This is a genomic window from Parabacteroides sp. PH5-46, from assembly GCF_029892785.1.
Classification (GTDB): Bacteria; Bacteroidota; Bacteroidia; order Bacteroidales; family Tannerellaceae; genus DFXE01.
The window spans coordinates 230,686-288,356 of sequence record NZ_JARXXA010000006.1; the positions used below are offsets into that span (position 1 = coordinate 230,686).

Annotated in this window: 45 protein-coding genes and 2 tRNA genes (2 of these 47 only partly in view); 32 read left to right on the plus strand and 15 right to left on the minus strand. The window is 42.5% G+C overall.

All coding sequences use genetic code 11. The features are described from left to right. The 7 genes from recQ to mutL form a co-directional block, all read left to right on the plus strand. A protein-coding gene (gene recQ, locus M2470_RS08585) for a DNA helicase RecQ (protein WP_280744507.1) crosses the window boundary here: on the plus strand, window positions 1-2,040 show its 3' portion. 141 nt of this gene lie to the left of the window's left edge; only the last 2,040 of its 2,181 coding nucleotides appear in the window; its start codon lies off the left edge, out of view; the stop codon is at window positions 2,038-2,040. A gap of 145 nt (window positions 2,041-2,185) precedes the next feature. After that, the gene (locus M2470_RS08590) at window positions 2,186-3,823 is read left to right on the plus strand and encodes a peptidylprolyl isomerase (RefSeq protein WP_280744506.1); all 1,638 of its coding nucleotides are present in this window, start codon (window positions 2,186-2,188) and stop codon (window positions 3,821-3,823) included. Window positions 3,824-3,825: 2 nt separating this feature from the next. Then, complete coding sequence (locus M2470_RS08595) at window positions 3,826-4,689, plus strand: peptidyl-prolyl cis-trans isomerase (RefSeq protein ID WP_280744505.1); 864 nt, start codon at window positions 3,826-3,828, stop codon at window positions 4,687-4,689. 24 nt (window positions 4,690-4,713) lie between these two features. Continuing rightward, on the plus strand, window positions 4,714-6,078 hold the full coding sequence (locus M2470_RS08600; RefSeq protein ID WP_280744504.1) for a peptidylprolyl isomerase: 1,365 nt from the start codon (window positions 4,714-4,716) through the stop codon (window positions 6,076-6,078). 65 nt (window positions 6,079-6,143) lie between these two features. Beyond that, entirely contained in the window at window positions 6,144-7,649 is a 1,506-nt protein-coding gene (locus M2470_RS08605) for an OstA-like protein (protein WP_280772660.1), read from the plus strand. Between the two features lie 28 nt (window positions 7,650-7,677). After that, window positions 7,678-7,986, plus strand: coding sequence for a hypothetical protein (locus tag M2470_RS08610; RefSeq protein ID WP_280744502.1), 309 nt, complete (start codon window positions 7,678-7,680; stop codon window positions 7,984-7,986). Then, window positions 7,983-9,815, plus strand: a complete 1,833-nt coding sequence (mutL, locus tag M2470_RS08615; protein WP_280744501.1) for a DNA mismatch repair endonuclease MutL — start codon at window positions 7,983-7,985, stop codon at window positions 9,813-9,815. The genes M2470_RS08610 and mutL overlap by 4 nt, the downstream gene beginning before the upstream one ends. A gap of 7 nt (window positions 9,816-9,822) precedes the next feature. On the opposite strand, the gene M2470_RS08620 is transcribed toward mutL, so the two are convergent. Both M2470_RS08620 and M2470_RS08625 read right to left on the minus strand, forming a co-directional pair. Continuing rightward, complete coding sequence (locus M2470_RS08620; RefSeq protein ID WP_280744500.1) at window positions 9,823-10,692, minus strand: DUF4249 family protein; 870 nt, start codon at window positions 10,690-10,692, stop codon at window positions 9,823-9,825. A gap of 12 nt (window positions 10,693-10,704) precedes the next feature. Then, a complete protein-coding gene (locus M2470_RS08625; RefSeq protein ID WP_280744499.1) occupies window positions 10,705-13,032 on the minus strand; it encodes a TonB-dependent receptor in 2,328 nt (775 codons plus the stop codon). Between the two features lie 215 nt (window positions 13,033-13,247). On the opposite strand from M2470_RS08625, the gene M2470_RS08630 reads away from it, so the two are divergent. The 9 genes from M2470_RS08630 to M2470_RS08670 all read left to right on the plus strand — a co-directional run bounded on the left by M2470_RS08630 (window position 13,248) and on the right by M2470_RS08670 (window position 24,851). After that, window positions 13,248-13,574 (plus strand): MGMT family protein, encoded by a 327-nt coding sequence (locus M2470_RS08630; protein WP_280744498.1) that lies wholly within the window; start codon window positions 13,248-13,250, stop codon window positions 13,572-13,574. 182 nt (window positions 13,575-13,756) lie between these two features. Then, window positions 13,757-16,912 (plus strand): TonB-dependent receptor, encoded by a 3,156-nt coding sequence (locus M2470_RS08635; RefSeq protein WP_280744497.1) that lies wholly within the window; start codon window positions 13,757-13,759, stop codon window positions 16,910-16,912. Window positions 16,913-16,930: 18 nt separating this feature from the next. Next, window positions 16,931-18,469, plus strand: a complete 1,539-nt coding sequence (locus M2470_RS08640; RefSeq protein ID WP_280744496.1) for a RagB/SusD family nutrient uptake outer membrane protein — start codon at window positions 16,931-16,933, stop codon at window positions 18,467-18,469. A gap of 19 nt (window positions 18,470-18,488) precedes the next feature. Beyond that, window positions 18,489-19,367 (plus strand): hypothetical protein, encoded by an 879-nt coding sequence (locus M2470_RS08645; protein WP_280744495.1) that lies wholly within the window; start codon window positions 18,489-18,491, stop codon window positions 19,365-19,367. Between the two features lie 122 nt (window positions 19,368-19,489). Beyond that, on the plus strand, window positions 19,490-21,748 hold the full coding sequence (bglX, locus tag M2470_RS08650; RefSeq protein ID WP_280744494.1) for a beta-glucosidase BglX: 2,259 nt from the start codon (window positions 19,490-19,492) through the stop codon (window positions 21,746-21,748). Between the two features lie 156 nt (window positions 21,749-21,904). After that, window positions 21,905-22,471: an elongation factor P gene (gene efp, locus M2470_RS08655; RefSeq protein WP_280744493.1), complete on the plus strand. Its 567-nt coding sequence runs from the start codon at window positions 21,905-21,907 to the stop codon at window positions 22,469-22,471. A gap of 112 nt (window positions 22,472-22,583) precedes the next feature. Next, window positions 22,584-23,273: a DNA repair protein RadC gene (gene radC / locus M2470_RS08660; RefSeq protein ID WP_280744492.1), complete on the plus strand. Its 690-nt coding sequence runs from the start codon at window positions 22,584-22,586 to the stop codon at window positions 23,271-23,273. 478 nt (window positions 23,274-23,751) lie between these two features. Continuing rightward, window positions 23,752-24,072 carry an iron-sulfur cluster assembly protein gene (locus tag M2470_RS08665; protein ID WP_280744491.1) on the plus strand — a complete coding sequence of 107 codons (321 nt, stop codon included), beginning with the start codon at window positions 23,752-23,754 and terminating at the stop codon, window positions 24,070-24,072. Window positions 24,073-24,083: 11 nt separating this feature from the next. Continuing rightward, the gene (locus M2470_RS08670; RefSeq protein WP_280744490.1) at window positions 24,084-24,851 is read left to right on the plus strand and encodes a UDP-2,3-diacylglucosamine diphosphatase; all 768 of its coding nucleotides are present in this window, start codon (window positions 24,084-24,086) and stop codon (window positions 24,849-24,851) included. Window positions 24,852-24,928: 77 nt separating this feature from the next. Here the strand turns inward: M2470_RS08670 and M2470_RS08675 are convergent, their stop codons facing one another. The 4 genes from M2470_RS08675 to folP all read right to left on the minus strand — a co-directional run bounded on the left by M2470_RS08675 (window position 24,929) and on the right by folP (window position 28,920). After that, window positions 24,929-26,131 (minus strand): acetate kinase, encoded by a 1,203-nt coding sequence (locus M2470_RS08675; protein ID WP_280744489.1) that lies wholly within the window; start codon window positions 26,129-26,131, stop codon window positions 24,929-24,931. A gap of 15 nt (window positions 26,132-26,146) precedes the next feature. After that, entirely contained in the window at window positions 26,147-27,160 is a 1,014-nt protein-coding gene (gene pta / locus M2470_RS08680) for a phosphate acetyltransferase (protein WP_280744488.1), read from the minus strand. 145 nt (window positions 27,161-27,305) lie between these two features. Continuing rightward, complete coding sequence (cdaA, locus tag M2470_RS08685) at window positions 27,306-28,073, minus strand: diadenylate cyclase CdaA (protein ID WP_280744487.1); 768 nt, start codon at window positions 28,071-28,073, stop codon at window positions 27,306-27,308. A gap of 4 nt (window positions 28,074-28,077) precedes the next feature. Then, window positions 28,078-28,920 (minus strand): dihydropteroate synthase, encoded by an 843-nt coding sequence (folP, locus tag M2470_RS08690; protein WP_280744486.1) that lies wholly within the window; start codon window positions 28,918-28,920, stop codon window positions 28,078-28,080. Between the two features lie 89 nt (window positions 28,921-29,009). Here folP and murF point away from each other — a divergent pair, with 89 nt between their 5' ends. Next, window positions 29,010-30,293 carry a UDP-N-acetylmuramoyl-tripeptide--D-alanyl-D-alanine ligase gene (gene murF / locus M2470_RS08695; RefSeq protein WP_280744485.1) on the plus strand — a complete coding sequence of 428 codons (1,284 nt, stop codon included), beginning with the start codon at window positions 29,010-29,012 and terminating at the stop codon, window positions 30,291-30,293. 6 nt (window positions 30,294-30,299) lie between these two features. Here the strand turns inward: murF and M2470_RS08700 are convergent, their stop codons facing one another. Further along, window positions 30,300-32,558 carry a DUF2339 domain-containing protein gene (locus tag M2470_RS08700; RefSeq protein ID WP_280744484.1) on the minus strand — a complete coding sequence of 753 codons (2,259 nt, stop codon included), beginning with the start codon at window positions 32,556-32,558 and terminating at the stop codon, window positions 30,300-30,302. Between the two features lie 109 nt (window positions 32,559-32,667). On the opposite strand from M2470_RS08700, the gene M2470_RS08705 reads away from it, so the two are divergent. After that, window positions 32,668-33,423, plus strand: coding sequence for a sulfite exporter TauE/SafE family protein (locus M2470_RS08705; RefSeq protein WP_280744483.1), 756 nt, complete (start codon window positions 32,668-32,670; stop codon window positions 33,421-33,423). An 18-nt stretch (window positions 33,424-33,441) separates the two neighbouring features. Here M2470_RS08705 and tyrS read toward each other — a convergent pair whose 3' ends face one another. Then, complete coding sequence (gene tyrS / locus M2470_RS08710; RefSeq protein ID WP_280744482.1) at window positions 33,442-34,734, minus strand: tyrosine--tRNA ligase; 1,293 nt, start codon at window positions 34,732-34,734, stop codon at window positions 33,442-33,444. 284 nt (window positions 34,735-35,018) lie between these two features. Between tyrS and M2470_RS08715 the strand changes: the two genes are divergently transcribed. The 5 genes from M2470_RS08715 to M2470_RS08735 all read left to right on the plus strand — a co-directional run bounded on the left by M2470_RS08715 (window position 35,019) and on the right by M2470_RS08735 (window position 38,167). Continuing rightward, window positions 35,019-35,447, plus strand: a complete 429-nt coding sequence (locus M2470_RS08715) for a PH domain-containing protein (RefSeq protein WP_280744481.1) — start codon at window positions 35,019-35,021, stop codon at window positions 35,445-35,447. Then, window positions 35,444-35,866, plus strand: a complete 423-nt coding sequence (locus M2470_RS08720) for a hypothetical protein (protein ID WP_280744480.1) — start codon at window positions 35,444-35,446, stop codon at window positions 35,864-35,866. The genes M2470_RS08715 and M2470_RS08720 overlap by 4 nt, the downstream gene beginning before the upstream one ends. After that, window positions 35,856-37,205, plus strand: coding sequence for a dihydrolipoyl dehydrogenase (lpdA, locus tag M2470_RS08725; RefSeq protein WP_280744479.1), 1,350 nt, complete (start codon window positions 35,856-35,858; stop codon window positions 37,203-37,205). Before M2470_RS08720 ends, lpdA begins: the two co-directional genes overlap by 11 nt. 94 nt (window positions 37,206-37,299) lie before the next feature. Further along, window positions 37,300-37,725 (plus strand): META domain-containing protein, encoded by a 426-nt coding sequence (locus M2470_RS08730; protein ID WP_280744478.1) that lies wholly within the window; start codon window positions 37,300-37,302, stop codon window positions 37,723-37,725. Between the two features lie 7 nt (window positions 37,726-37,732). After that, window positions 37,733-38,167: an META domain-containing protein gene (locus tag M2470_RS08735; protein WP_280744477.1), complete on the plus strand. Its 435-nt coding sequence runs from the start codon at window positions 37,733-37,735 to the stop codon at window positions 38,165-38,167. Window positions 38,168-38,236: 69 nt separating this feature from the next. Here the strand turns inward: M2470_RS08735 and M2470_RS08740 are convergent, their stop codons facing one another. Next, the gene (locus M2470_RS08740) at window positions 38,237-39,325 is read right to left on the minus strand and encodes a DUF1343 domain-containing protein (protein WP_280744691.1); all 1,089 of its coding nucleotides are present in this window, start codon (window positions 39,323-39,325) and stop codon (window positions 38,237-38,239) included. 201 nt (window positions 39,326-39,526) lie between these two features. On the opposite strand from M2470_RS08740, the gene M2470_RS08745 reads away from it, so the two are divergent. Both M2470_RS08745 and M2470_RS08750 read left to right on the plus strand, forming a co-directional pair. After that, a complete protein-coding gene (locus M2470_RS08745; protein ID WP_280744476.1) occupies window positions 39,527-40,069 on the plus strand; it encodes an HDIG domain-containing metalloprotein in 543 nt (180 codons plus the stop codon). 60 nt (window positions 40,070-40,129) lie between these two features. Next, window positions 40,130-42,916: a putative LPS assembly protein LptD gene (locus M2470_RS08750; protein WP_280744475.1), complete on the plus strand. Its 2,787-nt coding sequence runs from the start codon at window positions 40,130-40,132 to the stop codon at window positions 42,914-42,916. 20 nt (window positions 42,917-42,936) lie between these two features. Here M2470_RS08750 and ung read toward each other — a convergent pair whose 3' ends face one another. Then, window positions 42,937-43,599: a uracil-DNA glycosylase gene (gene ung, locus M2470_RS08755; protein ID WP_280744690.1), complete on the minus strand. Its 663-nt coding sequence runs from the start codon at window positions 43,597-43,599 to the stop codon at window positions 42,937-42,939. Between the two features lie 6 nt (window positions 43,600-43,605). Continuing rightward, entirely contained in the window at window positions 43,606-44,643 is a 1,038-nt protein-coding gene (asnA, locus tag M2470_RS08760; protein ID WP_280744474.1) for an aspartate--ammonia ligase, read from the minus strand. 227 nt (window positions 44,644-44,870) lie between these two features. Here asnA and M2470_RS08765 point away from each other — a divergent pair. After that, window positions 44,871-44,943, plus strand: a tRNA-Arg gene (locus tag M2470_RS08765). 10 nt (window positions 44,944-44,953) lie between these two features. Here the strand turns inward: M2470_RS08765 and M2470_RS08770 are convergent. Further along, entirely contained in the window at window positions 44,954-45,541 is a 588-nt protein-coding gene (locus M2470_RS08770; protein WP_280744473.1) for a hypothetical protein, read from the minus strand. 452 nt (window positions 45,542-45,993) lie between these two features. Between M2470_RS08770 and M2470_RS08775 the strand changes: the two genes are divergently transcribed. The 6 genes from M2470_RS08775 (at window position 45,994) to M2470_RS08800 (ending at window position 55,388) form a co-directional block, all read left to right on the plus strand. Beyond that, window positions 45,994-46,064, plus strand: a tRNA-Gln gene (locus M2470_RS08775). Between the two features lie 136 nt (window positions 46,065-46,200). Then, window positions 46,201-48,477 (plus strand): DUF5703 domain-containing protein, encoded by a 2,277-nt coding sequence (locus M2470_RS08780; RefSeq protein ID WP_280744472.1) that lies wholly within the window; start codon window positions 46,201-46,203, stop codon window positions 48,475-48,477. A gap of 115 nt (window positions 48,478-48,592) precedes the next feature. Beyond that, the gene (locus M2470_RS08785; RefSeq protein ID WP_280744471.1) at window positions 48,593-51,469 is read left to right on the plus strand and encodes a triple tyrosine motif-containing protein; all 2,877 of its coding nucleotides are present in this window, start codon (window positions 48,593-48,595) and stop codon (window positions 51,467-51,469) included. A 281-nt stretch (window positions 51,470-51,750) separates the two neighbouring features. Then, entirely contained in the window at window positions 51,751-52,443 is a 693-nt protein-coding gene (locus tag M2470_RS08790; RefSeq protein WP_280744689.1) for a hemerythrin domain-containing protein, read from the plus strand. Window position 52,444: 1 nt separating this feature from the next. Then, the gene (locus M2470_RS08795) at window positions 52,445-53,050 is read left to right on the plus strand and encodes a LuxR C-terminal-related transcriptional regulator (RefSeq protein ID WP_280744470.1); all 606 of its coding nucleotides are present in this window, start codon (window positions 52,445-52,447) and stop codon (window positions 53,048-53,050) included. A gap of 82 nt (window positions 53,051-53,132) precedes the next feature. Continuing rightward, entirely contained in the window at window positions 53,133-55,388 is a 2,256-nt protein-coding gene (locus M2470_RS08800; RefSeq protein WP_280744469.1) for an inorganic phosphate transporter, read from the plus strand. Window positions 55,389-55,390: 2 nt separating this feature from the next. Here M2470_RS08800 and M2470_RS08805 read toward each other — a convergent pair whose 3' ends face one another. The 3 genes in view from M2470_RS08805 to M2470_RS08815 are tightly spaced (at most 11 nt apart) and all read right to left on the minus strand, a layout consistent with a single transcriptional unit that may run on beyond the window. Next, window positions 55,391-56,014: a WbqC family protein gene (locus M2470_RS08805; protein WP_280744468.1), complete on the minus strand. Its 624-nt coding sequence runs from the start codon at window positions 56,012-56,014 to the stop codon at window positions 55,391-55,393. 1 nt (window position 56,015) lies between these two features. Beyond that, window positions 56,016-56,852 (minus strand): signal peptidase I, encoded by an 837-nt coding sequence (gene lepB, locus M2470_RS08810; RefSeq protein WP_280744467.1) that lies wholly within the window; start codon window positions 56,850-56,852, stop codon window positions 56,016-56,018. Window positions 56,853-56,863: 11 nt separating this feature from the next. Continuing rightward, a protein-coding gene (locus tag M2470_RS08815) for a S26 family signal peptidase (RefSeq protein ID WP_280744688.1) crosses the window boundary here: on the minus strand, window positions 56,864-57,671 show its 3' portion. 575 nt of this gene lie beyond the right edge of the window; 808 of the gene's 1,383 nt are visible here — the last part of the coding sequence; its start codon lies beyond the right edge, outside the window — the gene reads right to left on this strand; it ends in the stop codon at window positions 56,864-56,866.

Consider the following 57,671-nt stretch of genomic DNA (forward strand, 5'->3'; position numbering starts at 1 on the left):
TCATTATGTTATCAATTACCTTCTCTTTTGATGGAAGGTACGGCGATTGTTATATCTCCATTGATAGCTTTAATGAAGAACCAGGTAGACGCCATGAGGAATTTCAGTGAAGAAGACGGAATTGCCCATTTTATGAATTCTTCTTTGAATAAGGCCGCTATCGACCAGGTGAAAGAAGACCTTTTGAGCGGTCGTACAAAGCTTTTGTATGTGGCTCCGGAGTCTTTAACCAAAGAAGAAAATGTGGAATTCCTTCAGCAAATCAACATATCATTTTATGCCGTAGATGAAGCGCATTGTATTTCGGAATGGGGACATGATTTTCGTCCGGAATATCGTAGAATACGCCCCATTATCAATGAGATAGGGAAAAGACCGCTTATTGCATTGACTGCCACTGCCACCCCCAAAGTGCAACATGACATACAGAAGAATCTGGGGATGATTGATGCAAAGGTGTTTAAGTCGTCTTTTAACCGATCAAACTTATACTATGAGATCCGGCCGAAAGGGACAGATATTGACCGTGAAATAATCAAGTATATCAAAGCAAATGATGGAAAATCGGGCATTGTTTATTGCCTGAGCCGGAAAAAAGTGGAGGAATTTGCGGAAATACTGAAAACAAATGGAATCAAGGCCCTGTCTTATCATGCCGGGATGGACTCACAGCAGCGTTCTGCCAACCAGGATGCCTTTCTTATGGAAGAGGCGGATGTGATAGTCGCTACCATTGCCTTTGGTATGGGAATTGACAAGCCGGATGTTCGGTATGTGATTCATTATGACATACCTAAAAGTCTGGAAGGTTACTATCAGGAAACCGGAAGAGCCGGACGGGATGGAGGAGAAGGTCAATGTGTGGCTTTTTATGCCTATAAAGACCTTCAGAAGCTGGAAAAATTTATGCAAGGAAAACCTGTTGCCGAGCAGGAAATCGGGAAGCAACTGTTACTGGAAACGGCCGCTTATTCAGAAACGGCTGTTTGTCGCAGAAAAGTATTGCTTCATTATTTCGGAGAAGAATACACAGAAGAAAACTGTGGAAATTGTGATAATTGTTTGAACCCTAAAAAACAAGTGGAAGCGAAAGATTTGTTAAGTGCCGTACTGGAAGTTATCAGTGCATTAAAAGAAAAATTCAAAGCAGAATATATTGTCAATATGTTGCTGGGCAACGAAACGTCAGAAATACAATCATATAAACACAATGAACTGGAAGTTTTCGGAAGCGGGCAAGATGAAGACGAAAAAACATGGAATGCCGTTATCCGGCAAGCTCTTATTGCCGGCTACCTGACCAAGGATATAGAAAATTACGGTTTACTCAAAATCACGGAAAAAGGAAGAGCGTTTATCGAAAAACCCGAATCTTTCAAGATCATAAAAGACAATGAATTTGAGGAGGAGGAAGAAGATGTGCCGGTTCGCGGAGGTGCAACATGTGCTGTAGACCCGGTGTTGTATTCTATGATGAAGGATTTACGCAAGAAGCTTTCCAAGCGCCTGGAAGTGCCTCCTTTTGTGATCTTCCAGGATCCTTCGCTGGAGGCTATGGCAACTACCTATCCTATTACGCTGGACGAACTGCAGAATATCCCGGGAGTAGGAGCAGGAAAGGCTAAACGTTACGGGCAGGAGTTTGTAGCGCTTATCCGTAAGCATGTGGAAGAAAACGAGATTGAACGTCCGGAAGATTTACGTGTTCGCACGGTAGCCAATAAATCTAAACTGAAAGTGTCTATTGTTCAAAGTATAGACCGGAAAGTGGCATTGGATGATATTGCTCTGACTAAAGGGCTTGAGTTTACAGAGTTGTTGGACGAAATAGAAGCGATTGTTTATTCCGGAACTCGTATTAATATCGACTATTTCCTGAATGATGTAATGGACGAAGATCACATAGAGGACATCTATGAATATTTCAAAGATTCGGAAACCGACGATTTGGAAGATGCCATAGAGGAGCTCGGAAGTGATTATACAGAGGAAGAGATACGTTTGGTACGTATCAAATTCCTGTCGGAAATGGCTAATTAACGATCTTGATTGTTCATTTTATAGATTATAGAATATTAAAAAGTTTAAAACAATCACCTGTCAGATAATTTTTCGCGTGATTTTACGTTCTATATATTAATGTTTTGTAATGTATAGTGATTATAATATGGAGAAACAATTCTTTATGAGGAAGATACTGATAATATCATTCGTTCTTGTTTCCTTTATGGGAAGCGCTCAAATCCCTGATGATTCAGTGATAATGACTGTAGCAGGGAAACAAGTACCCCTGTCTGAATTTGAGTTTATCGCCAAAAAGAACAATGAAGTGGATTTTACATCGGAAAAATCCCTGAAAGAATACATTGAACTATTCAAGAATTTCAAGCTGAAAGTAGCAGACGCTGAAAGTGAGCAATTAGATCAAACTTCTGCTTTTAAACAAGAGTTGGAAGATTATACCTCTCAACTGAAGATGAGTTATCTGTATGATAAGCAAGCAGAGGAAGATGCTGCACGTGTTATCTATGACCGGGCAAAAAACTACCTGGAAATAAGTCAGATATTGTTTCCTGTTCAGGGTCAGCACTTAGCCAAGGATACAGTAGCCGTCTATGAACAAGCAATGGAGGCGTATAACCGTATAAAGAAAGGAGAAGATTTTGATAAGGTAGGTACGGAAATGTACAGCGCCTACAGGCATCACTTAAGCCATCATGCCCATGGGCATGATCACGGCCATGCACACGCGCATGATAACGACGACTGTGTACCTGTTGCCTATGAGTATATCCCTTGTTTTCTTCCTTTCCAAAAAGCCAAAATATTTGAAGAAAAAGCCTATACTATGAAGGTGGGCGAAGTATCTTTGCCTATACGTAGTTCAGATGGTTTTCATCTGATTTATCTGAAAAGCAAAAAGGAATTTCCGGGATTAATACGAGTAGCGAATATTCGTATTGGCTTTGAGAAGGATTCGGTGACGCGAACAAAAGAAGAAGCCCTGAAAATAGCAGAAGAAGTATATCAGAAAGCTATCTCGGGTGAAGATTTTGGCAAACTGGTAGAAGAATATACGTCCGATGAAAATGCAGGAGACGGGGCATTACCTCCTATCAGACCGGGAGAATTGATAAAGGAAATCGAGGATATTGCATTTTCTCTTCAAAATCCGGGTGATATATCCAAGCCATTCCTTACAGAATACGGATATCATATTCTTAGATTGATCGAACGGGTTCCGAAGCCTACTTTTGAATCAGAGAAGGAAGATCTGATAGCTTCCATGAAGCGTGACGAACATAACTTTGATTTGTTCAAGGGATTTGATGAGCGCTTAAAGAAAGAGTATAACTGTACATTTTATCCGGAAGCCTATGCCGAACTTGAAAAACTAGCCGGAGAGCACTTCCCGAGCAGTAATGAGTTCTTTGATAAGGCAGTGGATATGAAGAAAACACTGGTTGTTATAAACGGAATAGACTTCCCTCAATCAGAACTGGCTTATTATATGAACCGTTATCCCTATTCAACAAAAACATATGCCTGTGATTTCATGCAGGAAATCTATGATCTTTTTGTGCGAGACATCGTAACAGGCCTTGAACGTGAGAATATGGATGTAAGACATCCCGAAATACCCTATCTGATGCAAGAGTACAAAGACGGAATGTTGTTGTTTGAAATAAGCAATCAGAAAGTATGGAGTCAGCCGTTGGAGCAACAAGAAGCTATTGAAAAGAAGTGGATTGCAGAGCTAAATAAGAAATATCCGGTTAAGATCAACCAGAAAGTGCTCAAGAAAATGATAATCAAAAAATAAAGATGCGAAGTAAGGCCTTCATCTTTTTAACGGGATTTATTCTGCTATGGTGTTTTGCTTGCAAAAGAACGCAAACAATCAGTGAAGCAGACATACTTGTCAGTGTAAAAGATCGGGCACTTTACCGCTCGGAAGTGCTTAACATGATTCCGCGCGGAACTTCCTCTTCGGATAGTCTGCTAATGGCAGAAAGCTATGTAAAAAAATGGGTAAAAGACGCCTTAGTCTATGAAATCGCTTTGCGTAATTTACGGGATGAAAAAGACGATATCGAACAGCTGGTAGAGGATTATCGTCATTCGCTTTATCGTAACCGTTACCAGGAACGACTGATAAAAGAGCGTCTCTCTTCCAATATCAGAGAAAGTGATAAGTTAAATTATTACGAGGAAAATCAAAAAAAGTTTACTCTGGACAAAGGGCTGATCAAAGGACTTTTCCTGAAAGTTCCTGCAAATGCTCCCGGATTGTTGGAGGTGAAAGAATGGTACAAGTCCAGCTCGGAAGAATCGTTAGAGAAAATTGAGAAATATAGTATACAGAATGCCAATATTTATGACTACTTTTACGACAGATGGATTGACTTTGACGAAGTAATGGATAATATACCTGTCCGGATACCGGATGCCAACACTTTTCTCAAGAATAATAAAACGATTGAAGTGTCGGATAGTAGTTTTTGTTATTTGTTGAACATTAAAGAGTATATACCTGCCGGAAATGTAGCTCCTTACGAATATGCAGAGTCTCAAATCATGGAAATGCTGATTAATCAGCGGAAAATGGAATTTTTGAAAAACTTCGAAAACGAATTGTATAATGATGCGATAAAGAATGGCGACGTTGTTTTTAACAATGAGCCATAAATGCTCAACAATAAAAGAGTATAAATGATGAAAAAGATTTTTACTGTATTTTTTCTTGCCTGTTGCCTCCTAAGCTTGAATGCTCAGGAAAACGTGATTGATGAAATAGTGTGGGTGGTAGGAGATGATGCTATTTTGCGCTCTGATATTGAATCACAACGTTTGTATATGCAAAATGAAGGGGTACGTATGGATGGAGATCCCTATTGTGTAATACCGGAAGAGATGGCTGTGCAAAAGCTCTATCTGAACCAGGCTAAGATAGACAGTGTAGACGTAAGTGAAACACAGGTTCTTCAGAATGTGGATCAATGGATGAACTTTGCCATGAACCAGATAGGCTCTAAGGAGAAAATGGAAGAATATTTCAACAAAAAATATTCTCAGATCAAGGAAGAACGGAAGGAGATGGTAAGAGAACAGCAAATTGTCCAGCAAATGCAGCGGACATTGGTGGAAAATATAAAGCTAACTCCTGCAGATGTCCGGAAATTCTACAATCAAATACCAAAGGATAGTTTACCCAATATCCCTACAACAGTGGAAGTGCAAATCGTAACGCTTGAGCCTAAGATCCCATTTGAAGAGACAGATGCTATCAAAGCCCGCTTACGTGATTTCACAGAACAGATTACAAGTGGTAAGATGGAATTCTCTACCTTGGCGCGTTTGTATTCGGAAGATGTAGAGTCTGCAAAAAGAGGGGGAGAGCTTGGTTTTATGGGGAAAACAAACCTGTTGCCCGAATTTGCCAACGTAGCCTTCAATCTCAACGACCCGAAGCGCGTATCTAATATTGTAGAAACGGAATATGGATTTCATATTATCCAGCTTATCGAAAAGCGGGGAGACCGTATCAATTGCCGACATATCTTGCTGCGTCCGAAGGTATCAGAGCGGGAAATCGTAGAAGCGACTACTCGTTTGGATTCTCTGTATAATGACCTGCAGGCTAATAAATTTAGTTTTGAAGAAGCTGCTACGTTTGTATCATACGACAAAGATACCCGTAACAATAAGGGTTTGATGATCAATCAAAATTATGAAGGAAACAACTTTGGTACGCCTAAATTTGAAATGCAGGAGTTGCCACAGGAAATCGGTAAGATCATCTATAATATGCAGATAGGTGAAATGTCAAAACCATTCACCATGCTGACTAGCAAGCAGAAAGAAGTAGTAGCCATTGTAAAACTGAAAGCCAGAACAGACGCTCACAAAGCGAATATGACAGATGACTATCAGGCATTAAAAGCAATGGTTGAAGATCAAAAGAGAGAAGAGTTACTCAAAAACTGGATCATCCAAAAGCAAAAAACGACCTATGTACGCATTAGCGATGGATGGAAGAATTGTGACTTTAAGTATCCAGGCTGGATCAAAGAATGAGAAAAACAGGCATTTTATTTTCGTTAATCGCTTTTCACCTGCTTTTCTTTTGTGCTTTTGCGCAAATGCAAGACAGTACTGCCACCAGAAAGAAGATTTATCTGGAGCATTCAAAAACCTTGTCTTTTGATGAAAATATAAATCCTGACGCTCAGATTCTGGTCGGAGATGTTCGTTTCCGGCACGATAGTTCCTACATGTATTGTGATAGCGCATACTATTACGAGGCTTCTAATTCTTTGGAGGCCTTTAGCAATGTGCGGATGGAGCAGGGAGATACCTTGTTCATTTACGGGAACTGGTTGTTTTATGACGGAAATATACAGTTAGCGCGTTTGCGTGAGAATGTCCGGATGGAGAATAATCAGGTTACTCTTTTTACAGACAGTCTTAATTACGACCGGATATCGAACATCGGCTATTATTTTGACGGAGGTTTGATTGTAGACGAAGACAACGAACTTTCGTCATACTACGGGCAATATTCTCCGGATACCAAACTCGCTATTTTCAACGATAGCGTACGACTGGAAAACCCTCAATTTATCTTATACTCAGATACCCTTCATTACGATACGAATACTAAGATAGCCACAATACTGGGGCCCTCTGTCATCGAGTCGGATAGCGGTACGATTCATTCTTCGCGTGGCTGGTATAATACGGAAACAAATGTTTCTCTTTTGCTGGATCGTTCGCAGGTATTGTCGGGCGATCGCTTGTTGATGGGTGATTCGATTGTTTATGATCGGGAAAGCGGTTTCTCGGAGGTCTTTGGCAATATGTTCCTGCAAGATACTGCACAAATGATCATATTAGAAGGAAAATACGGTTATTACAATGAAAAGACAGAGTATGCCTTTGCCACAGATAGTGCCCGTTTCCTAGAGTATTCTCAGGGAGATACGTTATATCTGCATGCCGATACGTTATTGATGGAAACGGTAGACTCTACCTTCCGTGAGATAAAGGCTTATTATGGAGTGCGTTTTTACCGGATAGACTTACAGGGTGTTTGTGATTCCATGCAATTCAATACGCGCGACTCGGTGTTGTATTTGTACACCGATCCGGTAGTATGGAATGAGACCTATCAGCTATATGGCGATACCATTGTTGTTCACATGAATGACAGTACAGTAGACTATGCCCATGTTATCCAGTTTGCCTTTGCCGTGCAGGAAGCAGATTCTTCTTACTATAACCAGGTAAAAGGGAACGACCTGAAAGCCTATTTTAATGGTAAGTCCGTAAGCCGAATAGACGTAAGCGGAAATGCGGAGTCTATCTATTACCCCTTGGAGGATGATGGAGCCAAGATTGGGCTGAATGAAACAAAAAGCGCCTATCTTTCTGTTTGGCTGGAAGATAATAAACTGGAAAAGCTCAAGTTATGGCCGGAAGCAGAAGGCACACTGACACCTATTCCGGATTTGCGCCCCGATCAGAAAACCCTGAAAGACTTTTACTGGTTCGACTATTTGCGCCCCAAAAACAAAGATGATATTTATAACGTTGTGAAAAGAAAAAGCGGAGATGCTCCGAAAAGAAGCAATAAATTCGTACATTAGCAGTTGTATTTACTAAACGTATAAAATCATGGCATTTTTCTCATTTTATAGTGTACGTAAACCCCGTCAATTTGAGCATAAGCCCATTTATTGGGATCCTCGTAAGGAGGATCTGGAGGATCGTACGCGCAGAATTAAGCGCGAGCTGGGAGTGCTGGATGACCCCCTTGATGAATATAAGCCCGATATAAAAGGTAAGTTTATAGAAGGAACAACACACCTGAAGAAAAGCCAGATGAGGGGGGATGACACCCGTAGCCGGAAATACAAGAATGTAAAATTGGCTGTTGCTCTGGCTGTATTGGCTGCATTATTATGGATTTTGTTTTTTAAATGAGCGATATAATTCATTTACTGCCGGATAGTATTGCAAACCAAATTGCCGCAGGAGAAGTTATCCAGCGTCCGGCTTCTGTTGTTAAAGAATTAATAGAGAATGCAGTAGATGCAGGAGCTACTTGTATTCAGGTAAACATAAAAGATGCGGGACGAACCCTGATCCAGGTCATAGACAATGGAAAAGGAATGTCGGAAACAGACGCCAGAATGGCCTTTGAAAGGCATGCTACCTCCAAGATTAATTCAGCAGACGATCTTTTTGCCCTGCATACCATGGGTTTTCGTGGAGAAGCGCTGGCTTCTATAGCTGCCGTTGCACATGTGGAATTGCGCACCAGACTTAAAGGTGCAGAGCTGGGTACGCGTATATTGCTGCAAGGCTCCACTGTAGAGGAAGCCATCGCCGACTCCTGTGTAGAAGGCAGTATCTTTTCGGTTAAAAACTTGTTTTTCAATGTTCCCGCACGGCGTAAGTTCTTAAAGTCGAATGAAGCGGAGTTTCGCCATATTATCCAGGAATTTGAACGTGTTGCACTTGTCAACCACCATATAGAACTATCTCTTTATCATAATGATATGGAGATATTTAACCTGCCAGAGTCTGGCTTGCGGCAGCGTATTGTGAATATTTTCGGGAAAGCGATCAACCAGAAACTGCTTTCTCTGGAAGCCCAGACCTCAATGGTTACAATCTCAGGCTTTGTAGGAACACCGGACTCTGTAAAGAAGCGGGGGGCTCTGCAATTCTTTTTTGTGAATGGGCGCTTTATGAAGCATCCCTATTTCCACCGGGCTATCATGCAAGCCTATGAGCAACTGATTCCTACGGGTGAGATGCCGAACTATTTCATCTATTTCACACTGGATCCTTCAGCCATTGATGTAAACATCCATCCGGCGAAAACCGAGATCAAGTTTGAAGACGAACAGATGATCTGGCAAATCCTGATGGCGGCAGTACGGGAAGCTCTGGCCAAGTCTAATGCGATCCCTACGATTGACTTTGATAAGGAAAACGCAATCGACATTCCAACTTACAATCCTTCGGAAAATACACGTCCTCTGCAGATTCCCCAAGTTCAGATAAACCCGGATTATAATCCGTTTAAAACGACATCGTCTTCCTATAAGAAGGAAGAATTTGACTGGGCTTCCTTATATCAGGGCTTCAATAAGGAAACAGAATCCGCGAATGTTTTTCCGGAAACAGAGATAGAAACCGTATCTACGCAAGATATGCCGGAAACAGACCTTTTCGGTGAGTTGTCGGGTGCATACTATCAATACAAAGGCAGATACATCGTTACTTCCCTGAAATCCGGCCTGGCATTGATCGATCAATATCGTGCCCATGTCCGCATCTTGTACGATCAATACCTGCAGAATATCAGTCAACAAAAGGGAGCTTCTCAGAAGTTACTCTTCCCCGAGATTGTATCCTTTACCTCCGATGAGGCTGCCATGCTTCCGCTCATTCTAGACGATTTGTATTATATCGGCTTTGATTTGAGCGATTTAGGGAGCAATAGCTATGCCGTTAATGGAGTGCCGGCAGGTATGGAGAGCTCAGACCCCGTTACTTTAATTAAAGATGCTGTCAGTCATGCTATTGAGACCGGTTGCAAGGCGCATGAAGAGATATGCGAAGCAATAGCTTTGTCATTGGCTAAAGCGGCGGCTATCCGCCCGGGCAAAACCCTTTCAGCCGACGAGGTTAATCACCTGATCGCCTCCTTGTTCTCATCGCCATCTTCCTCTTATACGCCTGATGGCAAGCCTATTTTGCTGATATTAGGCGATGACGAGTTAGACAAACGCTTTAAGTAAGAACTTTTTACTGATGATGATAAACCCGGCTTGTTCTTCTTCCGGAGAAAGCCGTAAAGAAGCCGGAGATATCAGCCGGGGCATTCTGTGTTTTGCATTGAATATTCGTTTCCAGATTAGCCGGTGGACCGCTGAATAGCGGGTCACTTCCCCATAATTCACTTTGTGCATTCTCTATAAAGGTGGCATATTCTTTGGTGATGCCGTCTACCCGTACGGTGATGTAGTCTCCTTCTTCTAGTATATCGTCTTCCTCTTCATCTTCTTGGTCCAGGTAAAAGCAGGAAATACCTATAATCTCTTTCTTATCCAGGTATTCGTCGTCTATCACAAAGTAGTCTTCCAGATGAGAAGTCAGTTGTTTATCGTTTCGGTAGATATGAAAACTCAGGTAGTTTTCGTCCTGCTCCGGCAGTCTTCCCCAGAGTAATACTTCTATGAATTTATCAATCAAATCCGAGTCGCGAAAGTCGATAGAGTCTACCTCCGGAGCATAGGGTAGGAAAGAAGTAGCTTCGTATGTTTCAAATGCTCCGTCTTCGTCAAAGTCCAGGCTTACGGACAAGGTATAGCTTTCTCCCTCTATGCCGTACACATGCCCTTGCGTTTGATACAAGCCTGCCTCAGAAGGGTTTTCTGTCAATACAAATACACTGTCTCCCGAGCTGATACGTACGTCGGCGTGGCTGATTCCTTCCGGTCTGCTGGTGGCAAAGTAGCTCGACGAACGGGTGATGCGAATCTCGTGCCGGGTAGTGTCTGATGTAATGTAGCCGTAAATCACCAAGTGGGGCTCGGAGGCTTCCGTATTAATGTCAATACGTTCGGTGCACGAGAACAGGCAAAGTGCCAGTAAACTAACTATATATCGTTTCATAATGAACAGGATTTAAAAGGTGAAATTCCAGGTAATAGAAGGAATGAAAGTAAAGAGATACACAATTTCGGCATACGACACATCCGGTTGGTCATCTTCCTGCTGGAAGGTAATCATCCAGGGGTTCTTCCTCCCGTAGGCATTGTAGAGCGAGAAGTTCAGCTCATGCTTGAAGCGCTTTCCCGGCTTGGATAGCTGGCAAGTAGCTGACAAATCCAAGCGGTGATAAGCCGGATAACGATATTCATTCCGCCCCGAATAGATCGGGATATAAGACTCTCCTATCTGGAAACGACCGGTGGGGTAGGTAACAGGCGTGCCGCTGGCATATACCCAGTTGCCCGAGATTGTCCATTTGGATGAGAGCTCGTAATTGGCTACAACAGAGATGTTATGCGGCTTGTCGTAAGGCGAGCGATACCACTTCCCGTTGTTAATATCATCCACCTGCCGTCTGCTTTTAGAGAGGGTATAACTCACCCATCCATTGATGCGTCCACTATTCTTCCGCAGCATCAGCTCCAGTCCATAGGCATAGCCTTTTCCGAAGCGTAGTTCGTGCTCCAGGTCTTCATTTCCCATCAGTTCGGCATGGTCTTTGAAATCTACTACATCCTTCATGTTTTTGTAATAAATCTCGGCAGATGCCTCATATTCATTGTTCGCAAAATTGCGGAAATAGCCCAGTGCAAACTGGTCGCATAGCTGGGGTTTTACGTTCTGCGAGGCTTGGAACCAAACGTCCAGAGGCGAGCCCGAGGCTGAGTTTGAAGCCAGTTGAATGTATTGCGCCGTGCGCGAATAGCTGGCCTTTGCCGAGTGGATATCATTCATAATGTAGGTTACACCCAAGCGAGGTTCCAGCTGTTGCTGATGTTTATAAACCGTTCCCTTCTTGTATGTTTTGGTGTAACTTACTTTGTAATCTTTCAGAAAATCAAGCTCTTCGCCATTGGCGATGTTCTGGAAAGCAGTATAGCGCAAACCGTATTTTAGTTTCAGTTTCTCGCCTACGGTTGTTTCGTTGGTCAGGTACACGGCATGCTCCATAGCGTATTCCTTTGGAAGGTTGATGCGGCCTACTATAGACTCTTCGCCGATACCTCCTCCTTCTCCCGGAATAAAGTGATGATAAATGAGATTGTAACCAAACTTTATGTTGTTTTTCGGATTGGGCAGGTATGAAAAGTCTGCTTTGAAGCCATAATCATTCATCTTCGATTTCCAGTCCTGATTGAGTTGCGAGCTGAGCTCACTTAATAGGTAATAGTCATAGAAACTGCCGATTAGCGTAAAGTTTGAGAACAGTTTGGGCGAGAAGATATGATTCCAGCGGATGGTAGCTGTTTTGTTGCCGAAATCCATTCCCGCAAACTTATTGGAAAAATTGTCTCGTCCCAGATAACCAGCCAGATAGATCCGGTTGTTATCGTCAATCCGGAAGTTTAGCTTGGCATTCATATCATAGAAATAAAGGCTCGATTTCCGCAGGTTGTCGTCCGAAGATAGCTTCAGGAACAGGTCTGCATAGGTGCGGCGGCCGGATATCAGTCCCGAAGCCTTTGAGCCCAAAGGTCCTTCCAATGTGAGTCGGCTTGAGATAAGCCCGACACCTCCTGTCCCGCTAAACCGCTGGTTGTTACCATCCTTGCTGCGAATATCCAATAAAGAAGACAGGCGCCCTCCAAAGGAGGCGGGTATATCCCCCTTATATAATGTGACATCCTTGATGGCATCGTTGTTGAACACAGAAAAGAAGCCCATCAGGTGAGAGGCGCTGTACACCGTCGCCTCGTCAAGCAGAATAAGATTCTGGTCGTGCCCTCCGCCCCGGACGCTGAATCCGGAAGAGCCTTCGGATGTAGACTGTACTCCGGGCAGTAGCTGGATGGCTTTAATAACGTCTACTTCTCCCATCAAAGCAGGCACTTTCTTGATAGATTTGGCAGATAGCTTTTCTACACTCATCTCTGCCTTGGTGACGTTTATATTCCTGCTTTCGGCAGAAACAACCACTTCAGACAGCTGTTGTGTACTGGCTTCCAGTTCAATATTCAGCCGCTGGTCGGCCGACAGATCAACTTGCATTTCCTTTTGCTGATAACCGATGTATGAAAACACCAGTTGGTAGGTACCTTTCGGCAGGCTGAGTGAATATAGACCATAGGCATTGGATACAACTCCGGTTCTGGTTCCCGCAATAGTTACTTCTGCACCAATAAGATCTTCTCCGTTTTGTTTGTCTTTGATTGTACCACTAATGGTGATTTTTTTATCTTGCCCCCAAAGAATCAACGGAATACACAACAACACAGATAGGGTCAATAAATGTTTTCTCACTTGTTTGTTTATTATTGAACCGCAAAGAAAAACAAAATTTGAAAACAATTGAGAAATTTAATACTCTATAACTTTTTGCTATAAAAACACTCAATTTTACATCAAACTGCTACAAACATCTAAAAAATGTCTTTATTCTCAAATATTTTTTAGGCGTGAGAATTTATTCTCATCCGGTTGAAACTTTTTCTCAAATAGAATATTATTTTTGAAGCATGAAAGAATCTTTGTCTGAAGCTGTTTATGAAATTGTGAGGCTGATACCCCGTGGCAGGGCTACCAGCTATGGTGCTATAGCCAAGGCTGTAGGCTATCCGAACCAGTCGCGTATGATAGGGAGAATCATGGGCGAATGTCCCTCCAAAGACATTCCGGCTCACCGGGTGGTGAACAGTCAGGGGCTATTGTCAGGCAAAGATTGCTTTGAAACGCCTACCCTTATGCAGGAATTATTAAGCGCAGAAGACGTTATTGTTAATAATAACAAAATCCAAAACTGGAAAACTATTTTTTGGAATCCAATCGAAGAACTTGATTTTTGACGTAAACCTTACATTTAACCAATCCATTGATAATTAGCAAAATCTGAAATTTTGACGAGTTTTTGACGTATTCTTTTTCCCTGCTTAACGTATTCGGGAATGGGTAAATTTATGTTATCAATTGTATCGGTCCTTTAAATTTGCGGCAAGATATTAATATGTCAATCTTAAATTAGTAATTCATGAGAAATCTATTTACAACCCTTCTCTTATTATGTGCAACCTTTTCTGTAGTTGCTCAAAATGTGCAGATAAAAGGTGTAGTGGTTTCGGGATCTGACAATTTCCCGCTACCAGGTGTGAATGTTGTAGTGAAAGGAACTACAAACGGAACGATGACCGATATGGATGGTCAGTTCGTGTTATCAGCTCCCGCAGGGAGTACCTTATCCATCACGTACGTAGGCTTCAAACCGCTTGAACTAAAAGCCGATGCCTCTCGCGTAATGAATATTTCTATTCATGAAGATACCGAATTACTCGACGAAGTAGTAGTAGTAGGTTATGGTGTGCAAAAGAAAAGTGTAGTAACAGCTGCTATCAGTAGTGTGAAGGCTGAAGACTTGGGTAAACTGACTCCAAACCGTATAGAGAATATACTGAAAGGACAGGTATCCGGTGTGCAGGTAACTACCTTGTCGGGACAGCCCGGTACGGATGCCAAAGTACGTATCCGTGGTATCGGAACCGTAAACAACAGCGACCCTTTATACATTATAGACGGTATGGCTGTAGACGGAGGTATCCGCAACCTGAACCCTGCAGATATTGAGTCTGTAGAGATTTTAAAGGACGCTGCTTCTGCTGCTGTGTATGGTGCACGTGCTGCCAATGGTGTAGTATTGGTTACCACAAAGAGCGGGAAAACAGGCAAAGCCCGTATTACCTATGATTTCAGTTACGGGCTTCAGAATCCCTGGAAAAAGAAAACCGTATTGAATGCCGAGCAGTATATGATCTACCGGAATGAAATGAGCCTGAATGGTGGTGGCGCTATGCTGTACTCACAAGATCAGATCAGCGCAGCCCGCAACGGACAGATCACCAGCACAGACTGGCAAGATGAGGTGTTCAATGACAATGCACCGATCATGAACCACCAGGTGAATATCTCCGGCGGTAGCGAAAAGGGCAGCTATTATCTGTCATTAGGCTATTTCGACCAGGAAGGCATCATTGGCGGTAACTATAATGTATCGAATTACGACCGCTGGACAATCCGTTCCAACAATAGCTACGAGGTATTAAACGCCCAGAAAGAAAGATCGTTCCTGAATAAAGTAACGGTTGGCAGCAACCTGAGTTATTCAAGAGGTAAGTCTACCTATGTTCCGGGTGGAGCCAACTCAGAGTTCGGTTCTGTACTGGGTAGTGCGCTTGTTATATCTCCACTATTAGGTGTATATGCTTCGGAAGCAGAAGCTGCAGAAATACTGGCTGCTCATCCGCATGCTGTAACCGACAAGAACGGAAATGTATTTTCTTTGTCTCCTTCCGGATTCCAGGAAATTGTAAATCCGGTAGCCTTGATGAACAGACCGCAACGGACAAAACACAATGAGGATAAGATTATCGGTACATTCTTTGCCGAAGTAGATATCTTTGAAGGACTGAAGTTTAAGAGCAGTTATGGTGTAGACCTTGCTTTCTGGGGCGAAGATTCTTACTCTTTCCCATTCTATTTATCACAGATGAACCGCTTGGAAAACAGCTATGATACAAGTGTAAGCTCGCAGATGAACAGAGGTTTCACCTGGCAGGTAGAAAACGTATTCACGTATAATAAAACAATCAACGGAAAACATAATATCGGTTTGATGGCCGGACAGTCCGGACGGAAGAATAATACCCGCCAACTACAAGGTACAGACTATGATATGCTGTCATACGACCCTTATATGGCTACGATTAACTCAGCCATTGCAGATCGTGAGCGCGAAAGAACATCAGGCTATACCAATCAGAGTACATTTGCGTCTTACTTCGGACGTGTAGACTATAACTTCGACGAACGTTATATGATTCAGGCAACGGTTCGCCGTGACGGTTCCGACAAGTTCGGATCGAACAACAAATGGGGTACTTTCCCATCTGTATCTGCCGGTTGGAATGTTACAAATGAAGCCTTTATGGAAGGCCGTCCCGAATGGTTCAACTACATGAAGCTGCGTGGTAGCTGGGGTATAAATGGTAACGATAAGATCGATGCATTTGCCTATGCCAGTTTGATGGATGGTGGACAGAACTATTATTTCGGAACCGGAAACTCAGAATACATGCAGTATGGTGTAAGTGGTGGTCGTTTGGCTAACCCCGACCTGAAGTGGGAAGAATCCAAACAAACCGATATAGGTGTGGATATGCGTTTCTTCAACCATGCACTGACTTTCACTTTCGATTATTTCAAGAAGAAAACCGACGGTATGTTGAAGCTGTTACCTATCCCTACTTATGTAGGACGTTCGGCTCCTTATACCAATGCAGGAAAGATGGAAAACTGGGGGCTTGAGTTCGACCTGGGCTACCGCTTTAATGTATCCGACTTCGTATTCGATATCAAAGGAAATGCTTCTTATGCAAAAACAACATTGATTGATATAGGTGTTCCTGCCGGACAGGAAATGACAGGTGGCTCGGGTGCAGCCGGAGTAGACGACTTTATTCGTTCTGAAAACGGGAAAGATTATCCTTACTTCTATGGTTGGAAAACAGACGGAATCCTGCAAACACAAGCTGAAGCAGATGCCTATAACGCAAAGTATAAAACATCAGCTGTTCCGGGAGACGTGCGCTTCAAGGACTTGAACGATGATGATATTATAGATGATAACGACCGGACGAAGATTGGTCGTGGTGTGCCCGACTGGACATATGGTTTGACATTGAATGCCGAATATAAAGGCTTCGACCTGTATATGTTCTTCCAGGGAGTATTAGGTGTTGATATCTTTGATATCTCACAACGTGCGGATATTGCCGGAGCAAACCGCCCAGCCTGGATTATGGACAGATGGACCGGACCTGGTACGTCTGACAAACTTCCGCGTGTAACATCGGTAGATACCAACCGTAACTGGCGTGCCTCTGATATCTATGTGAAAAACGGTAACTATGTACGTTTGAAGAACATCCAACTTGGATATACCATTCCGAGAAATATCATCAACAAGGCGGGAATTGACAATCTCAGACTGTTTGTCGGAGCAGAAAACCTGCTTACGTTCACCGGTTATAAAGACGGCTTTGACCCTGAAATCGGGGAAGGAAACTTTGGTGTAGACAAAGGTAACTATCCACAAGCCCGTACGATTACTTTCGGAGCAAGTATTTCTTTCTAATCTTAAAATTGACTAACAATGAAACAGAACATTCTAAAATATATCATTGCAGGGACAGTTATGCTGAGTGTCTCTTCCTGTGGAGACGATTTTCTGACAGTGAAGTCTTCCGACAAGCTGGAAGCCGGAGCTCCTGCCTCCGTTCAAACGATAGAACAAAGTTTGGCTTCTGCTTATCAGATCCTTCTATTCGACAACTATGCAAATGGAAGCTACAACAGTGTTGTGCTGATGGGTGACTTGCGCTCGGACGACCTCTATAAAGGGGGTGGTGATGCCAATGACCAGGCAGGTCTGTACTTCCTGTCATTGTTTGAAAACAATCCGTCGGACGTACCAAGTGGCTTGTGGAATATCTATTATACCGGCTTGAGCCGTACCAATGGTATCATCCTGTCATGCGAACAGGCAACAGACGGAACGGAAGCACAGATCAACCGTTTCTCAGCCGAAGCACATGCCTTACGTGCTTACTATGTGCATTACCTGTGGAAAATGTGGGGGAATGTACCTTACTTCGAAGGAGAATTACCTGATCCTTATCTGGCAAAACAATATACTGCCGACGAAGTCTATAAAGAAATCATGGAAGACCTGGAATTTGCTATTTCAGGAGATAAATTACCTTCTGCCGTTTCGGGTGCTGAAGCAGGACGTGTAACCAAGGCAATGGCTCAGATGTTGAGAGCACGTGTTGTGATGTATCAGAAAGACCAGTCTATGTACAATCAGGTATTGGCAGACATGGTAGAAATTATCAACAACCCGGCATACGGATTGATGGATAACCTGGAAGATGTATTCCTGCCGTCAGGTGAGTTCTGCAAAGAATCAATCTTTGAAAGCAACCAACGTCCGGAAGGAAAAGACTGGAGCAACTCATGGGGTGGCTACGGAACGAACCTTCCTGCCTTTATATCTCCCAACTCATTTACCGATCCGGATGGTGTCTTTATCGGAGGATGGGGATTTGGCCCGGTACGAAAAGCGGCTTATGATATGTATGCTGCCGATGATACCCGTAGAGCAGCCAGTATCAACGACTGGACTTCTGTAGAGTATGGCAAACGCTTCCAGGATACAGGCTATTTCATGCGCAAATATGCTGCACGCAAAGAGTGTAACGTAGTAATATCAGGGGCTAACGACCTGAACTTTGATAATAACCTGCGTATCTTCCGCTTGGCAGAAACCTATCTGAATGCAGCAGAGCTATTGGTGGGTGGTGCTACTGCATCTGGAGCTCAATCGGCTCAGACATACCTGGACGCTGTACGTAAAAGAGCTTTTGGTGACAAGTTTGAGCAGAATAAGGTTACAGCTACATTAGAAAATATAAAGAAAGAACGTCGTCTGGAATTTATGGGCGAAGGTCTTCGCTATTGGGATTTGGTACGTTGGGGAGATGCTCCGAAGGTATTGACCGAAAGTAATGCGGAATACTCATCAACCCGTACATGGAGCGAAGCAACCGACAAATACCTCCCGATACCTCAGGGTGAAATAGACAAAACATCTGGTTTGGGTGAGTTCGAGTTAAAACAAAATCCATATTAATTTCTTTTAATTTATTCGTATGAAAAAGATAATCAATATATTATTCGCTGCACTTCTGCTGGTAAACTTCTCTTCTTGTGATCCACAGGAAGATGGCTTGAAAAACTTAGGAAATGTTGTTGCAGCCGGAGATATTAAAGTAAGTGTGACGCCGGATACATCTGATCCCAACTTATTCCACTTTGCTTTAACAACCCCTAATTGTGTGGGTATCTTTACTTGTCCTGAAGCATCTATCAATAAAACAGGTGTTCTGGAGTTTTCGCAGAGTATTTCTTGGGCAAATAACTATGTATTAAACGTTCAAGTGTATAATAAAGCCGGTATTTCGGAAGCTGTACAGATACCGTTTACTGTTACGGAAACAGACCCTTCTATCTGTGAAAACAAATTGTTTAAACTGTTGACTGGTGGTTGTGATGCTCCGAACGGAAAGACCTGGCGTATCAAGGGTGAAGTAGAAGGCCATGTTGGTTGTGGAGAAGAAGGTTCATCTACCAATAACTGGTGGAACCCGGCTCCGTTTGAATTGAATAGTGCGTTGTATGATGATGATATTACTTTCATTCTGAACCCTGAGCAACAGATGGTTTTAGACAACAAGGGAGCTTCGTTGATGAATGAATCTACAGCTTCTTTGTTCCCCGACGGAGATTCTTCCGGTTCGTTTGTGACAACACATTATAAGCCATCTACTGATGCCGGTTGGGCTATTACTACTGAAAACGGCGAAAACTGGTTGGTGTTGAGCAATGCTTTCCCTGCTTATGCCGTGAATGAAGGAGCCGTTACAAATGGCAGATACAAAATTGTTTCTCTGACAGAAACAGATATGCATATAGTCTTTTTACCGGGTGGAATCAGCTGGCATTACCTGCTGACATCAAGCCCGCGCTGAAAGATTGTTTAAGGTTAATAAATACTGTCACGACAGGCCTGCTCTTCTGTGGGAAGACAGAAACGGGCGGGCCTGTCTTTTTTTGAGTAAAGAAACCAAGATATAAAGCAAAGTATATAATAATGAGAAATATAATAACTATCGCCATATGCATGATCTCAATTCTTTTGCTGTCTTGTGAAAACAAAACTTCTGCCGTTGTTAGCGCTAAGGATAATGACGTTGAAAAAAGGATAGAGGCCTTGTTGAAACAGATGACATTGGAAGAGAAGATCGGACAAATGTACCAGATCAGCTCTTTTGATAATAGTGGCAAGATGCAGGAACTTGTAAAGAAAGGAGAAATAGGTTCTGTATTAAATCTGACCAATCCCGAAGTAATCAATGCTCTCCAGCAAGTAGCTATGGAAGAAAGCCGTTTGAAGATCCCTCTGATTGTTGGACGGGATGTTATACATGGTTTTAAAACGATTTTCCCTATTCCTTTGGGACAGGCAGCCTCTTTTAACCCTCAGTTGGTAGAGGATGGAGCCCGGGTAGCTGCCATAGAAGCTGCTTCCTGTGGAATTAACTGGACTTTTGCCCCGATGATAGACATCGCCCGCGATCCTCGCTGGGGACGTATAGCCGAGAGTCTGGGAGAAGATCCTTATCTGACTTCCGTATTGGGAGCTGCCATGATTAAAGGTTTTCAGAGTGAGGATTTGTCTGGCCGGACAGCGATTGCAGCCTGTCCGAAGCACTTTGTAGGATACGGAGCTGCCGAAGCCGGAAAGGATTATAATTCTACTTTTATTCCGGAAAGAACATTGCGTAATGTGTATCTGCCGTCTTTTGAAACAGCAGTAAGAGCAGGTGCAGCTACCTTTATGACATCCTTTAATGATAACGACGGAGTACCCTCTTCCGGTAATAAATTCATTCTGGATCAGGTATTGCGGAAGGAGTGGCAGTTTGATGGCTTTGTTGTTTCGGACTGGGAATCCATTCGTGAAATGATACCTCATGGCTTCTGCAAAGACGAAAAAGAAGCAGCCGAAAAAGCTGTAAATGCCGGTGTAGACATGGAAATGGTAAGCCCTACCTATACCAAATACCTCAAAGAGTTGCTGGACGAAGGAAAGGTGAAAATGGCAACAATAGACAATGCCGTGCGCAACATTCTGCGAATCAAATTCCGTCTGGGCTTGTTTGAAAACCCATTTGTAGATATCAACAGCCCATCGGTATTGTATGCGGAAGAGCATCTGCAAAAAGCAAAGCAGGCAGCTATTGAATCGGCTGTTTTATTGAAGAACGAAAAGGCGACTCTCCCTCTGAACGAACAAGTAAAAACAATCGCCGTTATAGGCCCGATGGCTGATGCACCGCATGACCAAATGGGCACCTGGGTATTTGATGGCGACAAGAACTATACGCAAACTCCGCTGAAAGCATTACAAGCTGCTTATGGAGATAAAATTCGCATCCTGTATGCGAAAGGTACGGAATATAGTCGCGATAAGAGTACGGCAGGTATTCCGGCAGCTGTAGCTGCAGCTCGCAATGCGGATGTTGCGTTGATTTTTGTAGGTGAAGAATCTATTCTGTCGGGCGAAGCACATAGTTTGACGGACTTACACCTGCAAGGTGCACAAAGCGAACTGATTGAGGCTGTTGCAAAGACCGGCAAACCGGTAGTTACAGTTGTAATGGCAGGTCGTCCGCTTACAATCGGGCGGGATGTAGAACATTCGCAGGCTGTATTATATAATTTCCATCCCGGAACAATGGGTGGTCCTGCTATTATTGATTTGTTATTTGGGAAAGCAGTTCCCAGTGGAAAACTGCCCGTTACATTCCCCAAGAATGCAGGACAAACCCCTATGTATTATGCACACAACAATACGGGACGCCCTTATCAGGGAAACGAAACAATGTTGGCAGATATCCCATTGGAAGCAGGACAGACTTCACTGGGTAATACTTCTTTTCACCTGGATGCAGGCTTCGATCCATTGTATCCGTTTGGTTACGGCCTTTCCTACACTACCTTTGAATACAGCAACCTGGCACTCTCTGCCGGAACATTAAAACCGACAGATGTGCTTACGGTTACTATTGACATCACTAACACAGGGAAGCATGATGCTACCGAGATTGCTCAACTATACACGCAAGATTGCTTTGCATCCGTAACCCGTCCGGTAAAAGAGCTGAAACGTTTTGAACGCATCAGTCTGAAAGCCGGAGAGAAAAAGACGCTTACATTCACCCTGCCTGTTGAAGAGCTGGCTTTCTATAACATAGACATGAAAAAAGTGGTAGAAGCAGGTAACTTCAATCTGTGGGTAGGCCCTCATAGTCAGGAAGGCCTGAAAGCTTCTTTTGTAGTGAATTAGCCCTAATTGACCTTTGTAAATATACTTCCCCACTCCTGTAAGGTTTTTTGTGTTCCTTGCAGAGTGGGGATTTTTTATGGATTTTATGTATCTTTGTACACTGTAAACAATAATGCTTCTGTAACAACTTAATAATTAAATAAATATAGAATTCATATGGCAACTACTGCTGATTTTAGAAATGGAATGTGCCTTGATATTGACGGCCAATATTTTTTCATAGTTGAATTTCTTCATGTTAAACCAGGTAAAGGTCCGGCTTTTGTTCGTACAAAACTAAAGAATGTAACAACCGGACGTGTACTTGATAAAACCTGGAACTCAGGTGTAAAAGTAGAAGAGGTTCGCATCGAACGTCGTCCGTATCAGTTCCTATATAAAGATGACATGGGATATAATTTCATGCACCCTGAAACATTTGAACAGATAACCATTCCCGGCGAAGGTATTAGCGGCGTACAATTCCTAAAAGACGGAGATATGGTAGAAGCCATGGTACATGCAGCCAGCGAAACAATCCTCACCTGTGAATTACCTGCACATGTAACATTGGAAATAACTTATACAGAACCAGGTATAAAAGGCGATACAGCTACCAATACCTTAAAACCAGCTACTGTTGAAACAGGAGCCGAAGTACGTGTTCCTTTGTTCATCAATGTAGGCGAGAAGATCGAAATCGATACTCGCGATGGTTCTTATGTAGGACGCGTAAGAGACTAAATTCAAAAAGCTTAATGAATTTAATGGACTTAATATACTTAATGAATTAGGATACATCCACTAAGTCCATTGAATTTATTAAGTCCATTAAGTCCGATTTATTTCCTTAACTATGAACAAGCTTTCCATAAAAGAATGGGCGGTAGAAGACCGTCCCCGTGAAAAGATGCTCCTGAAAGGGGGCTCTTCATTAAGTGACGCCGAATTGCTGGCCATACTGATTGGCTCGGGAAATAGCAAAGAATCGGCTGTTCAATTATCCCAACGTATTCTTCATTCTGTAGATAATAATCTGAATTCTTTAGGGAAACTCTCCATAAAAGAGTTGACAAACCGTTTCAATGGAATCGGTGAAGCTAAAGCTGTATCTATTCTTGCCGCTATGGAGTTGGGACGGAGGCGGAATGGGAGCGAGAGGGCTAAACTGGAAAAGATCACCTGTAGTATGGATGCTTTCCGGCTTTTTCAGCCACTCCTTTGCGATTTATCCTACGAAGAAGTGTGGGTAGCCTTAATCAGCCAATCAGGAAAAGTAATAGATAAAATCAAAATAAGCCAGGGAGGCGTAAACGAAACGGCAGCCGATCTACGATTGATTTTGAAGGCGGCTATTAATGCGTTGGCTTCAGGTATCATTTTGTGCCATAATCATCCTTCCGGAAATCTCCTTCCAAGTGCTGCAGATAACACATTAACCAAACGTTTGCAAGAGTCCGCTGGTCTGATTGGTATAAGATTGCTCGATCACATCATCATAGCCGATAACACTTATTACAGTTATGCTGATGAAGGAAATATATAATCAATAATTAATTAAAGATAATAATATAATGAAATAACCTATGTAAATAATCTATAGAATGAGAATAAGATATATTATATAATTAATATTAAAATGGAAGATATTCTACTTTAATATATATTGATAGTATATAATTTCTATTTTACTTCTAGTGATATATTTATATATTAACCATATAATCTTAATAAAATCACTCATCTCCCGACAATATTTGCTCATTTGTAAAATAAAATGACTTACATATAAATAATTTCATATTATATTCTATGGTTGAATATTGTATATTAAATGTATAATTTAAAATATAATTTCATATATAATAAGTATAATAATTTGATATAATCTAAATTATATATTAATAAGTATATTTAATATTATTATTTTCAATTAAAAATGGTATTATACAAGTACTTTCACAAGCCTTCCTATGGATGGTTGAATAAAAATTGCGTATTTTTGTATTCAAATTAAGGAGATTATGAGTAATAACGAATTTCTTCAGACAGAAGAGGCCATTGTGGCTGTACTTAAGACCGTATACGATCCGGAAATACCAGTAAATGTGTATGATCTGGGCTTGATATATAATGTAGATGTCGATAAAGAAAAAAATGTACGTATCGATATGACGCTTACTGCACCGAACTGTCCTGCAGCAGACTTTATACTGGAAGATGTACGCATGAAAGTGGAGGGTGTTGAAGGAGTGAAGAGTGTGGACATTAATCTGGTATTCGACCCGATGTGGGATAAGGATATGATGTCGGAAGAGGCTAAGCTGGAGCTGGGTTTTCTTTAAGATAGCCAAGGATGGAGATAAACTGTAAAAAAATCTATTTTGCTTCGGACGCTCATTTGGGCGCCCGTTTTCATAAAGATCCCTTAGCTGTTGAAAAGAAGCTGGTGCGCTGGCTTGACAGCATTAAGCAGGATGCAGCATCGGTATGGTTACTGGGCGATGTCTTTGATTATTGGTATGAATATAAATATGTTGTTCCTAGAGGATTTGTCCGTTTTTTAGGAAAACTGGCGGAGTTGTCTGACTTGGGAATAGAAATTCATATTTTCATAGGCAATCATGATGTGTGGATGTTCGACTACCTTCCAAAGGAAATAGGCGCAATTATCCATCATGATGTGCTAACCATAGATTTGCTGGGAAAGCGTTTCTTTCTGGGGCATGGTGATGAAATAGATTATCGCAGCAAGGCATTTCGTTTCATGCGCCTCTTATTTCGCAATAAATTCTGCCAATGGCTGTATGCTGGTATTCATCCCCGCTGGACATTCGGTTTTGCCCTGGGCTGGTCGTTGAGCAGTCGAAAAAGCGGGATCCAAAAAGAAGAAGAAATGGAATACCAGGGAGAGGCGTACGAATACCTTGTCGATTTCTCTAAAAACTACCTGAAAGATCATCCCGACATCAACTACTTTATCTTTGGGCATCGCCATATCATGCTTGATTTGATGCTCAGCCGTACTTCTCGCCTGATTGTTGCCGGCGACTGGATGAAACTTTTCTCTTATGTAGAATGGGACGGCGAAACACTTGCCTTGAAGCAATTTGAAGAAGAATAAAAAAAGACTGCCCCAACCGATGTCGGAGCAGTCCAAACACTAATCCTAATGTTTGTGTAAGCTGTGAGGATTAGTACTTATTTTTTGCCTAGTATTTCCATGGTGTCGGAAGCAATCATGAACTCTTCGTCTGTTGGCACAACGATAACCGTAACCTTGCTGTCGGGTGTACTGATCACCATTTCTTCGCCACGCATACCATCATTCTTTTCTACATCCAGTTTTACGCCCATAAATTCCATGTCGCGACACACTTCTTCGCGTGTTGCCCACTGATTTTCTCCTACTCCGCCGGTGAAGACAATAATGTCTACTCCGCCTAATGCAGCAGCATAAGCACCAATGTATTTCTTGATCCGATAGTTATATACTTTAAGCGCCAGTATAGCACGTTTGTCGCCTTCGGCTACCGCAGCTTCTATTTCACGCATATCAGAAGAGATACCGGATAGTCCCCATACACCACTTCGTTTGTTGATCAGATCGGAGATACCTTTTGCATCCAGGCTATCCTTGTCCATGATGTAAGTAAGAGCGCCGGCGTCGATATCTCCGCAACGGGTACCCATCAGTAAACCTTCCACAGGGGTCAGCCCCATAGAGGTGTCAACTGATTTCCCATTCTTTACAGCTGCAATTGAGCCTCCGTTTCCAATGTGTGCTGTTATGATGCGTTGCTTTTCGTAAGGAACGCCTAATACTTCACAGGCACGGGCAGATACATAGCGGTGGCTCGTTCCATGAAAACCATAGCGGCGTACACCGTATTTTTTATACATGGAGTAGGGCAGACCGTACATATAGGCATAATCCGGCATTGTCTGATGGAAGGCTGTGTCGAATACTCCTACTTGCGGTATTTCGGGCATCAAGGTCTGCATAGCCCGGATACCTTTCAGGTTGGGCGGATTATGTAGTGGAGCTAGATCGATACATTCTACCATTTTTCCGATTACTTCTGAGGTTATCAGCACACTACTGCTAAATTCTTCCGCACCATGAACCACCCGGTGGCCTACTGCATCTATTTCGTTAAGCGAACTGATACAACCATATTCTTTGCCAGTTAAGACGCTTAATATGAACTCTATGGCGGCATTATGTTCCGGCAAGTCACGTTCCAGAACTACTTTTTTCCCGTCAGGCAATGTGAATTTAAGAAAAGAGCCCGGAAGCCCCAGTTTTTCAACGCCTCCCTGGGCCATCACGTCGTGCTTGTCCATGTCAAACAATTTGTATTTGACAGATGAACTACCACAATTTAAAACTAAAATCTTCATGTTGTATATAATTCTTTATTTGGCAGCTTTAAGCGCTATTGCCTGATTGGCAGTAATAGCTACCATTTTGTAAATATCATCCGAAGAGCATCCGCGTGACAAATCGTTCACCGGAGCAGCCATTCCCTGAAGGATCGGGCCTACGGCATCTGCATTTCCTAAACGTTCTACCAACTTATAGGCAATGTTCCCAACTTCAAGCGAAGGGAATACCAGTACATTCGCTTTTCCGGCTATTTCACTTCCGGGAGCTTTTTTATTTCCGACAGAAGGAACTAAAGCTGCATCACTTTGTAGTTCTCCGTCTATTTTCAGATCCGGTTCCATTTCCTTAGCCAGGCGAGTAGCTTCTACCACCTTGTCGATCATTTCATGTGAGGCACTACCCTTTGTAGAGAAGCTCAGCATGGCAACACGTGGTTCTACATTTGCTATCGCACGGGTGGTGCGACCTGTGGCAACGGCAATTTCCGCCAGTTCAGATGCTGTAGGGTTCGGCACTACTGCACAGTCGGCAAAAACCAACAGTCCGTTCTCTCCGTATTGAGGCGTTTTGGTAAACATCAGGAAAGCACCTGATACGCTACTCATGCCCGGAGCTGTTTTTATAATTTGAAGAGCCGGACGAAGTACATCCCCCGTTGTGTTCAGAGCCCCGGCAATTTCGCCGTCGGCATCTCCAGCTTTAATCATTAAGCAACCTATGTACAATGGATTTTCGGCAAGAGTGGAAGCCTTCTCAAGAGTCATTCCCTTTTTCTGGCGCAATAGATATAATAACTCAGCATACGAATCTTTTTTCGGATAATTAAGTGGATCGATGATTGTTGCTTTGTCAATGTGATTCAGTCCGAAATCGCTGGCCAGCTTTTTAATCTCGGCAGGATTTCCAATTAAGATGATGTCGGCCACTTGATCGGCCAGTAAACGGTCGGCGGCTTTAAGTGTTCTTTCCTCTGTTCCTTCGGGGAGAACAATGCGCTGTTTGTTAGCTTTAGCACGTGCAATAACTTCTTGCAATAATTCCATTTGGGAAGAAAATTTAGATTATTTAATAATTATCATGGTAATACAGCTGCAAAAGTAATCAAAATGCAATATCGAGTTTGCAAAAATGCAAATGAATTTGCATGCAGATATGACAGATTTGGAATATTTAACAGATGAAGCTGAATTATTGATTTTCCGACAGCATTTGCTGCAGTTCTTCAGCAGTAATATTGAGCGTTAGTTTTCCTTGTCGGGCAACTGATATTTTACCCCGTTCTTCCGATACGATAATCACCAACGCATCAGTTTCCAAAGACATTCCTAATCCGGAGCGGTGACGCAGTCCCAGATCTTTAGAGATAACTACATTTTGTGCCACCGGAAGGATACAACCGGCTGCTTTAATCTTGCTGTCGGCTATAATCATGGCGCCATCGTGCAGGGGACTGTTCTTGAAAAATATATTTTCAATCAGGCGGGCATTTACATCTGCATTGAACATCTCTCCGGTATGCTCGTATACCGACAGATCCATCTCTTTCTGAATAACAATCAAGGCTCCGGTCTTTTTACGTGCCATATTCATACAGGCCAAAACTACCGGAGCGATGTATTTCTTTTCGTTTTCATCTTCGGAATTCCTGCGAAAAAATAATTTGTTCAAAAACTTCCATCCTTTATGAGAGCCCAATGCCAGCAGGAAACGCCGTATTTCATCCTGGAATAATATGACCAATACAATTACCCCTACACTCACCAATTTGTCGAGGATAGAGCCCATCAGTTTCATCTCTAAAACCTGTGATACGAGTATCCAAACGACCAGGAAGGAGATAATCCCGCTGAAAAGAGCCATCGTTCCTGAGCTTTTCATTAATTTGTAAGCATAATACAGGAAGAAGGCTACTAGCAGTATATCAATCACATCTTTTATTCCAATATGCATCCACATAGCTTTATTGCGCGTTTTTATATTTGCTTACTATCTTTACTACTTCCACGGCTTCTTTTACATCATGTACCCGTAGGATATCGGCACCATTCATCAATGCCAGGGTATTCAACACGGAAGTACCATTTAAACTATCAGACGGAGTGCTTTCGAGTAACCTGTATATCATCGCTTTGCGTGAGATACCAACCAAAAGCGGTAGCCCGAAGATACCAAATTCTTTTAAATAATGCATCAAACGGTAGTTCTGATCGATAGTTTTGCTGAAGCCAAAGCCCGGATCAAGGATAATATCATTTACTCCCAGCAATTCAAGCTGATACACCTTGTCTGCAAAATATTTTCGTATATCTATAATAAGGTGCTCATAGTCGGTATATTGCTGCATGGTTTGAGGCGTTCCGCGCATATGCATCATAATATAAGGTACCCGCAGGTCTGCAACGGTTTGAAACATATCCTTATCCAGTTCTCCTCCGGCAATGTCGTTGATGATGGCTACTCCGAACTCTTCTACACAGCGGCGGGCAATAGCCGCGCGGAAGGTATCTACCGAAATAATAACGTCCGGATAGTGAGCATTCAATATCTTCAACGCAAAGACAAGACGTTCCATTTCTTCTTCCGGAGAAACCTCTGCTGCATCCGGGCGAGATGAATACCCCCCGATGTCAATCATGCCTCCTCCTTCATTCAGGATTGCTTCGATCCGCTCGTGAATGTCTTTCTCTGTTTGTTTACGGCTTCCTGCATAAAATGAATCGGGTGTAATGTTTAATATCCCCATTACAACAGGCGTTTCCAATGATAGTAAGTTCCCTTTTATGTTGATAGACCTTTGTCCCACGTGTATTTAATTTATAAACATTTAGCCACAAAAGTACGGAATTAATAAATATCCGTTACATTTGTACATTATAAAACGTTTTTAACCTTATGACTATTTCTGATTTATATCAAGTTTATCTTCGTCACCCGCAGATCACGACAGATAGCCGCAATTGTCCGAAAGGATCTTTGTTCTTCGCATTGAAGGGTGAAAAGTTTGACGGAAACCAATTTGCGGAAAAAGCCTTAGCTATCGGATCTGATTATGCGGTAATAGACAATCCCGATTATTACAAAGGCGAACGTACCATATTGGTAGACGATGTCCTGAAAACCTTACAACAGTTGGCGCAACGCCATCGTAAGCTTTTGGGTATTCCCGTTATAGGGATTACCGGAACCAACGGAAAGACAACCACAAAAGAACTAGTGGCGACTGTTTTATCTTCTAAATTTAATTTGCTGTATACGCAAGGCAATCTGAACAACCATATTGGTGTACCGCTTACTTTGCTTCGCCTGGATCATGACCATGAACTGGCCGTTATAGAGATGGGTGCCAGCCATGTAGGCGATATTAAAGAGTTGGCAGAGATAGCCCAGCCTAATTACGGAATAATTACCAATGTAGGGCATGCGCACTTGGAAGGCTTCGGTTCTTTCGAAAATATAGTGAAGACCAAAGGCGAGTTGTATGATTATATTCGCCGGACCAAAGGTGTGATCTTTATTAAGAAGGAAGATAAAGAGCTGCAGGCTATAGCCAAAGGCATAGAACAGGTAACCTACGGAACTTCCGAAGATGCCTTTGCCTCGGGACTTGTAGTAAGTAACACCCCTGTCCTTACCTTCAACTGGAAGCAACAGGGGAAGATACATACTGTGGAGACACAGCTGATAGGCGACTACAACCTGGATAATGTACTGGCAGCTGTTGCTGTGGGACGTTATTTTAAAATACCCGCCGAACGTATCAGCCGGGCCATTGCAGCCTATGAACCGACAAACAATCGGTCTCAGTTGAAGAAAACGGAAAAGAACGATCTTATCATCGATGCCTACAACGCAAATCCGGACAGCATGAAGGCTGCATTGGATAATTTTGCAGCAATGGAAGTATCTCCCAAAGCAATTATCTTAGGGGATATGAAAGAGCTTGGCGCCGACAGCGAGGCCTTGCATGCAAAAATTATCGAAAAGGTCAAAGCCGGAAAATTTGAAAAAGTCTTCCTTTGTGGCGACTGCTTCAGTAAGACGGGAAAAGGCTTTGAGGTATATCGAACAACCGATGAACTGATAGCCGCCTTGCAGGCAACCCCCTTGGAGGGTTACCATATCTTACTGAAAGGTTCGCGTGGCATGGCACTTGAAAAAGTAGCCGATATCCTGTAATAAACCTTATTCCGGCAATTCCTCTTTTGTTGCTACTGCGCCGTCTTTGTCATTATCGAACAAGACGGCTTTTAGTTTTTGGTAAAGGAATGACAACACCAGCAAGATGATTCCCAGGATAATAAAGACGATAATCTTGCCTACCGTCGGCATCAACCACAAGTCTACTACTACCAGTTTCAACAATACGATGCCGAAAGTGGCTAAACTGATCATTCGCAGCGTTTTCAGATGTAATCTCATACCCAAAGACATTTGTATAAACCCGGCAATACCCAGGGCAATAGACAATCCGGCATTGGCCTCGTCGGTAAGGGATAACAGGCTCAACAGGTTATAAGTAGTCATCACCAATATGATCGTGTATAACAGACTGAGATACAAAGCCACCCGGCGGGCTGTTTTGCTACCGAATCCTTCTTGCTTATAATAGATGCTGGCCAGATAGATACCATGTGCCACTACAACAAGCAAGGCAGCCCATTGGAATACACGCAATATAGCATCGGAGTCGTACGCATGATTCACCAGATTAGAAAGGCTGATAAACGACAAAGCGGAAACTCCCAGCAACACCATATACCCTCTGATATGCGAATAGATAGAAAAGCGCGAATGATACAACCAAGTGAGCAGGAAGATGACAATTGTTGTAAAAAGCCGCATCAATACCTGCGCAAACAGCTTATTCCCGATGTAGAGGTAAAACTCAAGGATAAAGGCTACATAAAATACAAGAGTGCCGGTTATTACAGCTATGGCATTATGAGGCGAGAACCGGATCCAGCCTTTTTCAGGAAGGGCTTCTTTCACTCGATCCAGCAAGTAAGCTGATATCATGCACGCTCCGCCGGTAAACAAGCCGGTCAGGAATAGCCCATTAATAAACATAGATTTATCGGGAGAGGCGCCCCACGTCAGTGCATTCTCAATGTCCAACAGGTAAGAAATCAGGGTAAGGGCAAAAAGTAAAAGAGCAAAGAATTCATACACCTTCTGGCGAAAGCGGGTATAGAGTAGCATAACAAGCACTAATTCGGAAGCCCAGAATATCGTGATCATCGAGCCTTCCAACTGGATAGGAACGGTTATAGACACAAATGTCAATGCCAGCCAAAGGAAGGTCTGGAGCAGGAACGGAAAACGCTCACCCCGTTTCCGTATCCAGAAAAAGGTAGCGATATTCACCAATGCGATAAAGAGAGTAATTGCCCCGCCATAATTGGATACATAATGCATCTGCCAGTGAAGTGTAAGGGCATAATAAAGGAAGATAAAGTTGTTGAGGATAATAACAGCCAGTAATAGCTGGTTGATAGACTGTCGGTTAATTCGTACAATCGGAGCCACAGATGCCTGGAATATAAGATAGAAAAGTGTGGCAAATATCTGCAAGTGAATCAGTTTTACATTGCCGACAAGCAACATATCTGTCTTTAATATGTACAAGGCAAATGTAAGCCAGGTAAGCAGGAAGCAGGCAATCGGCAACTCACCCCATTTTTTATACAGGGAGAGGGCGAACATACCCATATTCAGGATGACAACATAGCTAAATAGTGTGATGTAATTATCAGAGCCACTGCTTACTAAGAAAGGAGCGACAAATCCACCTACCAGAGCCACCAATGCCAGTTCGCGCCTATCATACCATATCGCCAGTCCACTCATCAAAACAGTAAACAAAACCAGCAGGATAAAGGCTCCGGTTTGGCTGAACAAGGCATAATAGTGATAGGCAACAGCTACTGTAACATAGAAAATGGCAAAGCCACCCCCCGCCAACACAGAGCTAAATGCATGATATTTCTTCCTCAATACCCACGAAAGCGTAATTAGCCCACCACCTACAGCAAAACCCAGCAGGGTACGCAATACCTCGTTAATCCAGTTTTTATCAATCGCATATTTAACGAAGAATCCCATCCCTATCACCAGGATCAGGATACCAATCTTGCCAAATAAATTCTCACCGATATATTTCTCATAATCAATAGGAGTCCGTTCTTTCTTAGGCTTTTTAGGCTTCGCTAGCACCGGAGACGGCTTTTGCACCGGAGGAAGAGTAACTGTCTTTTCCTCCACCTGAGTTTTGGCTTGTACAACAGCTTCGGATACGGGTTGTTTTACATCAAGCCCTCCCTTCAGCATCTTCACCTCTTTCATCAATGCATCAATCTTCGTCTGTGTTTTATGCAGGTTTTTATACAGGTTAATCCAAATCAGAATCAATAGCAAAATAACAAAAAGCAAGGCTGTTTCCATAATAAATCCCTTTAGTTATCAGGCGCTAATATACGGATTTCCCCGGTAAAACCTTTTGATACTCTTTCTATTCTGTTACTTTTGCATCCGGTTAGTAAAAAAATGAGTTATGTCGGATCTTTCTTTATGGATGAATACGCCTTATGATTGGGTGCTTCTTTTCGGATGTGCTTTGTTGATTGGTATGTCTAAAACGGGCATTCAGGGGATTACTTTATTGGCTATTCCGCTGATGGCTGTCAACTTTGGGGCGAAGGCCTCTACGGGATTGATTTTACCGATGCTTTGCTTCTCCGATCTGATTGCTGTTTTTTATTATCGGCGGACGGCAGAATGGAAGTATATATTCAAGCTACTTCCGGCAGCTGTAGCGGGTTTCTTTCTGGCAATACTTGTAGACAAACTCATTCCGGCAGACGAGTTTAAGCGCCTGATGGCCATCTGTATTTTCCTGGGCTTGGCGGTAATGTTCTGGTCGGAGAAGAAGGGGAAAGACAGTAAAGTATTTACCACCTGGTGGTATGCTCCGCTATTCGGATTGATGGGTGGTTTTACAACCATGATAGGAAATGCAGCCGGTCCGGTTATGTCGGTCTATTTACTATCCATGCGCCTGCCCAAATACAGTTTTGTAGGGACAAGCGCATGGTTCTTTTTATTGGTAAATTACCTGAAACTTCCTTTGCAGATCTTTGTCTGGGAAAACATCTCTTTAGAAACGATCACCCTGAACGCCATCACGATACCCTTCATGATAATCGGCGCCATCATCGGCATCTATTTCGTAAAAAAAATCCCCGAAAAAACCTATCGCACCTTCATCATCGTAGTAACCATCCTCTCTACGCTGATGCTACTCTTTTGATGATCAGGTATACCTTTTTTATTTCGCAATCAGCAGGTAGTAGTTTTTCTTTCCTCTTTGTACCAGCAGATACTTATCGTTTAGTAAATATGAGCTATTGATAAGTGTTTCGGAGTCAGCCAGTTTTTCTTTGTTGAGGCTTACACCGCCGCTTTGTACTAATTTGCGCATTTCTCCTTTGGAGGGGAATACGGCTGCTTTTTCGGTACATAGGTCTATGGCTTTGATACCGGCAGACAGTTCGTCTCTGGAGATTTCAAACTGGGGAACGCCTTCAAATACAGACAATAAGGTGTCTTCGTCCAGCTTCTTCAAGGTTTCTGAAGTAGAGTTGCCAAACAGGATATTAGAGGCTTCTACTGCCAGATTGTAATCTTCTTCCGAGTGTACCATGACGGTAATCTCCTTAGCTAGACGCTTTTGCAACGGGCGAAGATGTGGGGCAGCTGCCTGTTCTTCTTCCAGAGCTGTGATCTCTTCGTGGCTTAAAGCGGTGAATATTTTGATGTATTTGGCTGCGTCATCGTCACTTACGTTCATCCAGAACTGGTAGAATTTGTAAGGAGAAGTATAGCGGCGATCCAGCCATACATTGCCTGTTTCTGTCTTGCCAAACTTGGTGCCGTCTGCCTTTGTGATAAGCGGGCATACAAGCGCAAAGGCTTCTCCGCTTGTTTTGCGGCGGATCAGCTCGGTTCCGGTAGTGATATTTCCCCACTGGTCTGAGCCACCCATCTGAATGCGGCATCCTTCTGTTTCGTAGAGGTGGAGGTAATCGTATCCTTGCAACAGTTGATAAGAGAATTCTGTAAATGACAGTCCCACACTGGATTCGGCACTCAAGCGTTTCTTTACCGAATCTTTAGCCATCATGTAATTGACGGTAAGGTGCTTGCCTATGTCGCGGATGAAATCAAGAAAGGTATAATTCTTCATCCAGTCGTAATTGTTCACAAGCTTTGCTGCATTCGGAGCATCCGAATCAAAGTCTAGAAACTTAGCTAATTGCTTTCTGATTCCTTCCTGGTTCCGACGGAGTGTTTCTTCGTCCAACAAGTTACGTTCTGCCGACTTCATAGAGGGGTCGCCAATCATACCGGTGGCTCCTCCTACGAGGGCGATCGGACGGTGTCCTGCGCGCTGGAAATGCTTCAGTATCATTACGCTTACCAGGTGTCCAATATGCAATGAATCAGCCGTAGGGTCTATGCCTACATAACCTGATGTCATTTCTTTCTGTAACTGTTCTTCTGTTCCGGGCATTACATCGTGTATCATGCCCCTCCATCTTAATTCTTCTACAAAATTCATCGTATTATTTATAACATGTTAAATAGTAAACTGCTGAACGCGGGCAAAGGTACGACTTATTTTACAAATGTCTCTAAAAAAGAGAGGCGTACTTCCTGAAAAAGGACACTTGTTTTTTGTTGCCGATATATATCAACAATTCTGCCGACATATGTCGGCAAGCCTGTCGATAATTATCAACAAGCTTGCCGATAACTATCGGCAATAAAAGTTGAGCAAAAGAAATCCGACTTAAGCCCTCAATACATTCGGACAATATCACTATCTTTCGCAAAAATAAAGAGATGGACAGGGTATTTAAATCGAAAGTAGACTGGTGGTATCATTTACTGATACTTATAATGGTATTTATTTGGGTTTTGGCAGCTATAAACGGGAATGTATTTCTGATTGTCGGCCTGTTGTTGGCTATTGCATTGGCAGTACATACCTTATTAAATACGGACTATACCATTACGGAAGGCGGCAGACTGATAGTACATTGTGGTATTTTCCCCAAAAAAGAAATAGCTGTTGAGGATATCCAAGCCCTGGAGCCTTCTATTTTGCCAATGCCCAGTTATTCGCTATCTTTAAACCGGATAATAATCTGGTCTGAAGGAAAGATGTGGATGTTTGTCTCACCCCGTAACCAACAGGGATTTGTCAAACTACTCCACGAACACAAACCGGAAATCAGAATCATAAAAGACGTAAATACAGACTCTTTATGAAAGTGCGTTATAGACAACAAGTATCTCGCAGTTTTAAGGGAATTATGCTGATACTCGCTTCGCAAGCTGTGTTCTGGCTCATTTATGGCTATGTGAAAGGTACTTCATCTGCAGGTTATCCGCTTTTGCTGTTGATTATTGTATCGTCTGTTTTGCAATATACCCAGCCTATCCGTATTACAGAGAAAAATCGGCTGCATGACGGATGGACAGAACATTCTTATTTTGTGGATATAGATTCCATACATACTGTCTTTTATGGAAATAAAGGAGGTATTTTGGTTTATTATACTTTCCAGGGCTCGGAGCGAAAACACCTGTACCGGGTGAAGGCTGAAGAACAGGAAGAATTGGTGGCAACTTTGAAACAACTGAATCCAAATATAAATCTTGAACAAGAAAGTGATTATGAAGTATGATGTAGCTATTATTGGCGGCGGACCGGCAGGATATACTGCTGCTGAAAGAGTAGGAGCCGCCGGGCTTTCCGTTGTATTATTTGAGAAAAACGCCCTGGGCGGAGTCTGCTTGAACGAGGGATGTATTCCTACAAAAACATTGCTTTATTCAGCTAAGGTGTATGATACGGTGAAAAGCGCCTCTAAATATGCAGTGGGAGCAGAGAATGCCTCTTACGACTTGCCGAAGATTATCGCCCGGAAGAACAAAGTAGTGAAGAAACTGGTGGCCGGTATTCGCATGAAAATGAAGGATCATCAGGTGGAAACAGTGGAAGGTTGCGCAGAAATAAAAGGCCGCGCTTCCGACGGAACCTTGTCTATTAGCTGCAACGAGGCGGTATACGAGGCAAAATACCTGATTATCTGTACCGGCTCGGAAACCGTCATCCCACCTATTCCCGGATTAGATCAAACGGAGTACTGGACTAGCCGGGAAGCGCTTCAAACAAAGGAATTGCCAACTTCGCTGATTATCATCGGAGGGGGTGTGATAGGAATGGAGTTTGCTTCTTTCTTCAACAGCCTGGGAAGTGATGTTTGTGTAGTAGAAATGCTGGACGAGATACTCACCGGAATGGACAAAGAGCTGGCAGCCCAACTACGTGCCGAATATGCCAAACGCGGCATCCGCTTCTATCTGGAGCACAAAGTAACAGGCGTACATGGTACAGAGGTGTCTGTAGAGAAGGATGGAGAGACAATTACCTTGCAGGGCGAGAAGGTGCTGCTCAGCGTAGGGCGCCGTCCGGTAAGCAAAGGCTTTGGTCTGGAAACCCTGGGTGTTGAAATGTTCCGCAGCGGTGTGAAAGTAAATGAATATATGCAGACTTCACTTCCGAATGTATATGCCTGTGGCGACATTACGGGCCACTCCCTGCTGGCTCATACGGCTGTAAGTGAAGCGGAAGTTGCAGTAAAACATATCCTGGGTAAAACCCAAGCCGCAATGAGCTACAAAGCCATTCCGGGCGTAGTGTATACCAACCCCGAGATTGTAGGGGTAGGAGCTACCGAAGAGCAGCTACAAGCCTCCGGAACAAACTATACCGTAAAAAAGATACCCATGGCATTCTCCGGCCGTTTTGTGGCAGAAAATGAGATGGGAAACGGTGTCTGCAAGATCATTCTGGCAGAAGATGAAACGATTCTTGGAGCACATCTGCTGGGGAACCCTTCCTCGGAGTTGGTTGTTATTGCAGGAATCGCTATAGAAAAAGGAATGAAAGCCGAAGAACTGGCCTCTTTTGTGTTCCCACACCCTACGGTAGGCGAAATACTAAAAGAGTCACTTGCTTGAGTAAATGTTAATCTTCTTTAAATATGAGGGGGCGTCGGAACAAAACGCCCCTTTTTTGCGTCTTAACATTACGAATGGTATTAAACAAACAGTTATGAAACAATTATTTTTTTATGCGTTAATGATTCCCTTTTTTACAGGGATGATCTCTTGTTCTACCTCGAAATCGGTAGATATCCAAAGTCTTAATGGAAAGTGGACGATTGTAGAGGTTGAAGGTAATAAAGTAAGTGGAGAAAAGATGCCTTTTATTGTATTTAATATGGCAGATCTGAAAGTGAACGGAAATGGTGGATGTAACATGTTTCACACCAGCATTATCCCAAATGAAAAAGATAAATCCGCTTTTACAATGAAGCCTGCGGCAGCTACTATGATGGCTTGTCCGAATATGAATATGGAAAGCTCTATTTTTAAAACATTTGAACTGATATCCGGAGTAAAAGCCGGAGCTGCGGAAAATGAAATACAGTTAGTAGATGCTAATGGTAAAGTATTGCTCACTCTCTTAAAGAATTAAATGAAAAATGAAAAAGTTTATATATATCAGCATGGTTTTTGCAGTAGCCGTTTTGTTTACAGGATGTAAGACAAAACAAGCCCTTTCGGCTTCTTTTGACGACTTGCAAGGTGAATGGGGAGTGGTTGAGTTGAATGGAAATGCGCTTAACCCTGAAGAGACACATCAGACGATGGAATTTGACATGACTCGTCAGCTTATATCAGGCAATGCCGGGTGTAACCGTATGTCGGGCAAAGTAGAATATAATGAGTCTCAGAAGAATATCATCAAATTTTCCAGAATGATAACTACCCGCAAGGCTTGTTTAGACATGAAAAAAGAAGATGAATTGCTGAAAACGCTGGACAAAGTCGTGCGTTTTGAAGCAGCAGGTAACGAACAGATTGCTTTTTACGGAGCAGATAGCAGTAAGCTATTAGTTATTGAGAAAAAGAAATGAAATAGGTGATTTTGTGTGTTTGATGAAGAGGGAAAGGTGGCGCCTGTTTACAGGACCACCTTTTTTTCGTTAGAAGCGATCATCCGGATAGAGCAGATATTTTTTCCGCATCTCCTTATACACACTTAGTTCGTCTTGCCAGGAATCCCGTATTTCATCTTCCGTTAGTCCTTTGATTATCTGAAAGCGAAGTTCTTTTGTACCGGCCAGCAGGTCGAACCATCTTGGGCGCGAAAAGAAAAAGGCCTGGTCTTTTCCGGCTTTTTCGTAAAAAGAAAGAAAGAAACGCAGACTCAAGCCACCTTCAAACGGGTATTCACGTAAATCCACCCCGAAACACTCCTTGTCTTTTTGCAAAGGATTTGCATCAAACCCAGGTAATGACTTGGGAGTAAAGGAGAAGTCGCCGTATTTTTTATCGGGATAACCGATCATCTGGAATGGATAGTAAGTACCTCTTCCGATGCTGATATCGGTAGCCTCAAAGAAGCACAGAGAGGAATATAGCCGGATCGCCTGGTCGTTGGGTAGGTTAGGAGAGGGTTTGACTGGAAGCCAATAGGGATCTCCGTGTTTCCAGTTCAGCATGGGGATGACTTGCAATTTGCAGCTTTGAGGATGGCTTTTGAGCCAGCCTTCACCATTGATCATCATAGCCAACTCGCCTACTGTCAGCCCGTGCAGAACGGGTATGGGGTCTACTCCTACGAATGACTCAAAACCCTCTTTGCGTATTGGTCCGTCTATGAAGTCGTTGGGGTTCGGACGGTCTAGAACCACTAATTCCACATGGTTTTCTGCGCAAGCTTCCATTACATAATGCATGGTGCTGATGTAGGTGTAGAAACGTGCTCCTACATCTTGTATGTCGAATACAAGTATATCCAGGTCTTTTAATTGTTCGGCTGTAGGCTTGTTGTTCTTTCCGTAGATGGAAACGATAGGAAGGCCGGTTTTTGTGTCTTTACTGTCTTTTACTTCTGCTCCGGCATCGGCTGTTCCGCGAAAACCATGCTCCGGAGCGAATATTGTTTTTACCTGAATCCCATTACTCAGCAAGGCATCCAGTAAATGTTCCTGTGTGCTTTCAAGGATAGACGTCTGGTTAACAACCAAGCCCACTTGTTTGCCTTTCAGTAGAGATGTTATTTCCTCCATTCGTTCGGCCGCCAATACCAGCGATTTCTGCGTGCGAGTTTGGGTAAAACCTGTCGTAACAATCAGTAAACAAAAACATAACAGTAAACAAAAACGTTTATTTTTCATCTTATCAATAAATTAGCTTATGCAAGCAAAAGTAGTAAATGTCCTAATCATTCCTTACATTTGTGTCGCAAATTTTTATTGTCATAAAAACGAATGAATCCTATAGATATTATATCCGGCTATTACAGCGAGAAGTCAGACGCATACCGGATACTGGTAGAGCATAGCCGGGATGTAACAAATAAAGCATTAGCGATAGCCAGACAACATCCGGAGATGAACTTGGACCTGGAATTTATCAGCGAAGCAGCTATGTTACACGATATTGGTGTTTTCTTATGCAATGCTCCGGCTATAGACTGTCATGGTGAGGCCGATTATATTTGTCATGGCTATCTGGGTGCCGACCTGATGCGGAAAGAAGGTTATCCGAAACATGCGCTGGTATGTGAACGCCATACCGGAGCCGGAATTACCAAAGAAGAGATTATCAGCCGCAACCTTCCGCTTCCCCATCGCGATTTGTATCCGGTATCTATGGAAGAGCAATTGATCTGTTTTGCCGATAAGTTTTTCAGTAAAACAAAGTTGGGACAAGAAAAATCAATAGACAAGATACAGAAGAGTCTTTCCAAGTATGGGGATACGACTATTTTGCGTTTTGATCGTTGGTGTAAACTCTTTTTAGGGGAATAAAGACAGCAACGCTCAGTAATTTATTATACATTTGCACGCTGAGACACAACATTAGACAGCATGTCCTCAATATACAGAGTCCTATATATAACATTAATTTTCCTTATTGGAAGCCTGGCTTTGCAAGCGCAGGAAATTACAACATTGCCGGATGAGACGCAATTTGTACTTCCTGATACAGCTGTTTCTATAGCACCGGACTCCATCCCAACTGATACGATACCTCCTAGGCCAGGAGCCCTGGATGCGCCTGTTACCTATACGGCAACAGACTCTATCATCATGACCCGTGGCAACTGGGCGTATATTTATGGAAAAGGAGATGTGAAATACCAGCAAATAGAACTAGAAGCCGAAGTTATAGAGATGAATATGGATAGCAGCCTTGTGTACGCCAAGTATGGTCTTGATTCGATTGGCTCTGAATTTGGCTATCCCCTCTTTAAAGACAGTGGGCAGGAGTATGAGTCCAAGACCATGCGGTATAATTTCAAAACGAAAAAAGGCTACATCACTGATGTGCTTACCCAACAGGGCGAAGGTTTCGTAACAGCCTCACGAACCAAGAAGATGGAAGACGATATACTGAACATGGTAGACGGAAGATACACCACTTGTGACGAACATGATCATCCGCACTTCTATATTCAGATGACCAAAGCGAAAGTACGTCCGAAAAAGAATATCGTAACAGGCCCGGTGTATCTGGTTATCGCCGATGTACCCTTATATATGCTGGGGCTTCCTTTTGCTTTCTTTCCTTTCTCCGACACCTATTCTTCGGGGATATTATTCCCAACATTCGGAGACGAATCTACCAGAGGTTTCTATCTGCGCGACGGGGGATATTACTTTGCGTTAAGCGATTATATGGATTTAGCCTTAACAGGTGAAATATATACTAAAGGTTCATGGGGGCTCTCTGCCCGTTCTTCTTACAAGAAAAGATACAAATATTCCGGAAGCTTTAATGCGAATTACCTGGTAACCAAACTAGGAGATAAAGGTTTGCCCGATTACAGTTTGTCGAAAGACTTTAAACTAAACTGGACACATTCGCAAGATGCGAAATCCAATCCGTACCGTACTATATCTGCCAGTGTTAATTTTGCTACCAGCAGCTACGATAGGAATAATATACAGGGAATGTATGGTGCTTCGTCTACTCAAAACACAAAGGGCTCAAGTGTGAGTATCACACAGCGATTCCCGAACAATCCGCTCAGTATCTCTGCTACAATGAACTTGAATCAGGTACAACGTGATACGACACTTTCTGTTACGATGCCGGATATCACGCTTACAATGAGCCGTATATTTCCCTTCAAAAGGAAGAGTGCCGTGGGGGCTGAACGCTGGTACGAAAAGGTGTCGATGAGCTATACCGGTTACCTGCGGAATAGTATCACAGCCAAAGAATATGACTTTTTTCAGGCGAATATAATCAAAGACTGGAAAAATGCCATGCAGCACCAGATACCGGTAAGTGCAACCTTCAGTTTGTTTAATTATATCAATATATCTCCCAGTGTGAATTATACGGAGCGCTGGTATACCAATAAAGTAGAAAAAGAATATAACCTGCAAACTAATCAGATGCAGGTTGCGGATACAACGTATGGTTTTTACCGGGTCTATAACTATAATGCGGCTGTTTCGGCATCTACTACACTATACGGGATGTTTACCCCTATGCCTTTCCTTTCCAAATGGATAAAGCAGGTACGTCACCGTATGGATCCGTCGATCAGCTTCTCTATGGCTCCCGATTTCGGTCATCAGCGGTATGGCTATTACCAGGAATACCAATACTTGGATGCGAATAATAACATGCAGACTGTTACATATTCTCCTTTCGAGAATGGAATGTTTGGTGTGCCGGGCAGAGGAAAGCAGGGAAGCCTTAATTTCAGTTTGGATAATAATATTGAAGCAAAAGTAGTATCAAACAGTGATTCTACAGGAATGAAGAAGATCAGTATTATTGATAAGTTGGCTTTTTCCACCAGTTATAACATGGTAGCCGATTCATTTAACTGGAGTGACCTGAGTGTAGGGCTTCGTTTGAAACTAACCAAGAGCTACTCTATCAACCTGAATGCCGTTTTTGATGTGTATACTTACGACTATAGCACGAATGAAGACGGAGATCGGTATAGCCCCAGGCGAGTAAACAAACTACGCCTTCAAGCCGGAAAAGGAATCGGACGCTTGCGCTCAACGGGTACCAGTTTCTCTTATACATTTAATAATGATACATTCAAGAAAGGATTCATCGGTAAGTTGCTAGGATATAGCGAAAGCGATACCCCTGCAGGAGCGGGTGATGAAGATCCTTTGGGAATGGAAAGCCTGGATCAGATAGATCAATATGGGGAGAACCAAAGCTTGGTGCCGGAAGAGAGTACCGGAGGTGGTGGAGGCCGTCTGCGAGGAGCTAAAAAAGAATCCGGAGGTGAAACGGATTCCGACGGCTACTGGCTAAACTCTTTCCCCTGGAGCCTCTCTTTTAACTATAGTATAAATGTAGGCTATGGCGACTTTAATTACGATAAAAGGGAATATAACTACAAGTTAACACATGCCTTGAGTTTTAGTGGGAATATCCAACCCACAAAGAACTGGCGTCTCAACTTCAATGCTACATACGATTTCGACAATAAGAAAATCTCCTATCTTACCTGTAATATTACACGAAGCCTGCACTGCTTCAATATGACAGCTAGCGTTATCCCCGTAGGTCCTTATAAGTCATACTCATTCTCTGTAGCTGTCAGCTCGTCGTTGCTGAAAGACCTCAAATATGACAGAAGAAGCAATTATAGGGAAGGGCAAACCTGGTATTAAAGAAGTAGTTTAAACTGAGGTTACCATTCAATAGGCTTTTGCCCACTTGCTATCAGATAATCATTTGCTTTGCTGAAGTGTTTATTTCCAAAAAATCCGCGATGTGCCGATAGAGGAGAAGGATGAGCGGACGTCAGTACCAGATTACGCTTGGCATCAATAAACGCACCTTTCTTCTGTGCATAAGAACCCCAAAGGATATACACAAGGTGATCACGCGTTTCTGCCAGACGATGAATAACAGCATCGGTAAATGTTTCCCACCCTTTGTTTTGATGCGAGCCTGCCTGATGTGCACGAACCGTCAGAGTGGCATTAAGCAACAACACCCCCTGGTCGGCCCATCTTGTCAAATTTCCGCTTCCGGGAACCGCCTTCTGAAAGTCAGCTTCAATTTCTTTGAAAATATTAATCAGCGAAGGAGGGAATCTGACCCCGTCTTTTACAGAGAAGCAAAGCCCATGCGCTTGTCCCGGTTCGTGATAAGGATCTTGTCCTAATATAACAACTTTTACTTTGTCGAAGGGGCAATGATCGAAAGCACTGAATATTTGCGGACCGGGAGGATAAACTGTTCCCTGTTTGTACTCCTGTCTTACAAACTCTGTCAACTGTCTGAAATAATCCTTTTCAAATTCAGCAGCCAGTTGTTCTTTCCAGCTTTGTTCTATTTTTACATCCATCATCTTTTATATTAGATACATACCGGCGGCTTTAGCTTCTGCTCGCATGTCTTCCGGCCAGATACTGGCTTGTATTTCTCCGATATGGGCTTTTCTCAGATAAAACATACATAAACGGCTTTGTCCGATACCTCCTCCTATGCTTTGGGGTAGCTCGCCATTCAGCAGGCGTTTGTGAAAGTACAATTCTTTTTTGTCTTCCATATTGCTGATCTTCAGCTGACGGAGTAAAGCCTCCTTGTTAACCCGGATACCCATTGAGGAGAGCTCCAGCGAACGGTTTAATATATCATCCCATACCAACAAGTCGCCGTTTAAACCTACTTTTCCATCATCCGTTGGTGTAGACCAGTCATCATAGTCGGGAGCGCGGCCGTCATGCTTTTCTCCGTTACTTAGTTTGCAACCGATACCGATAATAAAGACTGCTCCATATTCTTTGGCGATTGCATCTTCCCGCTCTTTAGGAGTATAAGTAGGGTATTTCTGTAAGAGGTCTTCGGCATGTATAAAATGAATCTCCTGAGGGAGGGTAGGGCGTATTTCCGGGAACATTTCATATACCATATATTCTGTCCGTACCATGGCAGCATAGATGCGGCGAACGATCTCTCTCAAAAAGACGATAGTACGTTCCTCTTCTCCCATTGTACGTTCCCAATCCCATTGGTCTACGTAAAGAGAATGAAGATTGCCCAGTTCTTCGTCCGAACGGATGGCGTTCATATCGGTGTATATCCCATATCCCCGTTCTATCTGGTATTCGGCCAAGGTAAGGCGTTTCCATTTAGCCAAAGAATGTACAATTTCTGCTTGAGAATCATTCAGGTCTTTTATTGGAAAACTGACAGCTCTTTCTACGCCATTCAAGTCGTCATTAATCCCCATGCCTTTTAATACGAACAGGGGAGCCGTTACGCGTCGCAAACGTAGTTCGGAAGATAGATTTTGTTGAAAAAAATCTTTTATATTTTTTATACCCAATTCTGTTTGCGAAAGATTTAACAAGGCTTTATATCCGGATGGCTTGATGAGGTAGCTCATGATTTTTGTCGTGTTCTGTGTTTGTTAATTATGACTGACAAAATTAGTTATTAATGTAAAAATAGCAAGTCTTTTTGCTTTTTTTATTTCAAAATGATACGAAATAAAGGAAAAAGAATCTCAAAATATCAAAAGTTTGTTCGTCTTGCAAACATATATTTCACAAGAAGTCTTTCAATAAACCATTTGTTTTACTGAGAGATTATAATTACTTTTGCGCCATTCTTGGCCTGGTAGCTTAGTGAATAGAGCGTCAGATTCCGGTTCTGAAGGTCGTGGGTTTGAGTCCCACCCGGGTCACTACTTTTCTTTATTGAGGTGTAATATTGCTTAACCGGAGGCAAATGGTGAAATAGAGGTTGTCTATTGTAACTTTATTGCTCCAGATGCGAGAAAATACTCCCAATGCCGCATCGCGATAATCCTTATCATTAATGCTTCCCTTGTTCATGAAATCAGGTCCCAGAGAGGTTGCGCAGAATGTGCAAAATTCTTTCAGATCGTCTCTGATTTCGTTGACATTGCTAAGGAAGAACAAATCGTAATGTCCATCTTCAAATTTAAATATTTCTACTTTGAAAAATGTAGAGAGTTCCAGATTAGGCAGCTTTAAAGTATATGCTTCTGCGGTTTTACCGTCGATTGATGCGTGTTTTTCTGTTAGCTCTGGATTATGTTTGAATATATTATAAATGTCTATCGAGAAAAATCCATTAATGTCGTCTTTTTCCTTTTTCTTTTTTGAATTTGAGATAAACGGTATGTCTGGCTTCAATATTTCTTTTTGCAGGGGAGGTTGCACCGGTGTTTGAACTTCAGGTATTGTTTCTTGTTCTTTTTCCTGTGTATTATTAGCTAGCTCTTGTTTTTCCTGTTTGCGAAAATTAAAAAATCCCATTATAGTAATTTAAATATGTGTGGTTACAAAGATAGAAAGAAACGGATTAATCCAATATTTTTTTAGTATTTTTTGGTCTTGCCGGAAATTTTTATGATGAAATTGTAATGCATAGGCCGAAAAGCACCAACTACTCTGTCAAAAATTACTACCTGTTTCAGTTTTATTAAATAATAAATGCCCAGCCCTTATTGTATCATTTTTCAATAAAGAACTGATGTTTATGAAGTGTTTGTATTTTCCAATATATCAAATGTTTAGAGTGAAGTTCGAGTCATACGTGTGCGATTGAAAAAACGCACGCGTAAAATTCTCACACCGTGTGAGATACTGTATAATGTAATTGGATAAATTTCAAACAGATCACAAAAATGTTGAATAAAAAAGAGGAAATATTTGCAAAAACCAAGATTATCCTTACCTTTGCATCGCTTTTTAAAGCAAGGTATGTTTGTCTCATGGTGTAATGGTAGCACAACAGGTTTTGGTTCTGTTTGTCCAGGTTCGAATCCTGGTGAGACAACAAGGAAAAGTTTAAACCCGTTTATTATCAATCAGATAATGACGGGTTTTTTCTTTAGGATAAGAATAGGGGTAAGAAAAGGGATCAACCTCTTTTTGAATACATTTGATTGTATAACAAATAAAAGCAAACAGAAATGAATTCAAAATTCTTCATCGTGCTTCTTTTTTTGTGTACTGCGCTCGCACTCCATGCGCAATATCCCGATGAGTATAATATCATATGGGACTCTCCTTCGTCGGGGTCGCATGAATCCATGCCATGTGGGGGAGGTTCTATTGGAATGAATGTCTGGGTGGAAGAAGGTAATTTGTATTTTTATTTCTCACGAAGCGGTACTTTCGATGAGAACAATGCTTTCCTTAAAGGGGGACGCATACGGCTCGAATTATCTCCTAACCCCTTTCTATCCGGAACGTTCAGGCAGGAACTTAAGCTTAACGAAGGATATATAGAAATAACAGCGGGAGAAGGGCAAGATGAAACCTGTATCGAGCTTTGGGCGGATGTATTCAATCCGGTCATTCATTTGGAGATAAATAGCAAAACCAAACGCACTGTAAAAGTGAGTTACGAAAGTTGGAGACACGAAGATCATTTGCTTCGTCAGGATGAAAGCCATGCCAATTCCTATAAGTTCGCCCCTCCCACCGGGTTGAAGATAACCAAAGATAACATCGATTTTCATGCGAACACAGTAGAGTTTTATCACCGGAATCCGTCTCATACTGTTTTTGATGTTACTGTCGGACGTCAGGGAATGGATTCGGTGAAAAATAGAATGATGAATCCTCTGGCCAACCTCACTTTCGGCGGAAGGTTGTCTGGAAAGGACTTCGTAGCCGGACAAACTTATACAGGCGTTTACAAAAGTACACCTTATAAAGGCTGGATACTGCAAAGCAAAAGCCCCGGTACCTCACATCATGTTACCCTTCATCTTCACACAGCGCAGGCTGAAGGTTTGGGACAATGGGAATCCGGGCTGTCGGCAATTGTTTCTGCCGTACCATATACGGATAAGAAAGCAAAAACGGATTCCCGCAAGTGGTGGAAGAGTTTCTGGCAGCGCAGTTTTATCCGTATCAATCCGGGGCAGCCGGGTACGGAGGCTTGGAACGTAGGACGAAATTACCAGTTGTTCAGATACATGTTGGGATGTAATGCATATGGAAGCGAACCTACAAAATTCAACGGAGGGCTTTTTACTTTCGACCCCGTATTCGTAGATCCTAACCGTGACTTTACCCCTGATTTTCGATTGTGGGGAGGAGGAACAATGACTGCACAAAACCAACGACTTATCTATTTCCCATTAATAAAAAGCGGAGATTTCGATATACTTACTCCACAATTCAACTTCTACAAACGTATGTTAAGTAATGCCGAACTTCGCAGCCAGGTATATTGGGGACACAACGGTGCCTGCTTCGCAGAACAGATCGAAAACTTCGGACTGCCCAATGTCAGCGAAAACGAATGGCAACCTCGTCGCCAGGGTAACGATCTCGGTGTAGAGAGTAACCCCTGGCTGGAATATTGTTGGGATACAGCATTGGAATTCGGACTAATGATGCTGGATGCCTCATGCTATTCCGGTGAATCTGCCATACCACACCTTCCCTTCATCGAGAGTACACTTACTTTCTTTGACGAGCATTACCGCTATCTTGCTGCCAAACGCGGCACTCATGATTTGGATGGAAACGGACATCTCATACTCTACCCGGGATCAGGATGCGAAACATATAAAATGGCAACCAATGCCACATCAACTGTTGCTGCATTGGAAACAGTACTGAAACGCCTGTTGGCGCTGAACCATCCGGAGATATCAGCAGAACAGCAAGAGAAATGGAAAGCAATGCTCGGCAGGATTCCACCCATTATATTCCGGGAGATTGATGGGAAGAAACTTATATCTCCGGCTAAAGCCTGGGAACGTGTTAATAACGAAGAGACACCCCAGCTATACCCTGTCTATCCATGGCGTATATACGGAGTAGGCAGACCAGACATTCAGGTAGCCATTGATACATATTTCAATGATCCCGATGCGTTAAAGTTCCGGAATCATATCGGTTGGAAGCAAGACAATATCTTTGCCGCCTGCCTCGGACTAAGTGAAGAAGCTAAACGGCTTACGCTCCTTAAGTTCAAGGACGGTCCGTACAGGTTTCCTTCTTTCTGGGGACCGGGCTTCGACTGGAGCCCCGACCATAATTGGGGTGGAAGCGCCATGATTGGTTTACAGGAGATGTTATTGCAGACGCTGAATGAGGAGGTTATCTTGTTTCCCGCCTGGCCAAAGGAATGGAGCGTACATTTCAAACTGCATGCGCCAAATCAAACGACTGTGGAGGCAAAGATGACCAACGGAGCAACAGAGATTATAAAAGTACATTCCAAGTAATATTGCCTGTAGGAGCTTATTCTTTCCTTTTTGAAAAGATTATTTTAGAATATCAATTTCTTTCAATACATTTTTTGTTATCTTCGTGTTTATTAAAGATGACAGCTTGCCTTAAATGAAAAGATTAATTCTAATTCTCTTTAGCCTTTTTGTTTCATGGAGTAGTTTTGCTCAATGGAATGGTTTTGTAACTAATCACAGAAAAGAAGAGTTTGGTAGAGGTTCGAAAACCTGGCAGATTCGGGCTTACGACGAAAATCATATTTATTTTGCAAACAAGAATGGGGTGTTGGAGTATAATGGCACCGATTGGAGTTTATTGCCCCTTGATAATAAAAATGATGTTCGTTCTGTTTGCATCTCTCAAAAGCATCATCGTGTATATGCCGGTGGAGAGGGGGAGTTCGGCTATTTTGAGCCTGATGAAAGGGGGCGAATGACTTATACCAACCTATCTGCCACTTTTCTGCCTGAAAACGGGACAAATGGTGGCTACTGGGGAGTCTTTGAGGTGGATAATCTTATTTATTATGTATCAGACAGGCATATAATCAAACAAATAGACAACGACTTTACTACTATTTACAGTGACCGCAAGATCGATTGTTCGAATATTGTGAATGGTATATTGTATATCGGAACGACAGATGGTGTAAAAATGCTGGTGGGTAATACTTTGCTGCCCATTCCACAAGATGAATTGCTGAAAGGTAAAACGGTTCGTGCTATTGCACCCTATGAATCCGGATTCCTGATAGCAACAGCGTTTAATGGTCTGTATTATGGTTCTGAAGCCGAGGTTACTCCCTTCCATACAGGTGTAGAAGACTTTATGAGGCAGAACGAGGTCTTTTCACTCGCGACTTCGCCCGGTTACATTGCGATTGGCACAATTCATAAAGGCTTGATATTAATAGATGAAAATAAACGTCGTATTTCTTACTACAACGAACAGAATGGGCTTCAGAATAACACCATACTTTCCTTATATTTTGATTTTCATAATGATTTATGGCTTGGGCTTGATAATGGGATAGACTATATCTCTTTGAACTCGGCGATATCAAACTTATATACTTATCCCAGTTCCTATGGTGCAGGTTATGATGTACTGCTTCATGACAACTGCATTTTTTTGGCTACGAACAGAGGGCTTTTTTATGCGGATACACCTGTTGTAATGGACGATAATGCTCCTTCGTTTCAGATGGTTCCCGGTTTAAGCGGACAGGTATGGGGAATAGAAAAGGTAGACGGCGAGATTTTCTGCCTTCACGAAAAGGGATTATATCTTGTCGGACAGAACAGGGCAGAACTGATTCCCGGATTAAGAGGTGCCTTGTTTTGCTCTGAGATAGACAAACCCGGATTCTGCCTGGTAGGGACATATGAGGGCTTGTTTCTGCTGGAGAAAGAGCAAGGTAAATGGTCTATCCGGAAAAAGCTAACGGATGATACACAGACATGGATTAAGAATGCTGTATTTATAGCTCCGACAACAATCTGGATACGTACAATCGATCTGGGAATGACTCGCATAAAAGTAGATACAGCCGATTTTTCCGTCATAGAAAGTAAACTCTATAATACGTCTAACGGCTTTACTTCTATTGATCATCTGTTTGTTCATAAGATGAAAGGAGAGGCTTATTTCTCTACCGCTTCCGGCTGGTATGCATATGATCAGTCTAAAGACAGTATCGTAGCGGTAGAGGAGCTTTCCTCTATATTCCTTCCCGGTGAATTGTATTCTAATCTTGTGTCTAAAGGCGATCAGTTGTTTGCCTTGTCAGAAGATATATTGCAAGTTGCGCGTTTACAACCCGGGGATGAAAAATCGGAGGTAAAGTTGTTTCCGTTCAGTAAATCTCAGATAGAAACAATTTCCTATTATGAATCGATGGAGGTGCTGAATGACTCTTTGGTTATTATCCCCAATGAGCATGGCTTTGCTTTATTAAATGTGAATGTATCACATAAGAAAAAAGACAGAAATGAACTGTTCATAAAGAATGTATTTATTACTTATCCGAAAGACACGCTTATTTATACAGATAATTACCTGCATCGGCTGGCTGTTCCGGAAATTCGATACAAGCGGAATGCTTTGCGGTTTGAGTATGAGGTTCGTGCCTTCGGGAATAATAATCCGGTAATGTACCGTGTGAGGCTCTATCCTGATAATGTCTGGTCTGATTATTCTCTTTCAACAGTAAAAGAATATAACAACCTGAAAGAAGGTAGCTACACTTTTGAAGTAGAGGCCTTGTTTGCTGATGGGAATAAATCGTATAAGTCGTATGAATTCCGGATTTTGCCTCCTTGGTATCGCTCCGGTTATGCCTGGGCTGGTTATTTGTTGTTGTTTGTTTTGTTCTTTTTCGCTGTGTATAAGTATGATGACAAACGTATAGAGCGAAAGCGGAAAGCGGAAGCAGCAAAGAAAGAGGAAGAAATGCATCTGCGGGAGCAAGAGTTTCAGCAAGAAAGTTTTCGTAAAGAGCAGGAAATTATAGAATTGAAGAATGAAAAACTGGAACAGGAACTGACATTCAAGAGCCAGGAAATGGCGAATTTAATGATTAATTTCTCCAGAAAGAATGAGATACTGATGCACATAAAGCAAGAGCTTTACAAAGTTACTTCCGAAATGAAAGGGGATGATTTTGCTAAAGCAAAGCGCATGCTATTGGCCATCAATAGTAGTATCGACCTGAACATCCAGTCCGACGATGCCCTGAAGCGCTTTGAGGAACAGTTCAATCTGGTCCATAACAACTTTATGAAGAAATTGAGGGAGAAGTATCCGGATCTGTCTGTCAGCGAACTTAAGATGTGTGCTTATATAAGAATGAACCTTTCTACCAAAGAGGTTGCTCCCTTGCTTAATTTATCTGTTCGCGGAGTGGAAACAATTCGCTACCGCTTGCGGAAAAAGATTGGCCTGGAACGTGACGAGAGCTTGACAGAATATCTGAATACATTTTCCTGATACACTCTACATAACATAAAAAAGTCTCTCTTCGCAGGGAGACTCTTTTGCAATAAATCATCTTATATGCTTACATAAAATTAGCACGAGGTTTTGATATAGCGATTATACTAATAGTGTTACTTTTTATTCTGTTGCAAAAATAGAGTGAACATCAGTAGTCTACAATACCTAACTGTATGTATAATCGGCGTTTTTGTACCTACAAATAGGGATTGGGGATGTCGCTAAAAAGAGCTAACTTTGAGCGCTATATATCAATCATTGAAGATAAAAGAAATATGCATAAGAAAACAATATATAAGGAAACCGACAAGATGGCCGACCTGATATCCAACAACTATTCCATGTTGCTGGTGATGAGTAGGTTTGGAATATCTCCTGGTTACGAAGATAAGTCGATAGGAGAAGTTTGCCGTCAGAACGAGGTAGATGTTTGCACCTTCCTTACAGTTGTTAACTTCCTGCATAAAGACGAGGATAAACCAGTAAAGGATGTAAATAGTTGCCTGTCGTTGGAGCATTTGATCGTTTACTTACATAATGCACATGATTATTTCCTGAAGTTCCGTCTTCCGCATCTTCGCCGCAAGCTGACAGATGTGCTGAAAGACGATTGTCCGCCCGACGTGGCCTTTGTTATCACAAAGTTCTACGACGAGTATGCCGAAGAGGTAAACAAACATATGATGTATGAAGAGAAAACCGTATTTCCGTATGTGCAGGAACTGCTGAAAGGGAAGAAAAATCCGAAATATAATATTTCTATCTTCCATAGGCGGCATGATCAGATCGAGTTGAAAATCACAGAACTGAAGAATCTGTTACTCAAATATTATCCGGGCAAGGGTAGTAACCTGTTTAATAGTGTTTTGTTTGATATCTTCACTACGGAAAAAGACCTTACAACGCACAATCAGATAGAGAACAATCTTTTCACACCTGCCATTCTGGAACAGGAAAAGCTACTATAAGATGAAAAGCCTGAAAGTAACTATCGTTGAAAGTTCAGTTATCGTTTGTTCGGGACTGGAAGTCCAGTTGAAGAAGCTGCCCGGGTTCCGGATACAACTTACGGAAATATCCGATACCGAGTATTTGGGCGAATCTCTCAGACTTCACAAACCGGATATTCTGATCATTAATCCTGTCGCTGCTGCAGGAGCTACTCCTCAGCAATTTAAACAGGAAAGCGGTAATCCGGATATGAAATGTGTCGCTTTATTATCCGGCTTGACAAATAAAGCCATACTGCGTTTTTATGACGGGAAAATAGGTATCTATGACACTCTGGATGAAATCAGACTAAAGCTGGAAAAGCTTTGTGCTGTAGAAATAAATGAAACCGAAGATAGTGAAGAGCAGCAAACCCTGAGCGTGCGTGAAAAAGAGATTGTTGTTTGCGTAGTAAAAGGAATGACCAATCGTGAGATTGCCGACCGTCTTTATTTATCTACCCACACCGTAATAACGCATCGTCGGAATATTGCCCGTAAGCTGCAGATACATAGTGCCAGTGGACTTACCGTATATGCCATTGTCAATAAATTAGTAGAATTGAGTGACATCGGAAAATCGTAACATTTTCGATACAAAGATTGTTATACATATAGAATAATAGTTTCATACTTTTGCACGTTAAACTGAACTTACAGCATAATTGATGGAGACATTCTATTTATTTCTGGTTATTTTTATCTTTATAGTCGCTATTTTTGACTTATCTGTCGGCGTAAGCAACGATGCTGTAAACTTTCTCAATTCGGCCATAGGTTCCAAGGCTGCTTCCTTTAAGGTTATTATGATAATAGCTGCTATCGGTATATTTGTCGGAGCTTCTTTATCCAACGGTATGATGGACGTGGCAAGGCATGGTGTTTTTCAGCCACAACATTTTTATTTTACCGAAATTCTGGCAATCTTATTGGCTGTCATGCTTACAGATGTGGTGTTGTTGGATGTTTTCAATTCATTAGGTATGCCTACCTCAACTACAGTTTCATTGGTGTTTGAATTGTTGGGAGGAACAGTTGCTATTGCCATGATGAAGATTATCAACTCCGGCGGTTTATTAAATCTGGGTGATCTGATTAATACCGACAAAGCATTTACGATGATTCTGGCTATTTTCCTTTCTGTGGCAATAGCCTTCCTGTTTGGAACGATTGTTCAATATCTTTCACGCATTATTTTTACATTTGATTATAAAAAGAAAATGAAGTATTTTGCCGCCTTGTTTGGAGGGGTGGCAGCTACGGCTATTCTTTACTTTATGCTTATTAAGGGTTTAAAAGAAAGCTCTTTTATGACCGGAGCAGTCAAAGACTATATCTATGGTAATACAGGACAGATCGTGTGGTGGAGTTTTTTATTTTTTACAGCTTTGATGCAAATCTTGTATTGGCTGAAAGTGAATATCTTCAAAGTCGTTGTATTGATGGGAACATTCTCTCTGGCTTTGGCTTTTGCCGGTAATGACCTTGTGAATTTTATCGGAGTACCTTTGGTAGGATACTCTTCTTATATTGATTTAGCAGCGCAAAATGGGACAGTAGCTCCCGATGCTTTTCTGATGTCGTCATTGCAGGGATCAGCTCAAACGCCCTGGTATTTCTTGGTGGGAGCCGGAGCTGTTATGGTTATTGCATTGTTTACTTCCCGGAAGGCACAGGATGTGATAAAGACTTCTCTGGATCTGTCGAGGCAGTCGGAAGGAGAAGAGAATTTCGGAACGTCGCCTGTTGCCCGTGTGTTGGTACGTAAATTCAGCGGAGCTGCTACATCCGTATTACAAGTCGTTCCTTCCGGCGTAAAGAAATGGATAAACAGCCGTTTCAATAACGACGAAATTATCTTGGAAGACAATGCCAGTTTTGACCTGGTACGTGCTTCCGTGAATGTGGTACTTTCAGGGTTGCTGATCGCGATGGGTACCTCCTTAAAACTGCCTCTTTCTACTACCTATGTCACGTTTATGGTTGCAATGGGTAGCTCGTTGGCAGACCGTGCCTGGGGACGAGAATCTGCAGTGTATCGTATTACAGGTGTTATATCGGTTATCGGAGGATGGTTTATTACAGCCGGAGCAGCTTTTACTATTTGTTTTGTGGTAGCCTTACTTATCTATCTGGGCGGGATTGCAGGAATGGTAGCTATGGTGGCTTTGGCTGCTTATATGCTTGTACGCAGCCATTTGTTATACCAAAAGAAGAAAAAAGAGGAGGCCGAACGTGAAAATATGAATCCGACAATAGCAAAGCTTCGTGATACGACGGATAGCCGCGAAGCGCTTGTGTTGTTCCGTAAGCATAGTCGCGAAGAACTATATAACGACCTGATTTTTATCTCCAATGCTTATGATACGGCTGTAACCGGTTTTATAAATGAAAGCCTGAAAAATGAGCGGAAGGTGTTAAGTGATATCGAAGAGATGAAAGCGCACCTTAAAGAGGTAAAGCGGGTAGGAACCTTAGGTGTTACTCAGCTACAGCATGATATTGCCATAGAAAAGGGGCTTTATTATTATCAGGGTAACGACTTCGCCAGTGAAACGCTTTTTAGTGTGCGCCGCCTGACAGAGCCGATTAAAGAGCACATCGATAATAACTTCAATCCGCTCAGTGATATCCAGAAAGCAGAGTTTGGAAATGCCGCACAGCAAATTGTTATGTTCTTGAATCAGTGTGCCGAAATGATTAAGTGCAATACATATGCCGGTTTTGATGAATTGGTAGCAGAATCCGTCACATTGATCAATCAACTGGTCGCTTTAAAGAAACGTGAACTAAAGCGTATTCAAGGCCAGAGTGGTAGCACAAAAACAAGTATGGTTTACCTCAATATGATTCATGAATCACAAAACGTTGTTTCTTTTGCCACAAACCTGTTGAAGGTAAGCCGTAAGTTTCAGAAGGAATAAGCTTATCCGGCAATCGAATTATTCAATACGAGAATCCCTTCGGGTCCCATATTGAACAGTAAATCTATGATGCTTAGATTTGGCAGAAAGCCGTGTTTCTCACGAAAGACCTGGTAGTAAGGGGTAGGGGAGAATGAAGCATCTTCAAGAGGATTTCTGGGGCGTATACTCTCCCTGAAATCATGAGCAGTATCAACTTGATACGTTTCTGTGAAATGAACGGTAGGGTGTATGTCTAGCAAATCACAGATCAGTTGGCGCAACTGCTCGTTAAAATCAAACAGAAAATCAAAGGTTTGTTCGTAAAACGGAATGAAGTCGTCCTGGTAATACTCAAAAAACGGACTGGTATTGTAAGCAGACAGTATAGCATTCCAATGCAAGTGGTGCCAGTTGCCATGTTCGGATATACGTATGTCGCGCGTCAGGCATTTCAGACTATCCGGCTTTTCAATGGGTATGGATAGTGATAGAGGCCCGTTTGCTCCGGCAATAACGCAGCGGTTGCGGTATGTCTGTTTCAGGTAGTTTTCAGCTGTTTCAAAGTAAACGTCCGGATATTGTAGCAGTTTGCAATACTGTTGTACAGGCCCCAGATATGCTGTGGAAAGATAGACACTACCCATTTTAGTTTACTTTTTTAAAGCGATGTTGTTTGTCCTTACTATACCAGCAAAACCAGGCTTCTCCTACGATATGCTCGGCAGGTATAAAGCCCAAATGTCGTGAGTCTATGGCATCTTCCGTATTGTCTGAAAGCACCCAGTAATAATCCCGCTGAAAGCTAAAACGAGTGGTTTCCTTTCCGTCGAGATAAAGTTTACGGTTGCGAAATGACACCTTAGCTTCCGTTTCGTCGATTATCGCTTCGCGGCAGGCCGTCAGGAAATTCTCATCCAGCCGGTAAGTCTGTCCTTTTCGGGGTACAATGAGGGTATAATTCTCTTCCTTTTCCTTAACAAATAGTTTGCTTACCCGCTCATTCATTTCTTCCCGTATTTGGTACTCCTCAAACGGGGTGAGGCTAAAGGACGGTTTTTTGTCGTTGCCTTGCTCGCGTATAGGGATTTCCAGCTTTTTCAGCAGATTGGTAAAGGCTCCTTTTATTTCCGGAGCAATTGTGTAGGTAGCCAGGCTACGTGGAGAACGGGGATGCAAAACGCCATTGATGGTATATCCTTCCTGGCCGACGCGGATGGTGTCACCCGGTAGGGCTATGCAACGGCTTACAATCAGTAAGTCTTTATCTTTGTCTTGCTGTAGCGGACTGGTAAAAAGAAGAACTTTATTCCGGACAGGATTCTTTTTCAGTTTGTTCACCAGTATAAAATCTCCTTTGTGTAAGGCTTCTTCCATTGAATGGGTGGAGATACGGTATGAACCAATGCAGAAATAGCGGATCACCAACACAACGGCTACGATAGCCAGAATGGCAATGATTCCCTTTTTTCCTATGGCGTACATAAAACTATGAATTAATGTACCATCCTGAACAGGCGGTTCCAGCGGATACCTCCGTCGAACAAGCTACGGTCTTTGTCCAATGAAAGCCAGATAAGGATAGGCTTACCTACTACGTGGTCTTCAGGTACAAATCCCCAGGAGCGGCTATCGGCACTTTTGTGTCGGTTGTCTCCCATCATCCAGTAATAGTCATATTTAAAGGTATAAGATGTTTCCTCTTTCCCGTTAATGAACACTTTGCCATCTTTTATTTCCAGCTCATTGTTCTCATAATTACGGATACAGCGATGGTAGAAAGCCAGGTTTTCTTTTGTCAGTGAAATAGTTGCACCTTTCTTGGGTATCCATAGCGGACCGTAGTTGTCTCGTGTCCAACCTGTATGGTAATCAACAGGATAGATGAGGTCAGTTCCCCCGAAAACATCCGGTTCGATAATGATTTTCTTTACGATTGGCAGTTTTTGGGCAATTTCCAATGTTTTTTGGGTAAGCGGAAAGTGGTATACCGGATTATATTGTCCTGAAGCGGTGGGTGTGAAGCCCAGAAACGACAAGGTCTCGGCAGAGGATGCCATCATACGATCTTCCTTGCTTACATTCAGCAGGCGGAACTGTTCTTCGCTCAGCGAGCCGTCTGTTTCTACAAAGTAATTCATCTGCATATGTTCCGGATTCTCGGCGGCTACCCCGTTGATATATACCTGATTGTTTTGTATAAACAGGCTGTCTCCGGGCATACCGATGCAGCGTTTTACGTAATTTTCCCGTTTGTCTACCGGTCGATAAATCACCTCTCCGAAAGCGGCCTTATTCAGCTCA

Bases quoted from the DNA above. Each gene is read 5' to 3' on its own strand.
- M2470_RS08590 (WP_280744506.1), top strand. From the start codon at position 2,186: ATGAGGAAGATACTGATAATATCATTCGTTCTTGTTTCCTTTATGGGA.
- M2470_RS08595 (WP_280744505.1), top strand. From the start codon at position 3,826: ATGCGAAGTAAGGCCTTCATCTTTTTAACGGGATTTATTCTGCTATGG.
- M2470_RS08600 (WP_280744504.1), top strand. From the start codon at position 4,714: ATGATGAAAAAGATTTTTACTGTATTTTTTCTTGCCTGTTGCCTCCTA.
- M2470_RS08605 (WP_280772660.1), top strand. From the start codon at position 6,144: ATGCAAGACAGTACTGCCACCAGAAAGAAGATTTATCTGGAGCATTCA.
- M2470_RS08610 (WP_280744502.1), top strand. From the start codon at position 7,678: ATGGCATTTTTCTCATTTTATAGTGTACGTAAACCCCGTCAATTTGAG.
- mutL (WP_280744501.1), top strand. From the start codon at position 7,983: ATGAGCGATATAATTCATTTACTGCCGGATAGTATTGCAAACCAAATT.
- M2470_RS08620 (WP_280744500.1), bottom strand. From the start codon at position 10,692: ATGAAACGATATATAGTTAGTTTACTGGCACTTTGCCTGTTCTCGTGC.
- M2470_RS08630 (WP_280744498.1), top strand. From the start codon at position 13,248: ATGAAAGAATCTTTGTCTGAAGCTGTTTATGAAATTGTGAGGCTGATA.
- M2470_RS08635 (WP_280744497.1), top strand. From the start codon at position 13,757: ATGAGAAATCTATTTACAACCCTTCTCTTATTATGTGCAACCTTTTCT.
- M2470_RS08640 (WP_280744496.1), top strand. From the start codon at position 16,931: ATGAAACAGAACATTCTAAAATATATCATTGCAGGGACAGTTATGCTG.
- M2470_RS08645 (WP_280744495.1), top strand. From the start codon at position 18,489: ATGAAAAAGATAATCAATATATTATTCGCTGCACTTCTGCTGGTAAAC.
- bglX (WP_280744494.1), top strand. From the start codon at position 19,490: ATGAGAAATATAATAACTATCGCCATATGCATGATCTCAATTCTTTTG.
- efp (WP_280744493.1), top strand. From the start codon at position 21,905: ATGGCAACTACTGCTGATTTTAGAAATGGAATGTGCCTTGATATTGAC.
- radC (WP_280744492.1), top strand. From the start codon at position 22,584: ATGAACAAGCTTTCCATAAAAGAATGGGCGGTAGAAGACCGTCCCCGT.
- M2470_RS08665 (WP_280744491.1), top strand. From the start codon at position 23,752: ATGAGTAATAACGAATTTCTTCAGACAGAAGAGGCCATTGTGGCTGTA.
- M2470_RS08670 (WP_280744490.1), top strand. From the start codon at position 24,084: ATGGAGATAAACTGTAAAAAAATCTATTTTGCTTCGGACGCTCATTTG.
- M2470_RS08675 (WP_280744489.1), bottom strand. From the start codon at position 26,131: ATGAAGATTTTAGTTTTAAATTGTGGTAGTTCATCTGTCAAATACAAA.
- pta (WP_280744488.1), bottom strand. From the start codon at position 27,160: ATGGAATTATTGCAAGAAGTTATTGCACGTGCTAAAGCTAACAAACAG.
- cdaA (WP_280744487.1), bottom strand. From the start codon at position 28,073: ATGTGGATGCATATTGGAATAAAAGATGTGATTGATATACTGCTAGTA.
- murF (WP_280744485.1), top strand. From the start codon at position 29,010: ATGACTATTTCTGATTTATATCAAGTTTATCTTCGTCACCCGCAGATC.
- M2470_RS08700 (WP_280744484.1), bottom strand. From the start codon at position 32,558: ATGGAAACAGCCTTGCTTTTTGTTATTTTGCTATTGATTCTGATTTGG.
- M2470_RS08705 (WP_280744483.1), top strand. From the start codon at position 32,668: ATGTCGGATCTTTCTTTATGGATGAATACGCCTTATGATTGGGTGCTT.
- tyrS (WP_280744482.1), bottom strand. From the start codon at position 34,734: ATGAATTTTGTAGAAGAATTAAGATGGAGGGGCATGATACACGATGTA.
- M2470_RS08715 (WP_280744481.1), top strand. From the start codon at position 35,019: ATGGACAGGGTATTTAAATCGAAAGTAGACTGGTGGTATCATTTACTG.
- M2470_RS08720 (WP_280744480.1), top strand. From the start codon at position 35,444: ATGAAAGTGCGTTATAGACAACAAGTATCTCGCAGTTTTAAGGGAATT.
- lpdA (WP_280744479.1), top strand. From the start codon at position 35,856: ATGAAGTATGATGTAGCTATTATTGGCGGCGGACCGGCAGGATATACT.
- M2470_RS08730 (WP_280744478.1), top strand. From the start codon at position 37,300: ATGAAACAATTATTTTTTTATGCGTTAATGATTCCCTTTTTTACAGGG.
- M2470_RS08735 (WP_280744477.1), top strand. From the start codon at position 37,733: ATGAAAAAGTTTATATATATCAGCATGGTTTTTGCAGTAGCCGTTTTG.
- M2470_RS08740 (WP_280744691.1), bottom strand. From the start codon at position 39,325: ATGGAGGAAATAACATCTCTACTGAAAGGCAAACAAGTGGGCTTGGTT.
- M2470_RS08745 (WP_280744476.1), top strand. From the start codon at position 39,527: ATGAATCCTATAGATATTATATCCGGCTATTACAGCGAGAAGTCAGAC.
- M2470_RS08750 (WP_280744475.1), top strand. From the start codon at position 40,130: ATGTCCTCAATATACAGAGTCCTATATATAACATTAATTTTCCTTATT.
- ung (WP_280744690.1), bottom strand. From the start codon at position 43,599: ATGGATGTAAAAATAGAACAAAGCTGGAAAGAACAACTGGCTGCTGAA.
- asnA (WP_280744474.1), bottom strand. From the start codon at position 44,643: ATGAGCTACCTCATCAAGCCATCCGGATATAAAGCCTTGTTAAATCTT.
- M2470_RS08770 (WP_280744473.1), bottom strand. From the start codon at position 45,541: ATGGGATTTTTTAATTTTCGCAAACAGGAAAAACAAGAGCTAGCTAAT.
- M2470_RS08780 (WP_280744472.1), top strand. From the start codon at position 46,201: ATGAATTCAAAATTCTTCATCGTGCTTCTTTTTTTGTGTACTGCGCTC.
- M2470_RS08785 (WP_280744471.1), top strand. From the start codon at position 48,593: ATGAAAAGATTAATTCTAATTCTCTTTAGCCTTTTTGTTTCATGGAGT.
- M2470_RS08790 (WP_280744689.1), top strand. From the start codon at position 51,751: ATGCATAAGAAAACAATATATAAGGAAACCGACAAGATGGCCGACCTG.
- M2470_RS08795 (WP_280744470.1), top strand. From the start codon at position 52,445: ATGAAAAGCCTGAAAGTAACTATCGTTGAAAGTTCAGTTATCGTTTGT.
- M2470_RS08800 (WP_280744469.1), top strand. From the start codon at position 53,133: ATGGAGACATTCTATTTATTTCTGGTTATTTTTATCTTTATAGTCGCT.
- M2470_RS08805 (WP_280744468.1), bottom strand. From the start codon at position 56,014: ATGGGTAGTGTCTATCTTTCCACAGCATATCTGGGGCCTGTACAACAG.
- lepB (WP_280744467.1), bottom strand. From the start codon at position 56,852: ATGTACGCCATAGGAAAAAAGGGAATCATTGCCATTCTGGCTATCGTA.